Source organism: Nannocystis sp., assembly GCF_016714285.1.
Classification (GTDB): domain Bacteria; phylum Myxococcota_A; class Polyangia; order Nannocystales; family Nannocystaceae; genus Nannocystis.
The window spans coordinates 85,001-142,671 of record NZ_JADJNN010000002.1 but is presented as its reverse complement, the minus strand read 5'-3'; the positions used below and the strand labels follow the sequence as shown (position 1 = coordinate 142,671).

The window sequence follows — 57,671 nt, the reverse complement described above, 5'->3', positions numbered from 1 at the left end:
GGCCCACGTGCGAGCGATCATCCAGGAGACGCTCGTCCCAAGCTTGCCCTGCGCGGCCCGCCCTGCGCTCGCCGAGGTCGAGCGAACGGCCGCCGTAGACGGCGCCTGAGTGGGGCGTGAGCGGGAATAAGGTGCCCGCAGGGCGCATCGCTCGCCGGGAGCGTCGTTCATCCAGGTAGCCTGGTCTCGCGCGCGCGCTTCGGGCAAGATGGCCGCGCCTTGCCGCTGGCCGACTCACCCCGCCTGCGCGACCGCTGGATCGCGTGGGTCCTGCGCTTCCACCGGCTGGTGCTCATCCTCGCGGTCGTCGTCACGGCGCTCGCTGGTTGGATCGCCTCACGGCTGCACGTCGACAGCGATCTGCGCTCCCTGCTGCCCTCGGGTGACCCCGTGCTGGTCAGCTTGGATCGCATCGAATCGTCGTTCGGCGCGCTGGGCAGCGTCAACATCGTGGTCAAGGGTGGCAGCGTCGCGCAGCGCCACGCCTTCGCCGACGCGCTCGCGGAGCGGGCGTCGCACAGCGAGCTGGTGCGTGACGTCGAGTATCGCTTGCGCAGCGACTTCTTCGCCGACCACGCCCTCTACTACCTCGCTGACGCGGAGATGGAGCAGCTCGAGGAGCGCGTCGCCGCCTACACGCATTACGAGCTGTGCAAGGCGGAGCCCGAGGTCTGTCTCGAACCACCCGATCCCGCGGCCCCGGAGGCGCTCCGCAGCTTCGTGCGCAGCAAGCAGGACGCGGCGCTGGGGCGCACCAGCTTCCGCGACTACTTCGAGCGCGACGGCATCGACGCGCTGGTGTTGTTGGTCCACCCGACGCAGGCCTCGAGCGACCTCAACTTCTCCCAGCGGGTGACCGCCGAGATGCGTGGCCTGGTCGCCGACGTGCACGCCAGCGCGAGCGCGCCGTGGGCGGGCTCGGCGATGACGTGGAACATCGTCGGCCCGTACCAGGTCAAGGCCGACGAGCGGGCGATGATCAGCCGCGACATGCTCACCAGCGGCAGCTTCGGCTTCCTCGGCGTGGTGCTGATCCTCTACCTGTTGCTGCGCTCGGGCCGGGCGGTGCTCACCCTGATGGCGCCGCTGGTGTGTGGCGTGGTCTGGTCGATGGCCTTCACCCAGCTGGTGCTCGGCCACCTCAACACCCTCACCAGCCTGATCTCGACCGTCGTCATGGGCATGGGCATCGACGCCGGTATCCACTTCCTCCTGCGCGTGCGCGAGGAGCAGGCCGGTGTGTCCGACAGCGAGGCGATCGCCCGCGCCTTCGGGGGTCTCATCGCGCCGCTGCTGGTCGCCGCCGGCACCACGCTCGGCGCCTTCGCCGTGATGGCCAGCTCGGCCTTCCCGGCGTTCATGGAATTCGGCCTCATCGCCGGCTCGGGCGTCGGCCTCTGCCTGCTGGCGATGGTCACCGTCTATCCGGCAGCGCTGCGCCTCAGCGGCGTCAAGCGTGTGGTGCGTCGCGCCGATCGACGCGCCGCCACGAGCGAGGGCCTGCTCAGCTTCGCGGTGCTCCGCCGCCCGGGCCTGGTGCTCGCGCTGGTCGTGCTGGTCAGCGGTCTGGCCGGCTATGGCGCGCGCAAGGTGCAGTTCGAGAACAACGGCCGTGAGCTGCAATCCAACCACACGCGCGCGCAGGTCGAGGCCGACATCTTCCTCATCAGCGATATTTTCGGCAAGGACATCCACGCGGGCATCCTCGTCGTCGACACCCTCGAGCAGGCGCGTTCGGTGCTTGCGAAGGGCCGCGCCGACCGTGCACGGCGCCTCGCCGCGGACGAGCCGAGCACGGTCGCCGACCTCTTCGCCGCGCCCGACCTCCTGCCCGACCCGACGATTGACGTCGTCAAGCGGAGCGAGGCAATCGCGGCGCTCACCGAGGACATCCCCGAGGATCTGTGGGCTCGTCTCGATCGGTACGCCGAGGACACCAGTGGCAAGCACGACAGCCTCAGCCCGGAGGACGCCCGTCGGCTCAAGCGCATGCTCAAGGCCCAGGCAGTCCACGTCGACCAGCTCCCGCCCGCGGTGCGCGAGCGCGTGGTCAGCAAGGACGGTCGCTATGCGGTCTACGCCTACCCGAACTTCGACGCCGCCGACATCAGCAAGGGCGCGCAGTTCATGGCCGAGACGGCCCGCTACAGCGATGAGCTGCCGCCGCAGAGCGACGCCTGCGAGCCGGTGTTCGTCGGCGAGACGACCGTCTATGCGCTGATGTACCGCATGATGCTGAGCGAGGCCCCGTACGTGCTCGGCGCCTCGGCGACCCTCATCGCCCTGATGGTGCTCGTGCAGCTACGTTCGCTGACCCAGACCCTGCGCACCTTGTTGCCGCTCGCGCTCGGCATGCTGTGGCTGGTCGGCCTGATGGGCCTGCTCGACGTCCGCTTCACCCTGTTCAACATCCCGATCTTGCCGGCGATCCTCGGCATCGGGGTCGACAACGGCGTCTACCTGACCGACCGCATCAAGCGCTTGCACGGCGAGCCCGGCGGCCTGGCCAGCGCGCTCGGAGGCACCGGCACGGCGATCCTCGCCGCCACCGCGACCACCATGATGGGCTTCGCCGCCTTCATGGTCGCCGACAACGGTGGCCTGCGCGGCATCGGTGAGCTCGCCGTGATGGGCATCTCGATCGCGGCGATCACCGCGATCCTCGTGCTGCCGGCGCTCGCCGCGATCGGCAGCCGGCGTCGCTAGGTATCAGCGGCTTCGTTGGGGCTCAGAGCGTCGAGTAGACCGCGTGGCGTCCGACGCCGATGCGCTCGAGCTTGCCCTGCTTCACCAGCGCCGCGAGGTGGTGGCGCAGCACCTTGCGGTCGATGCGGGTGTACTCGGCGATGTCCTCGACGGTCACGTCGCCGTTGCCCTCGACGAAGGGCAGCACCTGGCGCGCCACCTCGTCGGTCGACAGCCCGCCGTCCTCGGGCGGAGCCTCGCGCGCGGTCGGCGAGACCTCGACCTCGGCCAGCTCGTCCTCGAGGATGCGCTGCTTCTTCTTCTTGGCCGGGCGCGCCTCGTCGTTGGCTGGCGGCTCGGGTGGCGGGGCGCCGAAGCCGTCACGCAGGTCAGCGAGGGTGATCTTGCCGAACTGCGCCCACAGCCCGCGCGACTCGAGGTAGCGCACCAGGTCGCCGAGCGTCACGGCGTCGCGGTTCTTGAGGCCCTTGAGCGTCTCGAGCGCGCTCAGTCGCTCGAGCGCGCCGTTCTCGGCCCGGAAAATTGCGTTGGCATCACGTGTCATCGAAACAGCTCTCGTATGGCGGATCGCCGCGATCCCGGCAAGTCACGCGGGCGCTTCACCGCGACTCGTCGCGGAATTTCCGGGCCGACTTTGTGCGGGTTCGGGCGACTAATTGAGCCTCGCTGGAGAGATCTCCCGCGACCCCGCGCATCGCGGTTCGCGCCCGGTTCGGCTTCGCCCCGTGTATCCATGCGGCGTTCGAGTTTGTCCCCGCCCCGCGGTTGTGGCGCTGCACAGAAGCGAGTCTGCGGGTTGCCCGCACCAGCTTCGCTGGGCGATCTCGGAGCCCCGACCAAACGGCATTCCAGCCACCCGTCCGGAATCATCGGACAGGTGGAGAAGCTGGGGAAAACTCGCGGTATCGACCCCGGCCGCACGGCCGGCGCGGACTGCGAACGCGCGCTTCGCTAACTTGCGCGACCCCAACATCTTGTGGTTTATAGGTCGCCCGACGCCAACATGTGGGGTCGGTGCCGTGCAAGAGGCATGGCTACTACCTTCGCCGCGGTGCGCGTGTCCACGCCTTCTGCGGCTCTCTTATCTCCTCGACAGCCCTGCGATCCGCCCCGGGTCAGCCCTCCCCCACTGGTCCCCGGTGTCGGGCTGGCAGGCGCGGTTCGGTTTGCCGTCGTCCGGCTCCCTGTTCTGTCGGCGCAAAATCGCGCATCTCCCATTCCCGCTCGCCTGCATCGCACCCGCCTCCGGAGTCCCTCCCATGAAGCTGTCCCGGCTGTTCACCCAGACCAACGGTCGCCCCTACGACGGTCTCGAATTCGAGCGCCGTAGCTCGCGCATCACCAACACCAACGGGACGGTGGTCTTCGAGGCCGCCGACATCGAGGTGCCGCAGGGCTGGTCGCAGGTCGCGGTCGACATCATGGCGCAGAAGTACTTCCGCAAGGCCGGCGTGCCCGCCCGCCTGCGTCGCGTCGCCGAGGAGGGCGTGCCCGAGTGGTTGTGGCGCAGCGAGGCCGATGAGCCCGAGCTCGCCAGGCTCCCGCCGGAGCAGCGCAGCGTCGGCGAGGACGACAGCCGCCAGCTGTTCCACCGCCTCGCCGGCTGCTGGACCTACCACGGCTGGAAGCACGGCTACTTCACCGATGAGAGCTCGGCCCGGGTCTTCTACGACGAGCTCACTACCATGCTCGCCGGTCAGATGGTCGCGCCGAACAGCCCGCAGTGGTTCAACACCGGCCTGCACTGGGCCTACGGCATCACCGGTCCGGCCCAGGGTCACAGCTACTGCGACGAGAAGACCGGCGAGCTCAAGTGGGCGAGCAGCGCCTACGAGCGGCCGCAGCCGCACGCCTGCTTCATTCAGTCGGTGAGCGACGACCTCGTCGGCGAGGGCGGCATCATGGACCTGTGGGTCCGCGAGGCGCGGCTGTTCAAGTACGGCTCGGGCACCGGCACCAACTTCTCGCAGCTGCGCGGCGAGGGCGAGCCGCTCTCCGGCGGCGGGCGCTCGTCGGGGCTGATGAGCTTCCTTCGCATCGGCGACCGCGCGGCGGGGGCGATCAAGTCGGGCGGCACCACGCGGCGCGCCGCCAAGATGGTCGTCGTCGACGTCGACCATCCCGACATCGAGGGCTTCATCGACTGGAAGGTGATCGAGGAGCAGAAGGTCGCCGCGCTGGTCGCCGGCAGCAAGCTGTGCAACCGCCACCTGAACCTCGTGATCGGCGCCTGCCACTCGGGCGACTTCCCCGGCGAGGACCGCTTCGACCCGCGCAAGAACAAGGAGCTGGCCGCCGCGATCCGGGCCGCCCGCGCCGTCGAGATCCCCGAGAGCTACGTGCAGCGGGCCGTCGCCCTCGCCCGTCAGGGCTACGCGGCATCGAGTTCCAGGACTACGACACCGACTGGGACTCCAAGGCCTACCGCACCGTCGCCGGCCAGAACTCGAACAACTCCGTCCGCGTGACCGACGAGTTCCTGCGCGCCGTCGAGGAGGACGGCACCTGGGACCTCATCCGCCGCACCGACGGCAAGGTCCAAGACCGTCCAGCGCGCGCGACCTGTGGGACAAGATCGCCATGCGCGCCTGGGCCTGCGCCGATCCGGGCATCCAGTTCGACACCACCATCAACGAGTGGCACACCTGCCCGGCGGACGGCCGCATCAACGCGAGCAATCCCTGCTCGGAGTACATGTTCCTCGACGACACGGCCTGCAACCTCGCCTCGCTGAACCTCAGCAAGTTCATGGTCGCCAGCGGCCAGAGCGCGGGTGACTTCGACGTCGAGGCCGTGCGCTACGCCTGCCGCGTGTGGACCGTCGTGCTCGAGATCTCGGTGCTCATGGCCCAGTTCCCGAGCGTCGAGATCGCCAGGCTCAGCTACAAGTTTCGCACCCTCGGCCTCGGCTACGCCAACCTCGGCGGCCTTGCTGATGGCGCGGGATCCCCTACGACTCCGACGAGGCCGTGGCGATCTGCGGCGGCATCACGGCGATCATGACCGGCGCCAGCTACGCCGCCTCGGCCGAGATGGCGCGCGAGCCTGGGCCCTTTCCCGGGCTACGCCCCGAACCGCGAGACCATGCTCCGCGTGATCCGCAACCACCGCCGCGCCGCCTACGGCACCGCCCGCGCGTACGAGGGCCTGTCGACCGCGCCCAAGGGCATCGACCAGCGGGTCTGCCCGGCCTACCTGCTGCGCGCCGCCCAGGAGGAGTGGGACAGCGCCCTGCGCTCGGCGAGCAGCACGGCTACCGCAACGCCCAGGTCACCGTCATCGCCCCGACCGGCACGATCGGCCTGGTCATGGACTGCGACACCACCGGCATCGAGCCCGACTTCGCGCTGGTGAAGTTCAAGAAGCTCGCCGGCGGCGGCTACTTCAAGATCATCAACCAGTCGGTGCCCGCCGCGCTCGCCACCCTCGGCTACACGGACACGCAGATCACCGACATCGTCCGCTACTGCAAGGGCTCCGGCACGCTGGTCGGCAGCCCGCGGATCTCCCACGCCGACCTCAAGCGCAAGGGCTTCACCGACGAGGTGCTGCAGCGCGTCGAGAGCGAGCTCGCCGGCGCCTTCGAGATCGGCTTCGTGTTCAACCGCTACGTCCTCGGCGACGACTTCTGCCACGGCGTGCTCGGCTTCTCCGACGCCCAGCTCGGCAACCCGATGTTCAACGTGCTCGAGGCCCTCGGCTTCAGCGCCGAGGACATCCAGCGCGCCAACGACTTCGTGTGCGGCACCATGACCGTCGAGGGCGCGCCGCACCTCAAGGGTCAGCACCTCCCGGTGTTCGACTGCGCCAGCCGCTGCGGCCGCTACGGCAAGCGCTTCATCGCCCCGATGGCCCACGTCCGCATGATGGCCGCCGCCCAGCCCTTCCTCTCGGGCGCCATCTCCAAGACGATCAACATGCCGAGCGACGCCACCGTCGCCGAGGTCGGCGAGGTCTACCTCGCCTCGTGGAAGTACGGCATCAAGGCCAACGCCCTCTACCGCGACGGCAGCAAGCTGAGCCAGCCGCTCAGCTCCGGCATGGTCGTCGAGGCCGAGGACGGCAGCGAGCAGACCCTGTCCACCAGCCAGCCGCAGGTCATCGAGAAGATCACCGAGCGCATCGTCCACCGTTACCTGGCGAAGCGCCGCAAGATGCCGGACCGCCGCGCTGGCTACACCCAGAAGGCCACGATCGGCGGCCACAAGGTCTACATCCACACCGGCGAGTACAAGGATGGCACCCTCGGCGAGATCTTCATCGGCATGCACAAGGAGGGCGCCGCCTTCCGCAGCCTGATGAACTGCTTCTCGATCGCCATCAGCCTCGGCCTCCAGTACGGCGTCCCGCTCGAGGAGTTCGTCGACGCCTTCGTGTTCACCCGCTTCGAGCCGAGCGGCGCCGTCCAGGGCCACCCGCGCATCAAGATGTCCACGTCGATCATCGACTACATCTTCCGCGAGCTCGCCGTCACCTACCTCGGCCGCAACGAGCTCGCCCACGTCAACCCCGAGGACCTCGAGCCCGACTCCATCGGCGGCGAGCGTGACGACACCGGACCCGTCGACTACGCCGAGGAAGAGGTCGTCTCCGAGCGCGTCGTCACCCCCGGCCCGCTCAAGCTCAGCGTCGACCTCCCCCGCGGCGCCGCTCAGGTCTACGCCCAGAAGCCCCGCCGCCAGCCGATCGAGGTCGAGGACCGCACCGCCGCCGCCCCGGCCGCCGCCAAGCCGCGCACCGCCCCGGCCGTCGCCGCCGCCCCCTCCGTCAGCGAACAGGTCCGCGTCGCCCGCATGCAGGGCTACGAGGGCGACGCCTGCACCACCTGCGGCAGCTTCACGATGGTCCGCAACGGCTCCTGCCTGAAGTGCGTGAGCTGCGGCGCCACCAGCGGCTGCTCGTGAGCCACGCCTGATGTGGGCCTGAGTTTGGCCCGCTCGCTGCATCGGGCCGCGTCCACGGGCGCGGCCCGAAGCGTGTACACTCGCCGACCATGCGCGCACGGCCAGGTCTGATGCGAAGCGCCGCCCTGTTGCTCGCAGGCGTGGTCGCCGGTGGCGGTCTCATGTACCTCCACAACGCCGAGGCCGGCCCGGCCGAGCCCGTCAAGCCGGCGCCGCTCGACTACTCGCGCTACCGCAAGCTCGACCTGCTCGCGCGCTCTCTGGCGATCGTCGAGCAGCACTACGTCCGCCCGGTCGACAGCGAACGGATGATCTACGCCGCCATCACCGGCCTCGTCTCCGAGCTCGATCCACACAGCGAATTCCTCCCGCCGCAGGAGGCCCGCCTGCTCCGCGAGGACATCGAGGGCAGCTTCGGCGGCGTCGGTATGGTCGTGGTGCTCAAGCAGGAGAGCCAGACACCAGCCCGCGTGGTGCTCGAGATCCGCGAGGTCATCGCCGGCGGCCCGGCGGCGCGCGCCGCAATCAAGATCGGCGACCTCATCACCGCGATCGAGGGCAAGCCGATCGGCCACTTCTTCGACCTGCGCCGGGCGATCTCCGCGATGCGCGGCGCGCCTGGCACGAAGGTCAGCTTCACCCTCGAGGGCGCCCCGTCGAAGGGCGGCAAGTCGGTCCCACGGGCGATCACCGTCACCCGCGAGTTCATCGACAGCCCCGCCGTCACGCCCGTCTATCTCGGCGAGGGCATGGCCCACGTCCGCCTGCGCGACTTCTCGGAGACCAGCGCGCACGAGCTCTCCGAGGCGATCGCCGCGATGAAGCAGAGCGCCGGCAAGGCCGGCCTGCAGGGCGTCGTCCTCGACCTCCGCGACAATGGCGGCGGCCTGCTCGACCAGGCGGTGGCGATCGTCGACCTGTTCGTCGACGAGGGCCCGATCGTCCGCACCCGCGGCCGCATGGGCAACCTGCTCGACGAGTCACGCGCTCACCCGGGTGGCGCGTGGTCCCGCGTCCCGCTCGCGGTCCTCATCAACAAGGCCTCCGCGTCCGCCTCGGAAGTCGTCGCCGGAGCGCTGCAAGATCATCGCCGTGCCCTCATCGTCGGCGAGCGCAGCTACGGCAAGGGCTCCGTTCAGGCCCCCTTCGAGCTCGGCGACGGCTCCGTCCTCAAGCTCACCATCTCGCTCTACTACACCCCCGCCGACCGCCTCATCCAGGCCAGCGGCATCCTCCCGGACGTGCTCGTCGGCACCGAGCTCACCGCCTACAAGGACAGCATCCCCGAGCTCGAGCCAGAGCGCGCCCAGCCCAGACACCTCCGCCCCGAGAGCTTCGGCTACCCCGCGAGCACCCAGAACGACGAGGGTGAGGCCCTGCGCGCCGCCGGCAGCGACGCCCAGCTGCGGGCCGCGGTCCAGCACCTGCGCTCACACATCCAGCTGCAGTCGAGAACCACGCCGCGCATGGTCGGACGCGGGTCGCGGCGGGGCTAGACGGGACGCATGCGGAGCCGAGGGAGCGAGCGGCGTGACCTCGCGTTGCGCCTGAGCCTGGCTCTGTGGGTCGCCTTCGCGGGGCTGATGCTGCTGCGCGCTCCGCCGCCGCCGTCGCCACCAGTGACCACCGCCGAGGCCGAGGCGATCTTCCAGCGCACCGTCGATCAGACGGTCGAGAAGGCCCGGCTGTGGCAGGACGAGCGCGGCGACCAGACGATCGCCTGGGACCAGGCCCGCGGACACCTGGCGATCGTCATCGACGACGTCGGCCGCGAGCTGCACCTGCTCGAGCAGCTGCACGCGCTGCGCTTCCCCCTGACCTTCAGCGTCCTGCCCGGCGCCGTCTATGCCGCGGGCGCCCAGCTGCGCCTGCGCGCCGACCGGCGCCGCTACCGGGAGATCTTGCTGCATCTCCCGTGTGAGCCCGAGGACCCGACCAAGATGCTCGAGGGGCGCGAGCCCGAGGAGCACTTCCTCCGCGTCAGCGACCCGCCCGAGCGCCTGCGGGCCGCCCTGCGGGCCGCCCTGGATCGCGTCCCCGCGGCCGACGGCGTCAACAACCACATGGGCTCGCGCTTCACCGCCGACCGGGCCGCGATGGACGCCCTCATGCCTGAACTGCAGGCGCGGGGCCTGTTCTTCCTCGACTCGCAGACCACCGCGAACAGCCGGGGCCTGGCCGCGGCCGCGGCCGCAGGCGTGCCGACGCTGGCGCGAGATGTCTTCCTCGACGTAGATCCCGCGCCGGGGGCCGTCTTGGCCCAGCTCGAGCGAGCGGCCGAGCGCGCCCGAGATCGGCCCACGGTGATCATCGCCCACCCATCCCCGGCCGTGGTGGAGGTCCTGCGTGACGCCCTGCCCCGTCTGCACCGCGAAGGCATCGGCGTCTACCCGCTGCGCGAGCTGCTGACCCGTCGCCACGCGTCCCCTGGAGCCGCCTCAAGTGCGCAATAGCACTGTGCTTTTGTGGCCCGCGGGCGATCCTCCGGTGGCGATCCAGCCCCACCTGCCGGGCGCTCGCCCAGCCGCTCCGGGGGCGTCTCGCTCGGCTGCGGGCGCGCCCCCGAGGCCCGCGACGCGGCCCCGCCTGCGCCATCGGGATGCACGGCGAGACCAGGCGACGCCACCTGTGGCACGCTCCTGGCTTGACAGCAATTCGATCCGCTTCCTACCCTAAAGCTCACGCGATGGCCTTGCGACTGATCATCGAGGACGAAGAGGGTGCGACGACGATTGTGCCCCTCGGCGAAGAGGAGGTCACGATCGGGCGGGAGCCTGGCAACACCATCCAGCTCACCGAGCAGAACGTCTCTCGTCAGCACGCCCGGCTCCATCAGGGCTCCGACGGCTGGGTCATCGAAGACCTCGAGAGTTACAACGGCGTCAAGGTCAACGGCGTACAGGTCGAGGGCTCGGTCACCCTCAACGAGGGCGACGTGGTCCAGATCGGGGATTATCACCTCGCGCTCAGCAACAACGTCGAACAGACCACGCTGAACATCGAACGCCCGGGTCAGGCAGCCAACGAACCCAATCGCATGATGCCCAGCGTCGACCTGCCGCGGCTGTCGGGCGACGCCGCCGCGATCGCCACGCCACCGTTCACGCCGGCGCAGGACGGTCGGGGCCGTGACCGCGACCGCGACAGCGAGGGTGGCGGCAGTCGTGGCCTGATCATCGCGCTCGGCCTGGTCGGCTTGCTCGGCCTCGGCTTCCTCGCGTTCAAGATGCTCGGCTCCAGCGACGCCCCGAAGGGCACCCCGAAGGACGTCACCACCACCGCCGCTGCCAACGACACCGGCCCCAGGACCCCGACCAAGGTGATCACGCCAGATCCCGTGCCGGAGCCGACGCCGCCGGAACCGACGCCGCCCGAGCCGACGCCGCCCGAGCCGACCCCACCGGACCCGAGCGCCGCCGCCGTCGATCCCCCGGTCGAGGAGCCCACCAAGAAGACACTGACGCCGAAGGTCCCCAAGCCGCCCAAGCCGGTCGAACCGAAGCCCGTCGCGCCGAAGGGCGACCCGGTGGCGCTGCTCGAGGACGCCCGCAAGGCCAGCATGTCGAACAACGCGACGCAGGCCTACGAGCTCGCCCGCAAGAGCTACGAGATCGACAAGAACGTCGCCGCGCTCAAGCTGATGGGCGTCTCGGCCTGCAAGATGGGCGACCCGGCGAAGGCCAAGTCCGCCTACAAGAAGCTCGACGCGGCGCTGCAGAAGCAGCTCCAGTCGGTGTGCCAGAGCAACGGCATCACGCTCGAGTGACCTCTCGCTTGTGATGCAGCTGGGCCGCCGTCGTGGTACGGCTCGCGCATGTCTGCTGGTCGTCAATTCAAACGTCGATCGTGGCCCGTGCTCGCCCTCGCGGCACTGTGTCTCCCAGCCACGGCCGCCGCGGCGCCGTGGGAGGACGCCACCACCGGCACGATCGGCCCGACCAAGGAGTGGTCCAACAAGCTCGAGCTCGCCGACATCGACGGTGACGGCCAGGTCGACATCCTGTTCGCCAACGGTGCGGGCTACAACTCCGCCGAGGGCCCCGAGCAGAGCCGCGTGTTCCTCAACCAGGGAGCCGGCAAGCCGTTCAAGGAGGTCAGCCAGCAGGTGTTCCCGCAGCCGGGCCAGACCCGCGTGATCAAGGCCCGCGACGTCAACGCTGACGGCGCGGTCGACCTCGTGGTCGGCAACAGCTTCGGCAACCAGAGCTGGCTGTTCCTCGGCGACGGCAAGGGCGGCTTCACCGACAACACCGCCAAGCTCCCGCAGCAGAACGCCGGCATCGGCGACCTCGAGCTCGGCGACGTCGACGGCGACGGCGACCTCGACATCGTCCTCGCCGACTGGGGCCCTGGCGACGCCGGCGGCGAGGGGGCGGTCACCCAGCTGTGGCTCGGCGACGGCACCGGCGCCTTCACCGACGCGACCGCCAGCAACATGCCGCAGATCAAGGTCTCGTGGTCGTGGGAGATGGACCTCGCCGACGTCGACAACGACTACGACCTCGACGTGCTGGTCTCGTGCAAGACCTGCGACGGCTCGTTCCTGTTCCACAACGACGGCGCCGGCAAGTTCAGCGACGCGAGCGACCTGCTGCCGCAGTTCCCCAACAACTACGAGTTTGAGCCGATCGACCTCAACGGCGACGACTTCGTCGACCTGATCACCATCAACGACGGTCCCGGCAACACCGAGCACATCTTCCTCGGCGACGGCGCCGGCGGCTTCGACGACGCCACCGCCGACCTGTGGCCGGCCAACGCCAACATCGCCGGCGACGACAACATGGTCGCCTTCCTCGACGTCGAGTCCGACGGCGACGCCGACTTCGTCATCGCCGGCCTGTTCGGCAACGACGACCGCCTGATCCTCAACGATGGCAGCGGCCACCTCAGCCTCCAGCCTGGCGCCTTCGCCCCCGCCGACTCGCAGGGCAGCCTCGGCATCGCCGTCGCCGACCTCAACGGGGACAACAAGATCGACGTCGTCTTCTCCGAGGGCGAGGCGCCCCAGAACGCGGACCGCGTGTTCCTCGCCGTCGCAGGTCCCGGTCGACACCGCCGGCCCCAGGATCTCCATCGTCGACGTCTCGCAGATCCCCGAGGAGCTGGTGGTCCGCGCCCGCGTCCACGACAACAAGACCCCTGTCATGCCCCACGACTTCAGCGAGGTCGTCGTCGAGCTCAGCGGCAACGGCGGTGACCCCACCAAGTTCCCGATGACCTGGTACGGCGAGGCCCTGTGGCGCGCCGACATCGGCGAGGCGGGCATCGCCTACGAGAGCGCCCGCGTCTGCGCCACCGATGCCGCCGGCAACATCAGCTGCAGCGAGCTCGTCCAGTACAACGGCCCCGACGCGACCACCGGACGCGACCGGCGGAGCGACTGGCGACGCGACTGGCAACGGGACTGGCGACGCGACAGGCCCCACACCGACCTCCGGCGACACGCCGACCGGCGGTGCGACCGACACAGCGACCACCGACGCGGCCACAGGCAGCGACAGCTCCACCCTCGACGACGACAAGGGCTGCGGCTGCCGCAGTGACGCCCCGGCGAACAGCGCCTGGCTGCTGGCGCTCGCCGCTCTCGGCCTCACCCGTCGTCGCCGTCGCTGACTCGCGAGCGAGGCCGCGGTCCGCCGCGGCCTCGCCTCACGCGCTCACTGCGGGACCTGGCACGACTCCTTGGGCCCGAGGTACGACAGCACCTGCACCCAGAACTGCTTGATCTGCGGGATGTTCTTCCACTCGGAGTCGAACTCGACCCACTCGTCGCCGAAGATGAAGAGGCGGCCGGCGAGGCGGTCCTGGACCACGCCGACCGGGCCCTGCGGCAGCGTCATGATGGTCTTGTTGACGCCGACCCCGTCGTTGACGATGTCGATGAAGAGGCCGCCGTAGAACGAGATCGAGGTCAGGCCCATCGTGATCGGGTGCGGCACGAACTGCGTCACCGGCCCGCTGAAGAAGCCCTTGCTGGTGTTGTAGCTCAGCCCCATCGGCTTGATCAGCGAGTTGGGCCGGTCCGCCGAGAACTGGGCGTTGGTGAAGCCGGTCATCGACATCAGCCCGCCGCCGGACTCGACCCAGGTCTGCGTCGTCATCGCCTCCTCCGCCGTGTAGCTGCGGATCAGGTAGTCGAGGATGATGATGTCGTACTTGTTGAGGGTCGCCTTGTCGAGCAGCTCGTTCTGCATCGTGCTGATGCGGTCGACCTGCGTGCCCTGAGCCTCGAGCCACAGCTGGAACTCGGCCGACGGGTTGGCGCCCTGGTTGCCGATCAGCGCGATGTTGAGGCAGTCGCAGATGCCGTCCTTGCCGACGTCGACGTTGTCGATCTGGTCGTCGCAGTCGTTGTCGATGTCGTCGCAGATCTCCGGCGTCGGCACGCAGCCGCCCCCGGTCGTGTCGTCCGCGCCGCTGCTGCTGCTGTCGACCGCGCCGGTGCTGCTGTCGCTCGCGCCCGTCGTCGTGTCGCCGCCTGTGCTCGTGCCCGACTCGCTCACCGTGATGTTCCCGGTCGTGTCACCCGTCGCCGTCGGGTCGCTCGTCGTGGTCCCGGTCACCGATACCGAGGCGCTGGTCGGGTCGCTCGCGGTGCCCGTCTCAGAGACGCTCTCGCTGACGCTGCCACTGGTGGTCGGCGTCTGCGAGTCGCTGTTCCCGCCCGAGGTCGTCGCCTGCGAGGTCTGGGTGCCCTGCGTGGTCCCGCTGTCCCCGGTGCTCGCGCCGTCGCTCGCCGTCGCCGAGCCACCACCACCGCTGCCACAGCCCGCCAGCGTCGCGCTCACCACCAGAGATGCCGTCCAACCCACCCACTTCATTCCATGCATGGGGGCAGGCTACCACGCCCACCTCCGCGGCCGATCGGCCGCCCACTGTCACGATCTCTCACGCACCCAGATCGCGCAGCGCGATCCGGGCCGCGTTGTAGCCACACATGCCGTGCACGCCGCTGCCCGGGTGCGTGTAGCTCGAGCACAGATATAGGCGACGCACCGGCATGCGATGGCGGAAGTAAGGGAACAGCGGACGAAACACGAGCTGCCGGTTCCACTGGTTCGAACCGCCGCCGAGGTCGCCGCCGACGAGGTTGGCGTCCATCGCCTCGAGGTCGGGCGGCGCGACGATTCGGCGCGCGAGCACAGTGCCGCGAAAGCCCGGCGCGAGCCCCTCGATGCGGGCATCCACCCGATCCGCGAACGACTCCGCGTGCATCCCCCAGCCGCCCGCAGGGTTCGCCGGCACGCGCGAGTAGGCCCACAGCGTGTGGTGCCCCTGCGGCGCCCGCGTCGGGTCGACCAGGCTCTGCTGACCGACCACCAAATACGGGTTGTCCGGCAACGCCCCGCCCCGCACCTGGGCCGTGAAGCGCCGCAGGTCCTCGATGCTGTCGCCGACGTGCACGACCGCCGCCTGCCTGGCCTCGGGGACAGCCCAGGGCACCGGCCCCGACAGCGCCCAGTCGAGCTTGAAGGTGCCCCACCCGTGCGGGAAGCGGGACATGAAGCGAAGCACTCGTCCCGGCACGTGCTGGCGCTCGACGAGGTCGAGCATCAGCGAGGCCGCGGCCGTGTCGGCCATCACCGCCCGGGTCGCGCGGATGCTGGTGCCGTCCGCGAGCACGACCCCCTCGGCGCCCTGCTTGCCGACCAGCACGCGCGCGACGCGGCTGCCGAGTCGCACGCTCCCGCCATGTCGCTCGAGGATCTTGATCAGGCAATCGGTGATCGCCTGCGCGCCGCCCTGTGGGATGCAGTAGCCCGCCGTGGTCGCCGTCATGCCGAGCATGAAGCCGACCGCGGCGCCGAGCGGATCGTCGGGGCCGACGTCGACGTGCATCCCGAGCCCCGGGAACACCCGCCGCGCAGCCTCGCCGCGGAACAGCCGGCGCGACAGTCCGGCGCAGCTCGACAGCAAGATCCGCGCGACGCGAAACAGGTCGAAGGGCAACAGGCGCAGCAGCGGCCGCAGCGTCGGCAGCGGCCCGAGCAAGAACCCGAGCAGGTCCTCCTCGATGCCAGCGAACCACCGCGAGAGCCCGGCGAACACCGCTCCGTCGCGCGGGTCGCCGAACAGCTGCGCCGAGCGATCCGCGTCGCGCGTGATGCAGGCGACGCTGCCGTCCGGCCCCGGGTGACAGCTCTCGATCGCCGCGTTGTGCAGCACCAGACCCTCGCGCTCCACCAGCCCGAGCTCGCGGAACGCCGGGCTCTTGCGCGGGAACGGGAAGAACGCCGCGCCCACGTCGTGCACGAAGCCCGGCAAGGTCCCCTCCTCCGAGCCCAGCGCCCCGCCCGCGCGCGTGGGATTGGCCTCGAGCACCAGCACCTTCAGCCCCGCCCGCGCCAGCACGCACGCCGCCACCAGCCCGTTCGGGCCCGAGCCGATGACCACCACCTCGGCGTCGCTCATGCGTCCCACGCGGCCGTCGCCGGCGCCTCGAGCAGCGCCTCGACGTCCTCCATCGTCAGCTTCTTGCCGCCCATCGCGTCGCGCCCGAGCGCCGACTCGGCGATCTCGCGCTTGCGGGCCCCGAGCTCGACCATCTTCTGCTCGACCGTGTCCTCGACCACCAGGCGGTACACCATCACCGGCTTGTCCTGGCCGATGCGGTGCGCGCGGTCGGTGGCCTGGTCCTCGACCGCCGGGTTCCACCACGGGTCGAAGTGGACCACGGTGTCCGCCTCGGTCAGCGTGAGCCCCGAGCCGCCGGCCTTGAGCGAGATGAGGAACACCGGCGGCCCGGACTTCAGCTGGAACTGCGCGACCATCTCCTCGCGGTTCTTGGTCCCACCGTGCAGCCACAAGAAGTCGATCTTCAGCTCGGTGAGCGCGTCGCCGAGCAGCTTCTGCATCTCGACGAACTGCGAGAACACCAGCACCTTGCGGCCCGAGCCGACCGCGTCGGCCATGAGCTCCTTGAACGCCTCGAGCTTGGCCGACGGCGGCAGGGCCGACGCGTCGGGCATGCCGAGCAGGCGCGGGTCGCAGCAGACCTGCCGCAGCCGGGTCAGCGCCGCGAGGATCGTCATCTGCGACTTCTCGAGCCCGACCTCCTCGACCCGGCCCTGGATCTCCGCCTTGGCCGCCTTGAGGATGCGGTTGTAGAGCCCGAGCTGGCTCTTGCCGAACTGCACGAACAGCGTCTGCTCGGTCTTCGGCGGCAGCTCCTGGGCCACGTCTTCCTTGCGGCGACGCATCACGAAGGGCCGGATGCGGGCCCGCAGCGCCTCGAGCACCTTCACGTCGTGGTCCTCGATCGGCCGCACGTAGTTCTTCTGGAAGTCGGACAGCTTGCCGAGGAAGCCCGGCGCGAGGAAGTCGAAGATCGCCCACAGATCGATCAGGTGGTTTTCTACCGGCGTGCCCGAGAGCGCGAGTCGGTGGTCCGACTTCAGCTGCTTGGCCGACTTGGCCGTGGTCGTCGCCCAGTTCTTGATGTACTGCGCCTCGTCCAGGATCGCGTAGCGGAACCGGATCTTGCTCAGCTCCTCAATGTCGAGCCGCAAGATCGCGTAGGTCGTGACCACGATGTCCGCCTTCTTCAACAGGCGGCGGTTCTCGGCCCGGTCGGCCCCGTGCCAGGTCGCCACCGTCAGGCTCGGCGCCCACTTCTTGACCTCCTGCCGCCACACCGACAGCACCGAGGTCGGACACACGATCAGCGACGGTGCGTCGCCCTCCTCCTCCTTCGCCTTCGTCAGCAGCGCGAGCGCCTGCACCGTCTTCCCCAGGCCCATGTCGTCGGCCAGGATCCCCGTCATGCTGTTCTCGTGCAGCTGCCACAACCACGCGAAGCCAGAGCGCTGGTACTCGCGCAGCTTGGCGGTCAACGCCTTTGCCTTGCGCGGCGCCCTCGAGCTCTTGTCGCCGGTCATGTTCTCCATGAGCTTCTTGACCTCCTTGGCGACCTCCGCGCTCGGCGCGGCGCCCAGGAGGCGGCTCAGGGTCCCGAGCTCGAGCGTGGAGAGCTCGGCGTGCCCGGCCTTGTCGAACTCGATCGCACCGGCGGCGTCGGCGATCGGCTGGAGGATCTGCGGGTCGAGCTTGGCCACCGAACCATCGGCCAGCGTCACCCAGCGGCGACCCTCGTGCAGCCAGCGCAGCAGGTCGCGGAACGAGATCAGGTCCTCCTGACCGTCGACGTCGACCACCGCGTTCAGGTCGAGCACGCTGGCCTCCTTGTTGTGCACCGAGATCCGCGGCGTCGGCGACTTGCTGCGGATCTTCGGCAGGTTGCCCGGCACGCGCCGCTCCCAGGTGTCCGGCAGCAGCGGCAGACCCACGATCATGAACTCCACCGCGGCGTCGCCCTCGGCCGCGAACGCGTCGTCGTTGGGGCTCCAGCGCAGGCCGAGCTCGGTCAGGGTCTTGCGCGCCGCCGCCTCGCCGGCCAGGTCGCGGTAGAAGGTGAGCGCCTGGTCGCCGAGGTTGATCGAGTAGCGCGGTGACTCTGGATCGTGACCGGCCACCGCGAGCGTGACGTTGCCGTAGCGGGCCGCCAGGCTGATCTTGATCTTGCTCGCCTCGGCCTCGACGCTGGCGATCAGCCGGTCGATCGGCCGCGAGTCCGAGGCCAGCGCGAACAGGTCCTGCTGCGGCACGCCGACCGCGTGCAGCGTCTCTGACAGCGCGTCCATCTGCTGCGCCGAGACCCGCGCGTCCATCACGATGCGCGGCTGCTTGCCGACCAGCTCGAGCACCCACGGCGGCGTGTCCGGCACCTGGAACACCTCGGCCGTCTCCGGCAGCAGGAACCATGTCGGCGCGCCGACGATCACCCGCCCGGCGTTGACCTCGATCGTGCGGCCGATCGATCGCTGCTCGAGGAACGCGTGCAGCACCACGCTCGCGTCGCCCGGCCGCGGCTCCGAGCGGATGCGCAGCACCAGCGGCTCCGGCCCGAACTGCAGCTTGCCGATGCCCTTGAGGCTGATCGTGCTGCCGCGCCCGAAGTACAACATGCCCGCGAACGCGGCGTCATCGATCACGTGCCCGCCGTCGTCGGCGTCGTCGACCTCCTGATCGAGGTAGTGACTGATCAGTCGGTCCGCCGCGCTCATGCCCTCGTAGCGCTTGCGCCCGACCACCGGCGTGCCGCCGCCCTTGAACACCATCACGTGCCAGTGGCCCTTGCGCAGCTCGACCTGGTAGCGCTGCTGGTTGGCCACCGCGCCGCTCGCCAGGTCCTGCACCCACGGGTTCTGCGTGCGCGTGATCTCGGCGCCCGTCTGGTACTGCTTGCGCAGCGTCAGCCCCAGCGCCACCGCGTGCTGGCAGATCCTCTCCCACCCGTCCGTGTGCGTCGGGCAGCTGCAGCTCGCCTCGAGCGTGCCGTCCGCCAGCAGCTTCAGGCCGACCTGGTGCGGCATCGGGTGCGAGCCCTTGACCTTGCCGCGCAGGTGGCCCCCGTCGAACACGATGTCGTTCACCGCGCGACCGGCCTCGAACAGCTCCGTACCGGCCGCGAACGCCTTCTTGCTGGTGAGCCGCGCGAGCGTCTCCGGCTCGAACAGAGGTAACAACGCTTCGAGTGTGGACACGCGATTTCCTGCGAAATGGGTCGGCCTCGGCGCGACTCACACGGGAGCTGCGCTGCCAGGCACGGAGCTACGGCGCGACAAGGACGACGCAGCTCCACCGGTCGCCGCGGATCGCCCTGGGTGTCAACGCCACGCCAGGGCCATTCACGACGATCGCTGGCAGCTTTAACACGCCATCGATCTCCGGTCCACCGGAAATCCGGCGCGGGGGGACCGACGCTGATCCTCGCCCTGTGGTATCTCCCGGCGCACAAATGTCCGCCGAAGGCCTCCAGGACAGCGCTGCGGACCCCGGCGTCCGCCTCCTCGCCGCCGCGGTCCGCGACCTCGACCCCCACGACCTCCTGCTCGTCCACTCCGGCCCGCTCCCGGGCCTGCGCCCGGGGGCCACCCGCCTCATCCTCGACGTCCGCGAACGCGAAGACGCCGCCGGTACCACCTGCGTCCCCGCCTCACGCGGCCCGGCGCTGCCGCGCGACGACTTCGCGGCCGCCGTCGTGTGGCCCCGCGCCCACCTCGGCAAGGACTTCAGCGAGGTCTGCCTCGCGCTCGGGGCCGCCGCGCTGCGCCCCGGCGGCCGCCTCTACTGCGCTGTGCGCAAGGCCAAGGGCGGCCCCTCGCTGGCCCGCGCGATGACCGAGCTGTGCGGCGTCGTCGAGGTCCAGGAGCGCGACTCCGGCTACTTCCTCTACGTGTCCGAAAAGACAGCCTCGTACTCCGCCGAAGCGGCGCGGGCCCGCCTCACCCGCGAGTACGAGATCGCCGACCCGCTGCTCGGGCCAGTCCCGCTGCTCGCCGCGCCCGGCGTGTTCTGCCGCAAGCACCTCGACGACGGCACCCGCGCGTTGCTTGCCGAGCTCGAGGCCCTGGATGTCCTCGGGGACAGGTCGCCGCGCCAGATCCTCGACCTCGGCGCCGGCATCGGCCCGCTCGGCCTGTGGGCAACCCGCCGCTGGCCCGACGCCCGCCTCGTCGCCGTCGAGAGCAACTACCTCGCCGCCGCCCTCGTCGCCGAGAACGCCGCCCGCCTCGGCTGCGGCCCTCGCGTCGAGGTCCTCGTCGCCGACGGCCTGCCCGCCAGCGGGCCCGGCACGGGCACCGGCAGCGCCCGCGGTCGCGTCGACCTCGCCCTCGTCAACCCGCCCACCCACGCCGAGCCCGAGGCCTTCGCCCGCCTCGTCGCCCCGCTGCGCCACTGGCTGCGCCCCGGCGCCCCGGCCTGGTTCGTGGTCAACCGCGCCGGCCGCCTCGCCCAGGTCCTCGCCCACACCGGCGCCGAGCTCGACCTCCGCGAGGTCCCCGGCTTCACCCTGGTCCGCGCCACCTGGCCGCAAGGACATGCCAACATGTCCGAAAAGCCAGCCTGATCCCAGGGCCGCAATCTGTCCCTGCGGACAGTCCGCGACACGTCCCTTCAGACAGCCACCATAACCTGTCTCTTCAGACAGTCACCGCAACCTGTCCCTGCGGACAGCCGATCACCGCCCGTGTCGCGTCAGCCAGCGGTCGACCTCGGCCCGCTCCGCGCCGCCGGTCGGCCACGCCGCCTGCGCCTCGCGGGCCAGCGCCGCCGCCCGCGTGCGGTCACCGCCCGCGGCCACCAGCGCCCGCGCCAGCGCGAACGCGGCCGGCGCCCGCGCCTCGCCCGTCAGCAGCCCAACCGCCCGCTCGGCCGGCGGCACCGCCTCCCCCTCGCGACCGCTGCGCAGCAGCAGCTCCGTCAGCCCGAGCAGCGGGTCCGCCAGGTCCGCGTGCTTCGCCCCGAGCGCCGCCTCGAGGTCCGCGAGGCTGCGCCGGAGCTCCGGCTCGGCCGCCACAACTTGCCCCTGCTCGACCATCAGCGACCCGATGTTCGCGCGCAGCAGGGCGACCTCTGGATGCCCGGGGCCGAGCGCCTTCTCGCGGATCTCCCGCGCCCGCACGAGCTCCTTCAGCGCCTCGTCGCGGCGCCCGAGCTGCTGCAAGATCGCCCCGATGTTCTGGTGCATCGACGCCGCGTTGACGTGCTCCGCCCCGAGGCTCGCCTCGGTCACGCGCAGCGCCCGACCGAGGTAGTCGAGCGCCTCCGGCAGCTGGCCCTTCGCGCGCGCCACCAGCCCGAGGTTGGCCAGCACGAACACCGTCTCCGGGTGCCCGGGGCTCAGCGTCTTCTCCTGGATCGCCAGCGCCCGCTGCAGGTGCACGAGCGCCCCGTCCTCGTCGCCGTGGATGTGGAGCACCGCCCCGAGGTTCGTGTGTGACAGCGCCACCGCCGGCGCCTCGGGCCCGAGGTTCTTCTCCTGGATCGCCAGCTCGCGGCGAAAATAACCCTCGCTCTCTCCGGGCCGGCCCAGGCTCTCCGCCACGATCCCCAGGTTGTTGAGCGACTCGGCCACCTGCAGGTGCTCCGGCCCGAACACCCGCTCGCGCAGTTGCAGCGCCCGCAGGTGCTGGACCAGCGCGTCCTCATAGCGTCCCTCCGCCTGCAAGATCGCCCCGAGGTTGTCGGTCGCCGCCGCGACCAGCGGGTGCTCCGGTCCCAGCGCCGCCTCGCCGATCGCCAGCGCCCGCCGGATGTGCTCGCCCGCCGCCGCGTACTTGCCCTGCTTCTCGAGCGACCCGCCGAGTTGGTTCAACACCACGATCAGCGAGCTGTCCTCCGCGCCGACCACCGCCGCGCGCAGCCCCAGCGCCCGCGCCGTCTCGGCCTCCGCGCGCGCGTAGTCCCCCTCGCGGATCGCCATGCCACCTGTCTTGAAGGCCAGGTCCGCCTGCGCCAGCGGATCGGCGCTGCCCGCCGCCTCGGCGCTCGCCACCTCGCGCCACAGCGCCCCCGCCTCGAAGTGTGCCAGCGCGGCCCCTGTCACTCCCACCAGCATCGTCGCCGCCGCTGCCGCCTGCTCGCCGTCGCCGGCGCTGCGCGCCTCGACATAGGCCCGCCGCAGCGCCGCCTCGGCCTCCGCGTAGCGACCCTCCCCGCTGCGCAGCTCCCCGCGCAGACGCAGCGCCGACGCCAACAGCGGTCCGTACGCGAGCCGCTCCGCCTGCGTCACCGCGGCGTCGACGATCTCCTCGGCGCCGCCAAAACGACCCGCCAGCGCCAGCGCGTGCGCCAGCGACAGCTGCTCGCGGGTCCGTTCGACCTGCGCCGCCGCCCCCGGGTCGTCCGGCGGCCGCACCCGCGCCTGCAAGTACGCCGCGTCGGCGCAGGGCTCGAGCCGCGGCAGCCCGGCCACCGCCTGCACCGCCCGCTCCACCACCTCCGCGTCGGCCGCGACCAGCACCCCCGCCAGCGCCCGCAGGGCCGCGCGTCGCTCGTCGAGGCAGGCCATCCGGCGATCGAGGAGCTCCTGCGACTGCTCGCGCCGCAGCGCCGTCGCCTCGCACGCCTGTGTGTGTGCCACCGTCCACGCCGCCGCGTACTCATCGAGCCCCGCGATCGCGTGCCCTGCTGCCGTCGGTGCGTAGCTCAGGTCGGTCGCGGCGAACGCCGCCGCCACCTCGCGCGCGCGCTCCGGGCTCCACACCTTCGTCAGCTGGGCCGCCGCCCCGCTGCACACCGTCGCCGCCTGCTCGCGCGCCCGCAGCCCCACGACCACGCTACCGAGCACCAGCGCCGCCCCGCCGACGCGCAGCGCCAGGCGCCGTCGCTGCCGCGCGGGATCTCGAGCGAGCGCCGTGAGCAGCGCCTGCATGTCGGGCCAGCGCCGCGCCGGGTCGACGTGCAGCCCGCGGACCACCACCTCGTGCAACCAGCCCGGCACCGGCCGATGCTGTCTCGGCACCTGAATCTTGGCGCGGGTGACCGCCGCCATCAGCTCCGCCAGCGTCTGTCCGCCGAAGGGTCGCGCCCCGTAGAGCCCCTCGAACAGGCTCACGCAGAAGCTGAACTGGTCGCTGCGCGCGTCGATCGCCGCCCGCACATACTGCTCCGGCGACATATACGCCGGGGTCCCGATCAGCGAGCCCGCCTGCGTCAGCTGGGCCGCCAGTGAGCTGCTCAGCCGCATCTCCGTGCCCGAGATCTCCGCGGGCGGCATCGTCGGCAGATCACGGCTCGCGCGCGCCAGCCCGAAGTCCAGCACCCGCGCCCGCCCGTCGTCGCCGACGATCACGTTCTCGGGCTTGAAGTCGCGGTGCACGATGTCCGCCGCGTGCGCGGCCGCCAGCCCGCGCCCCGCCTGACGGTACATCTCCACCACCGCCCGCCACTCACGCGGCTCGGCCGCCAACCATTGCGTCAGCGTCTTGCCCTCCACGAACTCCATCGCGACGAACACCTGGTCGCCGAGCTTGCCCACCTCGTACACGGCCGCCACGTTCGGGTGAGACACGTGCGCCATCGCCTGCGCCTCGCGTAGCAGGCGGGCGTGCCCGAGGCTCCCCGCGTCCTTGCTCGGCTTGTCCTGCAGCAGCTTGATCGCCACCTTGCGGTCGAGCTGGTCGTCGTAGGCCAGATACACGACCCCCATCCCCCCGGCCCCGAGCTGGCGCACCGCCGTGAAGCGGCCGATGCGAAACGGCCCCGTCATCGCCGCGGGCGTCGCGTGCGGTGGTTTGCCGTCCGCCGCCAGCGTCTGGTCGGTCGGCACGATCTCCCCCGGCAGCGTCTTCTCCCCGGAGCTGGCGCTGAAGGGTTCCATCGGCCGCGGCGCCCATCATCGCAAAATTCTCCGCCTCGCCCCGTCGGCGAATTGCCGCCACATCGTGCAGATCCGCGCCACCAGCGACCTCAGCGACAGCCCCACGCAGGGCTCAGCGCAGCAGCCCGCCGATGCGCCGACCCGTGCGCGCCCGCTGCCAGTCGGCGCGCAGCGCCCCGAGCCCGAGCGCATAGATCAGCCACAGCACCAGCCCGATCGCGAAGCCCGTCAGCGTCGAGCCGACGATCGGGGCCTCCGCCTGCACCTGCTGCAGCTCGCTCGTCGCCTGCTGCCAGTTCATCACGATGAAGCCCAGCAGCAGCGTCAGCAGCAGCGCCCGCGCCACCGCCAGACCCGACACCCGCTGCTGATGCCCGAGCCCGGAGTGGTTCGGCTCGAGCAGCTGCATCAACAGCCGTAACCACGACGACAGCATCGGCAGCAGCAGCGCCCCCGCGAGCCCGCCGAGGCCCGCGACCGCCTGCCGCAGCCGCTCGGTCGACATCGGCGCATCGACCACCTGGGCGAGCGAGGCGACCGCGAGCAGCGTCTGCGGAGACTCCGACAACATGCCGGCAACCTTAGCGCAGATCCGCCACCCGGTGGCCCAGGGCCCCCGCTACACTCGCGCCGCATGAGCAGCCCCAGCGAGCCAACCGTCAGGCCGACCCTCACGCCGACCCAGCAGCGCGCCGCCACCATCGCCCGTGAGCTCCAGTCGGTGATCTGCGCCGGCCTCGAGGTCCCTCGAGCAAGAGCAGGGCAGCGACGCCCGCTTCCTCGCCGACGAGTGGACCCGCCCCGCCGGCGGCGGCGGCCTCACCCAGATCCTCCGCGGCCAGGTCATCGAGAAGGGCGGCGTGGCCACCTCGGTCGTGTTCGGCGAGCTCACGCCGGCCTTCGCCGCCCAGCTCCCCGGCACCGGGACCAGCTTCTTCGCCACCGGCGTCTCGCTCGTGCTCCACCCGAGCAACCCCTACGTGCCCACCGTGCACGCCAACTTCCGCTACATCGAGCACGGCGAGCGCCGCTGGGTCGGCGGCGGGGCCGACCTCACGCCCTACTACTTCTTCCCCGAGGACAAGCAGCACTTCCACGGCGTGTGGCAGCGCCACTGCGAGGCCCACCCCGGCGTCGGCGATCACGAGCGCTTCCGCGAATGGTGCGAGCGCTACTTCTATCTCAAGCACCGCGGCGAGCACCGCGGCGTCGGCGGGATCTTCTTCGACAACCTCGTCATCGATCCCACCCAGCCAGGCCACGAGGAGCGGCTCCTCGCGTTCATCCGCGACGGCGGCCTGCGCTTCCTCGACGCCTACGTCCCGATCGTCCGCCGCCGCGTCGGCACCAGCTTCGGCCCCGCCCAGCGCCGCTGGCAGGAGCTCCGCCGCGGCCGCTACGTCGAGTTCAACCTCCTCTACGACCGCGGCACCGTGTTCGGCCTCAAGACCGGCGGTCGCACCGAGTCGATCCTCATGTCGCTTCCACCCCACGTGCAATGGGGCTACTGCGAGGAGCCGGAGATCGGCACGCCAGAGCACGAATTGCTCGTCGAACTCCGCCGCCCGGTGGTCGAAGGCGAACCCGCCTGACCACACAGGAGCCCAACGCCACCGAAGTGTCGAGTAGCAGGTAGATCCACCCTAATTCCCCCGCCAGTCAGCCGCGACAATGCGGCTCCCGTGTCCCGTAGCATCGCTCGAGTGGTCTGCCTCGCCGTCCTGGCCTGGCTCGGACCTGTCCTCGAGGCCAGCTCTGCGCCGCCCGCCCCGCGACCCGCCCGCGCCCGCCGGACCGCCCGCACCGTTGTCCCCCACGACCTGCGCGTCAAGCCCGAGCACAGCACCCGCGCCGCCAGCGTCGTCACCCGCCGCGACCTCGAGGAGCGCCTGCCTCGCTCCGCCCCCGACGCCCTCCGCTTCGAGCCCGGCGTCTACGTCCAGCAGACCGCCCACGGCCAGGGCTCCCCCTACGTCCGCGGCCTCACCGGCCAGCAGACGATCATGATGTTCGACGGCATCCGCCTCAACAACAGCACCTTCCGCCAGGGCCCGAACCAGTACTTCTTCACCATCGACTCGCGCACCGTGCAAAAGCTCGAGGTCCTGCGCGGCAGCGCCTCCACCCGCTACGGCTCCGATGCCATGGGCGGCGCCCTCCTGGCCACACCGATCGACCCCTCCATGCAGCTCGGCGCCCGCAAGTGGCAGGTCCACCCCCGCGGCATGTGGCGCTCCGCCACCGCCGACGGCGAGCTCGGCGGCCGCGCCCAGCTCGACCTCTCCTACAAGGACAAGCTCGGCTTCTTCGGCGGCGTCGGCTACCGCGACGTCAGCCTCCTCCGCGCCGGCGGCCACATCTACTCCCTCGCCGACGGCCGCGAGGTCAAGACCCCCCTGTTCGCCGCCGACGGCGTCACCCAGAAGGGCACCGGCTTCAAGGAGCTCACCGCCGACGCCCGCCTGGTCTGGCAGGCCCACAACAAGCTCCGCGTCACCTTCGCCTACTACGACTACCGCCAGTCCGACGCCCCCCGTACCGACCGCTGCCCGCCCGCCACCGCCCCGCAGACCGAGTGCCTCACCTACGACGAGCAGTACCGGACCCTCGTCTACACCGCCCTCGACCTGCGCGACGGCCCCGCCTTCGCCGAGCGCCTGCGCTTCACCGTCAACTATCAGAACCAGCACGAGCGCCGCCGCTACGACCGCGGCGCCGACTCGACCTACCGCATCATCGGCCGCGACGAGGTCTACACCGGCGGCACCGGCCTCAACGTGCGCACCAAAGAGTGGGGCCCCGCCGGCAAGCTGCGCTTCTCCCTCAACTACGGCCTCGACCTCTACCACGACACGATCGTCAGCAAGGCGTGGAACCTCTACCTGCCGCCGGTCAACATCCTCAGCGAGGGCAGCCGCGGGCAGTATCTCAACGGCGGCAAGTACCTCAGCTCGGGCCTGTGGACCGAGGGCACCTTCAAGATCTTCGATCGCCTCGAGCTGCGCATCGGCGGGCGCGGGGCCTTCGTCACCGCCAACGCCCCCGGCGACCCGAAGACCCTCTCGGCCGGCGTCGACAAGCGCTGGGCCACCGCCGTCGCCGGCGGCGGCGCGGCCCTTCGCCTCGTCGACGGCGTCAAGTGGATCGTCAACCTCGACCAGGGCTTCCGCGCGCCCAACCTCGACGACCTCACCAGCCGCCAGCAGACCGGCGCCGGCTACCAGGGCGAGAACCCCAACCTCGGCCCCGAGAAGTCGCTCGCCCTCGAGTCCGGCATCCGCGTCGAGCGGCGCGTCTTCGAGTTGGCGCTGTTCGGCTACCGCACCGCGATCGACGGCCTCATCGCCCGCGCCCCGCTCGACAAGGCCAACTGCCCGCCCGGCTTCGAGACCGGCTGTGCCGGCTCGACCGCCACCTACGTCCTGCAGAACCTCGCCGGTCGCTCCTTCATCCGCGGCTTCGACGGCGCCCTCCGCCTGTTCCTCCCCGCCGGCGTCGGCATGCGCGCCACGATCGCCTACGCCTGGGGCGACGGCCCCAACGCCGTCCCCGGCGCCACCCCCTCGCGCGTCCCCCTCTCGCGCGTCCCCCCGCTCAACGGCACCTTCGAGGTCTCCTGGCGCGCCCCGGCCACCGGCTTCTACGCCGCCACCGCCCTACGCTGGGCTCGCAAGCAGGACCGCCTCGCGATCTCCGACGTCGACGACCAGCGCATCCCCTACGGCGGCACCCCCGGCTTCGCCGTCGTCGACCTCCGCGCCGGCTACCGCTGGCAGCCCCACGTGCTCGTCGCCGCCGTCCTCGAGAACCTCGCCAACGCCGCCTACCGCTATCATGGCTCGAGCATCAACGGCCCCGGCCGCGGCCTCAACCTCCTGCTCGAGTTCGGCTTCTAGACCGTGTCCCCCGAGATCGACCCCGAAGACGTCGAGTCCCCCGCCTCGCTGGCCGCCCTGTGGATCGGCGTGGCCGTGATCCTCGCGGCGGCCGTCGGCGTCGCCGGCTTCCTCCTCGTCGACCTCATCGGCACCACCCGCGAGCCCTTCACCAGCGGCGAGGTCCCGCGCGACTCCCTGCTCTACCTCCGCTCCACCACCCGCCCCCCCGAGGTCGTCCACCTCGCCGGCTCCGGCAGCAACCTCCCGCTCACCCGCGCCCTCGCCGAGGCCTTCCAGGCCACCCACCCCGGTCGCCATGTCGTCGTCTTCGACAGCATCGGCTCCACCGGAGGCGTCCACGCCGCCTACGACGACGTCGTCGACTTCGGCCTCGTCTCCCGCCCCCTCCGCGACAGCGAGCTCGCCCTCGATCTCCTCCGCGTCCCCTACGCCCGCGTCCCCGTCGTCGTCGCCGTCAACCTCGGCGTCCCCGAAGACTCCATCTCCCTCGCAGAGCTCCTCGACCTCTACGCCGGCCGCCGCTCCCGCTGGTCCGACGGCACACCGATCGTCGTCATCCAGCGCGAACCAGGCGACTCCAGCCACCAGGCCGTCGAGGCCGTCCTCCCCGAGTTCGCCGCCATCAACCAGACCGCCTATCGCGACGCCCGCTGGCGCGTCGTCGACAGCGACCAGGCCATGCAGGAGGCCCTCAGCATCACCGCCGGCGCCGTCGGCCTGTTCGACCTCGGCGCCATCGTCCTCCAGCGCCTCCCCGTCAAGCCGCTCCGCATCGACGACATCGCCCCCTCCGAGGCCAGCGTCCAGTCGCGCCGCTACCCCTTCTCCAAGGACCTCGCCCTCGTCAGCGTCGAGCCCCCCGTCGGCGCCCCCGCCGAGTTCCTCCGCTTCATCGACGGCGAGCAGGCCCGCAGCCTCATGCGAGCGAGCGGCTACATCCCGCTCCCGGAGGACCAGTGAGCCGCGCCACCGGTCCTTCGGGACATGTCCGAAAGGACAGTGTCGACCTGCGCCGCTACCTGAGCGCGCGCATGCTCCCGCTGGTCGTCCTGCTCGCCGTCCTGGTCTCGCTCTCGGCCCCGCTGGCCTACTTCGTGCTGACCGTCCGGACCCTGCGGACCCGGGCCGAGGCCACCGCCGTGCAGGTCGCCTCCGCGATCAGCCGCGAGATCCAGGATCGCCCGGTGTTGTGGCGCTACGACGCTTACAAGCTGCTCGCCCACATCCGCGCCTTCACCGAGGAGACCAGCATCGCCCGCATCGAGATCGTCGACCGCAGCGGCGTGCGCGTGCCCCTCGACGACCAACCGCTCGGCCGCAGGACCGGCGCAGAGCCCCTGATGTGGGAGTCGGCCCCGATCGAGATCAATGAGCAGGTCGTCGGTCACGCCTGGACCGGCGTCGTCCTCGACGAGGCCCGCGCCGGCGCCCTCCTGCTCCTGATCCCCTTCGGCGCTCTCGGCCTCGGCCTCGCCTCGCTGATCTACTTCATCCCCGGTCGCGCCATGGCCCGCGCCACCCGGCGCATCGACCAGAGCCAGGCCGCGCTCGCCCGCTTCAACCAGACCCTCGAGCAGCAGGTCGCCGAGCGCTCCTCCCAGCTGAGCGCCGCTTACACCCAGCTGCAGGCCAAGGAGGAGCGCCTGCGCGAGCTGTCCTCGCGGGCGCTGCTGCTGCAGGAGGCCGAGCGACGGGTCATCGCCCGCGAGCTGCACGACTCCGCCGGCCAGGCGCTCACGGCGATCCGCATCAACCTGCAGATCATCGCCCAGCTCGCCGAGGCCGGCGCCCGCGGCTCCGAGAAGGTCGCCGGCCTCGCCGCCCGCACCCTCACGATCGCCGACGCCACGCTCGAGGAGATCCGCCGCGCGGTGAGCATGCTCGGGCCGGCGATCCTCGACGATGTCGGCCTCGTCGCCGCGATCCAGCGCCTGTGCGACGACCTCGGCGAGCGCGCCGACACGATCATCGACTGCGAGCTCGATGCCCCGCCCGCCTCCGGCCTCAGCCCCGCCCTCGAGAGCGCCTGCTACCGCGTCATCCAGGAGGCCCTCACCAACGTCGCCCGCCACGCTCGCGCCACCCGCGTCGTCGTCCGCCTCGCCCTCGCCCCGCGAAAGATCCACCTCGAGGTCCACGACAACGGCCGCGGCTTCGACCCGAGCCCGACGAGGCCCGCCGGCTCGGTGGGCGGACGCGGCCTCGTCGGCATGCGCGAGCGGGTGGAACTACTCGGCGGCACGCTCCGCATCGACAGCGCTCCGGACATGGGTACGCACGTCATCGTCGACCTGCCGCAGGTCACGCTCAGCGAAGATGGCGACGACACCGCCGTCGTCGTCGCGTGATACATTGTCCGTGTGACGACCCGCGCACCGATCCGCGTAGTGCTCGCCGAGGACCACACCATCGTCCGCGAGGGCCTGCGCGCCCTCCTGGACGTGCGCGACGACATCACCGTCGTCGCCGAGGTCGCCGACGGTCGGGCCGCCGTCGAGGCCGTCAACCAGCACCGCCCGGACGTCGTCGTGATGGACCTCGGCATGCCCGAGCTCAACGGCGTCGACGCGACCCGCCAGATCCGCAAGGACTTCCCCGCGACTCAGGTCCTGATCCTCTCGATGCACGCCGGCGAGGAGTACGTCCGCCCGGCGATCCGCGCCGGCGCCAGCGGCTATCTGCTCAAGGGTTCGGGCCTCTCCGACCTCGTCTCCGCAATCCAGGCCGTCGCCCGCGGCGACGCCTTCTTCAGCCCCGCGATCGCCAAGATCGTCCTGTTCGAGTCGCGTCGCGGCGAGCGTCCCGCGAGGGACCCGACCCCCGGTGATGCCCTCACCAACCGCGAGCGAGAGATCTTGCAGCTCGTCGCCGAGGGCAAGTCGAGCCCGGAGATCGCCAAGCAGCTGCAGCTCAGCGTGAAGACCGTCGAGGGCCACCGCGGCCGCATCATGGCCAAGCTCGACGTCCACCACGTCGCCGGCCTCGTCCGTCACGCGATCCGCATCGGCCTCGTCTCCGCCGACACCTGATCTCGAGCACGCAGATTAGGTAGATCCACCTCAACGTTGTCGCGCTCACGCGAGCACCGTACAGGTGGATTTGCCTGGCACTCGACCCGGGGAAGTGCCGTCGTCGCCCGCCCTGGACTGCTCTACCGTCGCATGCCTCGACAGGTGGATTGCATGACAACGACACGCTGGACTATCCCATTTTCGCTGCTCCTGATCGCCTCCGCTTGCAAGGAGGGCGACCCGAGCGTCACCGACACCGACCCAGGTACGGGCAGCACATCGTCACCCGGCACCACGGGCGACGCGACGACGGACACGCCGACGACGGACACGCCGACGACGGACACGCCGACGACGGAGAACCCGACCACCGCGACCACCGGAGATCCCACGGACACGACCACCGCGACCACCGGAGATCCCACGGGTGACCCCTGCGAGGCCCTGCAGATCTCACCGATCGACGAGGGCGCTTGCGAGGCCCTCGCCAGCGACTATCAGCCGCGCGTCAACATGTCGAAGGACGACACCTGGGCCCCCTGCGTGGTCGACAACGGCGTGTACAAGCAGGTCGACGTCAAGGTCCCCGGCTCTGTCGCCCGCGTCGTCCAGTACGAGACCGCCGCGGACCTGCTGTGGCGCGACGGCGTCGTCCCGAGCGAGGCGGACTTCACCGCCGCGCGCGACGCGTACATCACCCCCGAGGGCCTCGAGTCCCGCCTCGTCCGCCGCGAAGATCTGCACTACCCCGCGATCCCCATGGCCGAGTGGGACCCGCAGGTCGAGTCCGACAAGCAGTGCACCGTCGAGGCGCTGTGGAAAAAGTACCCCGAGCGCTGCGTCGGCCCCTCCACCATGCAGCCCCTCATCGACGCCGCCTTCGCGGCCGGCCAGACCGGCGACGGCGACGCCCAGGTCCACGCTGCCACCATCCACGCTGTCCTCGACTGGTTCCTCTACCTCTCCGTCTACAAGGAGGCCGAGACCTGCGCCTCCGTCAAGGCCGCCGACTGCGACTCCGCCTGGGCCTATTACACCGGCGGTCAGAGCATCGACAAGGGCATCGGCATCGCCAGCGACCTGCGCGTCGCCAGCAAGAACACCCACGAGCGCATCCACGACGGCATCCTCGCGGTCCGCTGCTGGCGCGACCACGAGCAGATGAACGGCATGTACCCGCTGCTGCCGATGGTCGACGCCGAGGGCCAGGCCGAGTTTGGCCTGGGCTGGGAGCAGCTCGACCAGGCCCTCCACCGCGGCTTCGCCCTGCTGGTCCGCAACCAGCTCGTCACCTACCTCGAGGGCAGCTGCGGCAAGAACGACGCCTACCTGCCGGCCGTGTGGCAGTACCTCAAGATCGCCGGCCCGGTCCTCCAGCGCGAGGCCGATGAGCGCGACGCCGGCAACGCCAAGGCCCTCGCGGACCTGTGGGCCGCCACCGACCCCACCGTCGAGGAGCTCGAGGCCGGCCTCGCCGCCCTCGACACCATCTTCCCCTGCCCCTGAGGCCATGTCCTCCGGGACATGTCACAAGAGACAGAAGGCGGAGAGGTCGGGCGCGCGCCCGGCCTCTCTCGTGGCACCGACTGTTGTAGGCGGAACAGGGATCGAACCTGCGACCCGCGCCTTGTAAGGGCGCTGCTCTACCACTGAGCTATCCGCCCGTCCGTCCGACGGAAGGCCGGGAAGCTAACACAGATGCTCGGCGACCTGCGCCACGATCGTTCGATCGGCGGCGTTCAGGGCGGCCAGCAGCTCGGCCACGCTGGCCCCACCGCGCGGCCGCAGCCCGGGCGCCAGCGCAGCCAGGGGCGCCAGCACGAAGTCCCGCCGCTCGAGCTCCGCATGCGGCAAACGCAGCCCCGGCGTGTCCAGCAGTAGCCCCTGCAGCCCGATTGGCAGCCCGCTCGGCAGCCCGATTGGCAGCCACATCAGGATGTCGAGGTCCAGCGTCCGCGCCTCCCAGCGCGTCCGCCGGGTCCGCCCGTGGAGCAGCTCGAGCCCCTGCAAGGCCGACAGCAGCGCCGCCGGCTCGACCACCGTGCGCAGCTCCACCACCGCGTTCATGTACTCCGCCGTCGACGGCCCCAGCGGTCGCGTCTCATAGACCGGCGAGCTGCGCACCAGCACCGTCCCCGGCACGACACCGTCCCGCAGCTGTCGCGCCGCCCCCTGCAAGGTCGCCAGCCGGTCGCCGAGGTTGCTCCCCAGCCCCACGTACACCGTCGCCGCCGCGACCCCGGCACCCGTCAGCGACGACCTCCGCGGCTCGGCGTACATGCACGCGAGGGCTAGCCCGTTCCCTCGCAGCGCGCAACCGGCCAGACCGTGCGCAGGCGCTCGACTCCACCACAGCTCAGGCCCGGCATCGTCGCGCGGCGAACCCAGAGTGGGTGTCGTTGCGCTCAGGTCGGGCCCGACATCGCCGCGCCCGTGCTCGGCACCAGCGCAGTGTGCTCGTACGGCAGCACGACCTCCACCATCACGCTGCGCTGCAGCCCGACCTGCAGCACCCCCGACCACCGTCGCGCCGTCGGTCGCGTCGCCACCCCGTCCAGCTCCGGCGGCGCCTCGTCCTCCGCCGCGGGCCACAGCGCCGGCCCGGGCAACAGGAAGCGCGCCCGACCCTCGAGGTCCGTCACCGCGTGGCTGCGATACTCCCCGAGCCGCAGCTCGAGCCGCCGCTGACTCGCGGGCAAGCTCGGCTCATCGCAGTCGGCCGCCGGCCCCGGTCGCAGGATCACCGTGTCGGATCTCAACACCCGGTCGCGCGCGCGGACGCTGTCGTAGATGCCGACCCCCAGCGCCCCGGCGCCGAGCCCCGCGAACACCCCGCCGAGCGCGTAGCCGGTCCGCGGCGCCCGCCGCTCGCCCATGTCGGTCGCCTCGGGCACCGCGAACAGGTCGGGCCGCGCGAAGCTGAAGGCCGCCAGCCCCAGCAGCACCGCCGCGACGCCGTACTCCCAGTAGATCGCTCCGTCGGCTCGCCGCGTCTGCCGCTCCTCGCGGACCGCCGCCACCCGCTCGACCACCTGACAGCGCCGATGCTCGATGAGCTCGACCGCCAGCGTGTCCCCCCGCTGCACCCAGCGCGCCTCGAGCTGCCGCTCCACGACCCGCCGCTCGATCGACAGCGGCCGTGCCCCCGCCACCGGCAGCGTGCGCAGCTCGTGACTCACCGAGATCTGGGCGCAGCCCCCGAGCCCGAGGGAAGCGGCGACAGCGAGGCAGCTCCAGCGCGTCGCCATGACCCGACTACACGGCGACCCGTGCTCCCAGCTTGTCGCCGACCACCCGCGCGATCGTCTGCATCAATTCATCACCCGTGCGCCGGGCGATCCACCGCTCGCTCGCCGCGTCGTGGTCGAAGTGCCACGCAGTCGTCCCCGCGGCCATCCAGATCTGCCCTGCTGCGCTGTGCGAGTTGATCACGAAGCGCGCCCCGTCCGCGAAGGTCAGCGTGAGCACGTCGCCCGCGAGCTGGACATCGAGCCGGTCCGCGTCGGCCTCGCCGAGCGCCGTATCGATGTGCGCCAGGGCCTTCGCCGACAGCTTCTGGAACTCTCTGGCGTCCATGGTCTCGCAGCCTTACGCGATCGCCTGCACGCGGTCAATTCGCCGGAGCGGGCCCCGGCACCGGCGAATCAAGCTTCGGCTCGAGCTTGGTCGGTTCGAGCTTGGTCGGCTCGACCTTCGTCATCGGGGCCGGCTTGTTCGCATCGGACACCGTCGGCTCCACCGGCAGCTTGATGCCGAACTGCTTCTCGGCCTGCTCGGGCGTCAGCTCGATGACGTCGATCGTTCGCCCGTCGGGCAGCTGCATCTTGTGACTGGTGGGCAGGGCGGCCTCCTCGGCCTTGCTCAGCGCGCCACTTCTGGTACGCGCCGTAGCCGAAGTACGCGAACAACGGCACGAAGATCAACAGGCGGATGATGAGCCCCCGACGCGACATGCCCCGACTTTGCAGCAGCCGCTCGCCGGCAGCAAGACCCCGCGCTCACGGCACTGAGATGAACGCCACGGTGCGCGATGTCGTCGCCTGGACGCGGCTCTCCGGGTGCAGCACGGCGCTCCCCATCGTCGGCTTCAGGTCGCAGATGTGGTCCCGCGACAGCGTCACGAACGCCTCACAGGCGCCGTCCGGCGGCGCCATCATCTTGTCCAGCTTGACCATCGCCGCGGCGACCACGACCTCGCCATCGTCGGGCTCCTCCAGCTCGAGCGGCGGACCCAGGCAGGCGTCGCCGTCGATCTCGTCGGCCAACTTCACCGAGATCTTCGCGTCAGCCCCCCGCGCTGGCGTCCACGCGATCGCCAGCGCGGCCGCCCGAGACAGCTCGCTCGCCGGCTTTGGCGCCGTGATCTCGAACTCAGGCGCGTCGATCGTCGTCGTGAACTCGCTGACCTCGTCGTCGCTGTGCAGCGCGAAGGTCCGCATCGCCGCGCCGCTGGTCGCGAGCATCGCCTCGTAGATCACCGCCCCGCTCGGCCGCTTGACCCGCGTCATCTCGACCGCGTCGACCCACAGCGCGTCGTGCTCACACAGCTTCACCGGGATCGACTTGCCGCCGAGCTCGCCCCGCCGCAGCTCGACCTCCACGCGCGTCTGCTCGCCGTTGTCCGTCACCTGCGCCGTCAGCAGCACCTCATCGCCGAGGTCGGCGCACGCCTCCGAACCACCGCAGCCGCCCGCCACGAGCGTCCCCATGAGCACCCAACCCGCGCCTCGCATGTGGTCATCGTATCAGGAAGCTCGCGCCCCCGTGTGGGGCGTCTCAACCCCACAGCAGCGGCTTGACGACGGCCATGATGACGATGAGAAACAGCGGCAAGATCGGCACCTCGTTGATCAGTCGACACTGGCGCGAGGTCAAGCGGCACCGGCCCGCCGCCAGGTCCTTGCGCACCTTGCCGGCATAAAAGTGGTACCCGAACAAGATCGCCAGCCCGAGGAGCTTCATCTGGAACCACGGCTGCGCGAGGTAGTGCCCCGACATCTGCGCGAACAACATCAGCCCGAAGGTCGCGGTGAACAGCATCGACGGCCAGCAGATCCCGCGATACAGCCGGCGCTCCATCACCTGCAGCAGCTCCGTCACCTCCGCCTTGCCCTGGTTCTCCACGTGGTACACGTACAGGCGAAAGATGTAGAACAGCCCGGCGAACCAGGTGACGACGCCGATGATGTGCAAGGCCCGCAGCCAGTGGTAGTCCACGCGCCGGAGTCTATGCGCTCACGCAGCCCCGGCGAAAGCCTGGCGTCAGGCCTCCGACCTGTGGCCGAACAGCGCGGTGCAGCCCCCGCGTCGGCGTCAGGTCCCCGACCTGTGGCCGCACAGCGCGGTGCAGCCGCGCCGGCGAAAGCCCCGCCGGCGCCAGGTCCCCGGCCTGTGGCCGCACAGCGCGATGCAGCGGCCTGGCGAAAGCCCCCACGCTGGCGTCAGGTCCCCGGCGTGTGGCCGAACAGCGCGATGTGCAGTCGCTCGCCCAGACGAAAGCCCCGCTCAATGCACGCCGCCACCAGCGTCCGGTAGCTCGCGTGCAGCGCCCCCGCGTCCGTGCACTCCGGCATGACCAGCACGCGGTGCCGCTCGCTCGCCGGCACCGCGAGCTGTCGCAACAGCTGCTCGACCTCGTCCAGGTCGCCCGCCGCCTCCGACGAGCGCACCACGAACTTGAGCTGCCACGCGTGGCGCTGCATCAGCCGCCCCAGCACCTCGAGGTCGAGCCGGGCCCGCTCGTGCCGCTCCGCCAGCTTCGGCGCCCGCAACCACGGCGTGCTGTGCCCCAGCTTCGGGCTCAGCGACAGCAGGTCGCAGTCCAGCTCGTCCAGCCACACCGTCCCGGCCGTCTCGACCGTGACGTGATGCCCCGCCGCTCGCAGCTGCCGCGACAGCGCCGCGACCCCGGGGAACAGCAGCGGCTCGCCCCCCGTGAGGACCACGTGCCGCGGCCCGCGGGCGCAGAACGCCACCAGCTCCGCCAGCTCGACCTGCGCCCCCGCGGGCGCCCACGAGGTCGCCGGCGAATCACACCACGCGCAGCGCAGGTTGCAGCCCGAAACCCGGACGAACGTGCTCGGCACACCCACGAGCCCGCCCTCGCCCTGAAGCGAGACGAAGCGCTCCTGCACCGGCAAATGGGTCGCGGCGACCATGCGCCTGCATACCACGGCATGCGGCGAGCCGGCACCTGTGTGTTACCCTCCCGCCCGTCATGCAACGGCCGCGAGTCAAGATCGTCGATGTCCTCAAGCTCGAGCCCCCGCGCTCCGACCTGCGTGTAAAAGGTTGGCTGCGCACCGTCCGCGACAGCAAGCAGGTCGTCTTCCTCGAGATCAACGACGGCTCGTGTTTCGCCTCGCTCCAGGCCGTCTGCCCCGCGACCCTCGCCGACTTCGAGGCGGTCCGCAAGCTCAGCACCGGCAGCGCCGTCGAGGTCGTCGGCCAGCTCGTCGCCTCGCCCGCGGCCGGCCAGCGGGTCGAGCTGCAGGTCACCGAGCTTATCGTCGTCGGTCTCGCCGACTCGAGCTTCCCGCTGCAGAAGAAGCGCCACGGCTTCGAGTTCCTCCGCGAGATCGCCCACCTGCGCCCGCGCACCAACACCTTCGGCGCCGTCTTCCGGGTCCGCAGCGCGCTCGCCCAGGCTGTCCACCAGTTCTTCGGCGACCGCGGCTTCGTCTACGTGCACACGCCGATCATCACCGCCGCCGACGCCGAGGGCGCGGGCGAGATGTTCCGCGTCAGCACCCTCGATCCCGCCGCGCCCCCGCTCGACCCCGCCGGCAAGGTCGACTATCAGCACGACTTCTTCAGCAAGCCGACCTACCTCACTGTGTCCGGCCAGCTCAACGGCGAGACCTTCGCCATGGGCCTCTCGGACATCTACACCTTCGGCCCAACCTTCCGCGCCGAGAACTCCAACACCAGCCGCCACGCCGCCGAGTTCTGGATGATCGAGCCCGAGATGGCCTGGTGCGACCTCGACGACGACGCCGACCTCGCCGAGGCCTTCGTCAAGCACCTCATGCGCACCGCCCTCGAGCGCTGCGGTGAGGACCTCGCCTTCTTCAACAAGCAGATCGACCCCGGTCTCGTCGCTCGCCTCGAACATGTCCTCTCGGCCAGCTTCGAGCGCATGAGCTACACCGAGGCGGTCCGCCGCCTCGAGCAGAGCGGGCAGAAATTCGAGTTCCCCGTGTTCTGGGGCGCCAACCTCCAGGCCGAACACGAGCGCTACTTGACCGAGACCCTCGTCGGCCGACCCGTGTTCGTCACCGACTACCCGAAGGAGATCAAGGCCTTCTATATGCGCCGCAACGACGACGGCAAGACCGTCGCCGCGATGGACCTGCTGGTGCCGAAAATCGGCGAGCTCATCGGCGGCTCACAGCGCGAGGAGCGGCTCGACGTCCTCACCGATGCCATCGTCCATGGTCACCTCGACCCCGTCGAGTACGCCTGGTACCTCGACACTCGCCGCTTCGGCACGGTCCCCCACGCGGGCTTCGGCCTCGGTTTCGAGCGCCTCGTCATGTACGTCACCGGCATGGAGAACATCCGCGACGTGATCCCCTTTCCCCGCACGCCGCGGCATTGCAGTTTCTAGGGCCAATTGTAATCCAGCTACGTCTGGCTCCATGCTGCGCCCGGGGGCCAGAAGCCACCAAAACTCGTCCAGATGACCTCCAATCGTGGATTTATCAGATTTTAGGAGGAAATTTGCAAAACCCGCTGGCCTCAGTCTGGCGCAAACGCTAGCCTTGAGAACGTGGGCACAAAAAGGCCCTTTTGGCGAGACAGACGAAGGGAATGCAGGCCAAGGAACTAGGCATGAAGGATCTCCCAAGACTGGCGTCCAAAAGCGCCGGCACAGTGCCGCAGTCAACGACGAGCTTGGTCTGAGAAAGGATTACCCCTATGTACCTCCGAAGGAACAAAGTCCGCTGTGGTGAGTCGCGCAGGACCTACCTGTCCATCGCGCACAACGTTTGGTGGTCGGGCGAGGGCAACAAGAAGGCGCAGAGCCGGCCTATCGTGGTCGCCAGCTTCGGCGTCGAGGATCAGGTCGATGTCGATCTGGCCCGCGACCTCGTGGCGGCGGTCGAGCGCTGCGCCCCGAAGTTCCAGGTCCGGCGCGGTGAGGGCAAGGATGCGACGATGCGCATCGCCCAGGAGATCCGCAAGATCGAGCCGTTCCTCAAGGCGCTTGCCAGCCGCAAGCTCGGCCTCGCCGAGCATCTGCCGCCGAACCCGGAGCGCGCGTTGATCCTCGACGCGTTGATCCGCGACAAGCTCAGCGATCCGACCGAGACCTCGGTCGGCACGCGCCCCGAAGCGATCCTCTCGAGCTTGAAGTCGCACTCGGCCTGAGCACTCGACTCGAGTTCGCTCGGCTCCTCGTTGACAAGCTGACCGCAGCATCGGACTGCCGCCCCGCTCGTTGAGCGATCGGGTGGCGGGACCGACCGGGTCTCTGCGGCCCACCGACAACAGGGCGACGCGAAGGTGCGCGACTCACACGAGCCGCGCACCTTTGTCGTCGACTCAGCCCTCGAGCAGCTTGCGCAGGAATGCCGCCGGTAGCGGCGCTTCGGCGCGGCGTGACACGAACACATTGCGCCCGTTGCTGCGCAGCAGCGTGCCCGCGCCGAGGCGTGGGGCCAGCACCTCGAGCGCCTGCACCGTCAGGCCCGCGAGGTCGCGCGCGACCGCCTTCTCCTCGAACTTCGGCCGTGCGAGCGGTTGGTTGCCGAGCAGCACCTCGCTGAGAAACTCGACCCGGACCGCGAAGTCGATCGCCTTACCCTCGAGACGCGCACGCAGCTCGGCCGGCAGGCTCTCGGGCGCGTTGCGCTCGACGTGCTGCACGTGGAAGGGCTGCAACACCGTCGTCTCCGACAATTCGGCCGGCACCGCGACCACGACGCCGTGCTCGTCCTCGGCGAAGTCGAGCTGCTTGGCGACCTGCTGGCTGCGCTGTTGGAGCTCCTGCTGCTCGACGGCACGCTCGGCGGCGCGACGCTTGGCGTCCTCGATGGCGGTGATGCCCGGCGCTTTGGCAGGCGCCGCGGGTGCTGGGCGAGCTGCTGCGGGCGCGGGGCCACGGCTCGGCGGTGGGCCGGACGGCGGCGGGGCGCCGAAGCCCTGGGTCAGACCGCCGCCGCGCGGAGGGGGCGGGGGGGGCGGAGCCGGCTCGTCGTAGCCGTCGTCGCCCTCGAGCTCGGCCTCGGCGGCGTCGGCCGCGGGCTGTCCGACGAGGGTCATGAGCAGGGTCTGATCGTTGCCGCGTGGTTCCATGAGCGACAGCTGGATGCTCGGGCCGCCGGGGAAGGACTCGGCGAGGTCGTCGATCGAGATGCGCATCTGCTCGCACAGGCGCGTGACTGGCCAGTGGGAGCCGGGCTTGCCGGGCGGGACGTCGTCGCGGTTGCTGTCGTCGGCGGCGATGGCCTGGCCGCGCTGGGCGACCAGGAAGCCCTCGCGGGCCTTGCTGCCGGTGCGGGCGTAGTAGACGAAGCACTGGCGCGGGACGATCTGGCTGACGACGAGCGCGAGGTCGAGGTTCTCGCGCCAGAATTCGGCCGGGTCGTCGCCGACGACGGTGCCGTGGATCTGCGCGAGGGCGAGGGGCAGGCTCGGGTGGCGGGCGATCTCGAGGGTGGCGTCGAGGATGTTTCGGACCTTGCCGATCAGCACCTCGGCGATGGCCTGCGCAAGCACAGTTGGGCGGAACATGTCGAGCGGGAACAAGATCCCGCCGTGGCTGAGGGTCGCTGGGGTCGCTGCTGTCATGGAGAAGCTCGCGGGCGGAGCATATTAGCCCGGCCCCAGAACTGCGAGGGAGAACTGCCAGCGCTCTCCGCCGCCTGCGCTGAGAAAGCGCCCGAGCACGACCGTCGAGCCCGAGGGTGCGGTGCACGTGTGGAATTCTTCGGTGCTGATGCCGGTGATCTTGGTCCAACCACCGGCGCAGCTACCGGCGAGGTTCTTCAGCGCGAGTGTCAGCAGGTCGAGGCTCTCGGTGGAAGAGAGCTCGGTGGCGACGAGGCCGACGGTACCATGGCGTCCGAGCTCGAGGGTCAGCGTGTGGCCGATCGGCTCCATCGCGGGCTTGGGAGGGCAGCGTACGGCGTCGGGCGCGAGCACGCCGGGGCTCGCCTCGGGCGGCTCGGCGCACAACCTGGCGACCAGCGTGTCGAGCGGCACAGTGGACACGCCGAGCGACAGGAGCTCGGCCGTGTCCTTCGTGAAGCTGGCGAGGTCGCGCCAGGCGTTGGGGTCGGCCATGTCGCCGGTCTTGCGGTCGTCGCCGCGGTCGTCGCCGCGGCCTGTCGTTGGGCCGTCGCTGCGGACCGCCTGGTTCCACGCGGCGCGTGCGGCCTGGGTCTGGCGCGACGCGCAGCCGGCGGTCAGGCCGAGCCCGACGAGCGCGACGGCCAGGCTGCGTGGGAGCGACATCTGAGCCCGGACGTAGCATCGCCCGCCGCCGAGGGCCAGGGACTGGCGTGGGCGCGATCTTTCGCGGCTCACAGGCGACGGACGCCGCCGACAAAGACGCGATCGATCGCTGCGGCAGTGCCGGAGAGCAGGAGGGCGTCGAGGGCGAGGGCTGGGTCGATGCGCGCGAGGCTCGGGTGGTCGAGGTCGACGGTGCAGGCGTCGAAGGGGGCGCCGACGCGGATCTCCCCGAGCTCGGTGCGGCCGAGTGAGCGGGCGCCGCCGCGGGTGGCGAGGCTCAGGAGTGCATGACCGACGTGGCCGTCGCGGTCGGCGAGGCACAGGCGCGCGCGCGTCCGCAGTCGCTCGTGCATCTCGAGTAGGCGGGCCTCCTGGACGAGGTCGACGACGGCGTTGCTGTCGCTGCCGAGCGCGAGCTGGACGTCGTGGCGCAGGTGCTCGCCGACCGGGATGATGCCGTCGCCGAGGTCGGCCTCGGTGGTCGGGCAGGCGCAGACGTTGTGACCGGAGAGGGTCGCGAAGTCGTCCGGATCGAGGTGGATCGCGTGCACGGCCGTGAAGGCGCCGGGGCGCGTGAGGCAGCCGCTGGCGGCCAGCAGCGCGACCGGGCTGCAGCCGTGCTCGGCCTGGCACTCGGCGTTCTCTTGCGGCTGCTCCGATACGTGCATGTGCAGCGGTAGGCCGTGTTGGTGAGCGTAGGCGGCGAGCTCGCGCAGCGCCTCGCGCGGGGCGGCGCGGACGCTGTGCGGGGCGACGCCGATAGCGATGCCCTCAGCGCGGAGGACGTCGATGCGGCGAAGGTAGGCGTCGACGCTGCCGTCGCAGAAGCGGCGCTGTTCGGGGAGCGGCTCACGACCGGCGCCGGCGCGGGCGTAGTAGACCTCGAGCAGGACCAGGCGGATGCCGACCGTGTTGGCGGCGCGGATGACCTGGCGCGAGAGCTCGTTGGGGTCAGCGTAGGGGCGGCCGTCCGGGGCGTGGTGGAGGTAGTGGAACTCGCCGACGCAGGTGATGCCGGCGCGCAGCATCTCGCGGTAGCAGTCGCGGGTGACGGTGAACACGGCCTCGGGGTCGAGGCTGTTGGCGGCGCGGTACATGGCCTCGCGCCAGCTCCAGAAGCTCGAGGGGTCGTGGGCGCCGCGGCGATGGGTGGCGCCGCGGATCGCCCGCTGGAAGGCGTGGCTGTGGGCGTTGACCATGCCTGGCAGGAGCAGCGCGCGGCCGAGGTCGTAGACGATCGGCGGGGTGTGCTCGGGGCGGCCGCTCTGGGCGCGCACGACGGTGCCGGCGGCGTCGACCTCCACATACGGCGCGGACACCCACGCGCCCGCGAGCTGGCCGAACGCGGCCGTGTACGCGACCGTCTCTGGCTCTTCGGACATGTCCCTTACTTCGCGGGGGCGGCGGCGGGGCTGGGGTCGCTGAAGTAGAGCTTGCGCTCGGGGAAATCGAAGGTGACGCGGCGGCGGGCGAGCACGTCGAGGCCGATCATGCCGTCGATGCGAAACTGGTCGGAGCTCTCGCCCTGTTCGAAGTAGCCGTAGGCGCCGCGCAGGCCCTTCGCGTGCAGCACCTCGCCGATGCTGAAGTCTTCGACCTCGACGATCGCGGCTTCGTTGCGGCGCAGCGGCGGCGCGCCGATGCCGGCGAGCGCGTAAGAGCGGCTGGTGGCCGTGAGGTCGACGCCCTGCATGCCGGTGTTGATGAGGAACAGGCCCTCGGCGCCGTTCATGCTGCCGAGGGTGTAGACGAAGTGGGTCTCGTGCAGCCAGATCGGCGTGCTGGCGCCGCGGCGGTTGGCGGCGAGGGCCGCCTTGCACTTCGGGCCGGTGTGGACCAGCGAGAGCTTCTTGGCCGGGAGGTCGTAGGTGACCTGGAACTGCTCGAGCACGCGGACGCCGATGACGGCGGAGGCGGCCTGGCGACTGCCGGACATCTGCGCGAGGGTCTCGCTGGGGAACACGTCGACGGGGACGTTGGCGATGTTGATGTCGCCGATCTTGAGGTTGTCGATCTGGCTGTGGCCGATCTCGGCCTTCTCACCGATCGGGGTGCGCGAACGGATCGGCAGCTTGAGTTTGCCGGCGAGCTTGGTGTCGACGATGACGTCGGCGGCGCCGGTGTCCAGCATGGCGACCACCTTCTCGCCGTCGATCTCCACCTCGAGCATTGGCGCGCCGACGTCGCGGGTGAGGACGAGGTCGGACTGGCAGCCGTTGCCGGCGACGCTGACGCGCAGTGGTTGGCCGACGAAGGTGCGGTAGCGGCCGGCGAGCGCGGCGTTCTCGGGGCCGAGCTCGTCGAGGGCCTTGGCGATGCCGGTGAAGTCACGCTGGTGGCTGCGGATCCACGCCTGCTGGGCGAAGATCAGCTGCGGCTTGACGCCGGCCTTGCCGGCGCGGGTGAGGGTGGCCTCGGCCTCCTTGAAGCGGCCGGCGAGGACCTGCTGGCGGCCGAGGATCCACAGGGCCTCGATCTCTTTCGGGTCGAGCTTGAGGGTCGCCTGCGCGGCGGCGGCGGCCTCCTCGAAGTGGCCAGAAGCCCAGGCGATGCGGGTGTGCGCGAGCTGGGCGTCGCGGTCCTTCGGGGCGGCGGCGGCGGCCTCACGGACCTTGGCGAGCTCGGCGAGCAGGGGGTCGTCGGCGCGCTTGGGCGGCGGCACCTTGGGGACGTTGAAGACGCTGACGTCGACCTTGGCGTGGTCGGCGCGCTGGGTGGTGAAGATGACCTCCTGCGAGCGGTCGCCGATCTGGTTGATGAGGCGGATCTTGTGCGGGATCTGGACGCCGTCGACGGCGCGGTAGTCGTCGTAGAGGACCCACTGGCGCAGGACCTCCTCGCTGTCCTTGTCCTCGAGCATCTCCTCACTCAGGAGGCCGGTGCTGCGGTCGAACCACAGGGTCTTGTCCTGCGCCGGGGTGGCCTTGACGTGCCAGCGCAGGCCGTCGAGGGTGCGCGGCTGGTTCTCGTGGTCGGTGCTTCGGGTCGGCTCGAGGGTGAGCTCCACGCCGCGCTTGTCGAGGTCGAGGTACCAGTGGAGGTTCGCGTCCTCGCGGGAGATCGCCGAGCCCTCGGCGTCCTCGAGCACGAGCAGGCCGCCGCGCAGCGACCAGCCTTGCTTGCCGTCGAAGCCTTGCTCGTCGATCTGGTTGTCGAGGTTGGTGCGCCGGTACATCTTGGCGTCGGTGGTGGTCTGGAGCGTGAAGCTGCCGATCTTCTCGTCGCGGCGGCAGTCCTTGTCGGCCTCGGTGCAGCCCGTCTCGGGCAAGAAGGTCATGCGCGCCTCGACGGTGCGCTGGGTGATCTTGCGCAGCGCCGCCTCGCCGCCGAGCGCCGTGACGTAGCGGTCGATCAGCTCCTTGGCGGTCTTGGGCGCGCCCTGCTCGGTGCCCGGCTCGTCGGTCTCGGGGGGCACCTTGAGGCAACCCGCGAGGGCGAGCACGAGGGCCGCGGCGCCGCAGCGGAGCAGGGCGGGGCGGGCCATGAGACGAGTCGGGGACCGGTGCATGGGCGGGAGAGTGCCGCAGGCGCGCGCGTGGCTCAAGTCGCAGGTGTGTTGTGGGGTTCGGGGTCTCATCCGGGTCCGGGTCCGCGGGTTCGCGTTGCTGGTAGGCTTGCCGGCGTGGCGAGGTCCGGGGCTCGGCGACGGAGGGGTACCGGGGTGGCTGGCGCTGGGCTGGTCGCCGCGCTGTTGTTTGCGGGGGTGGTGGAGGCCCGGGAGCCGCGCGGCAGCGCTGTGGGAGAGCCGCGGGCGGCGGTGCAGGAGCTGGCGAGTCCGTGTCGCGAGCAGGTGGGGGCGGAGCTGCGGCGCGGGGAGGTCGACGCGGGGGTGCAGTGCGAGGTGGAGCGGCGACTGGCGTTGCGGCGGCAGCTCCGTGGTGGGCGCTCGCTCGTCGGCTTCGGGTTGGTCGAGCGGGCCACGGCCGGGCTGGCCGGGCTCTCGCTGCTGCTCTCGGAGGCCCGCGGGTGTGCGCGCTGGCCCTTGCGTCTGCCGGGCCGCGAGGCGCTCGGCTTGTTCGAGGCGAAGGCGGCGGGCTGCTGGATCCGTCGCTACACCGGGCCGCTGACGGTCGCGGGGGTGCTGCCGGATGGCGGGCGAGTGGTGGCGCTGGTGGTCGAGGTCGTCGAGGGGCATCTCGAACTCGACCTCGCGCGGATCGCCGTCAGCCTCGATCGTCGCGGGTTGCCCGATCTCGACGCCTTCGTTCGCCTCGAGCTCGGCGCGGACGGTTGGGCGGGTAGCCTCGATCTGGTGGTCCAGCGGGCGCGGCTCGCCGACTGGCACGTGGCCTCGGTGCAGCGCGGGCGCGGGGTCGCGGCGCTGTGCAGCGTGCGTCACCCCGAGCATCGGCAGGCCGACGTCGTGCGCACGTTGGCGTTGACGGCCTCGCTGCGCCGGCAGGAGGCCGATCTGCGCGCGGTGCAGCGGGGCGAGCTGACGCCGCGCCGCTTCCTCGAGCGCCACGCGTGGTCGCCCTACCGGCAGCTGGTCGCCGCGATGGGGGCACCGTGGGAGTGAAGCCCACAGGTCCCGGGGGACATGTAGGATCGGACATGTCTGTGAGTACAGGCGCGAAGACGCGGCTGCGGGTGCACCTGGCGATCATCGACGGGGACGTGGCGCCGGTGGTCGCGCGCTATGGGGCGCACATCGGCTGCCGCCCGGGGTGCAGCGAGTGTTGCCATCAGAGCTTCCGCGTGTCGGAGCTGGAGGGGGCGCTGCTGCGCGAGGGGCCTGGCGGCGGCCGAGCCGGGCGTGCGGGCGGCGATCGTGGCCCGCTCGGCGGTGTACGAGGCCGGTCGTGGTGAAGCTTGCCCGGCGCTCGACGACGCGGGCAGCTGCCAGCTCTACGAACATCGCCCGCGGATCTGCCGCAAGTATGGGATCCCGCTGTGGAACGCCGAGCGGCCGCAAGAGCTGAGCACCTGCCGTCTCAATTTTCGCGGGGTCGAGGACCTCGACGCGGACCTCATCGTCGAGCCGCAGGCGGGCTGGGCTGCGGACTGGATCGACCTGCGCGCAGAGCTCGGCCTCGGGCCGCAGGACAACCGGGCGATCGCGGCGTGGCTACGTGAGCCGGATGAGGCTGGGCGCGGGGACAGGTGAAGCTGTCTGCGGGGACAGGTGAAGCTGTCTGCGGGGACAGGTGAAGCTGTCTGCGGGGACAGGTGAAGCTGTCTGCGCAGACAGGTGAGCCTGGGCGCGGGGACAGGTGAGCCTGGCCCCGTGGACAGGTCAGGGTGCGGGCGGCTCGGGCGCGGCGGGTGCGGGCGCGGGCTGGGCGGGTGCGGGCTCCGGAGTGGCCTTTGGGGCGGGTTTCGGGGCGGGCTTGGGTGCGGCGGGCTTGGGCTCGGGCTTGGCCGCCGGCGCGTCGGGGCCGGGAGGGGCGCCGGGGACGATGATCGGCTGGGTGGTCGGGGAGGTCGGGGTGGGCGCGACGATCACGGGGCCGCCGCCCTCGGGTGGTGGCATGGGGATCGCTCCGGGCGGGAGCTCGGGCAGGCGTGAGGGGGTGTTGGGCGCGCGGCGGACGATCGGGGTCATCGGCGGCGGCTGGGCGCCGGGACGGGCGTTCATGCGGATTGCCCGTTCGGCGTACATGCCGACGTAATCGAAGCGGGCGCTGCCCGACTCGAGCACCAGCTTGAAGGCGAGGATGTCGAGGCCGTCGTTGCTGCCGTAGAAGCACCACATGGGCTCGGCGCCGTTGCGAACGTAGGTCTGGGCGATCGGCGGCATGATCGGCGGGCAATTGAGATTCTCTTTGCGGCTGAAGCGGGAGGCCGCGGCGCGCAGGGTGTCCAAGAAGACGCGGCCGTCGTCCTGGTCGAAGACCGGGAGGGCGTCGTATTCGCGGCGGTCGGGGACGCCCCAACGGGACTGTGCGGTCATCAGGATGGGCAGACGCGAGAGGTCGTCGCGGGCGGCGGAGATGAGCAGCTCGACGACCATTCGCTTGGCCTTCGCGGGAAGATCCCAGGTGCGGATCTCGGCTTCGGGGGCGAGGTCGCGGGCGGCGTACTCGTGCAGCAGGTGCTCCGGCACGCCCTCGGCGCTGCCCTCGGGGAGGCCGCGCGGGGTGGCCTTTGCCGGCGCGGCGGGCCGGGCGTGGGGCTCCTTGCCGATGGTGTGCTGGGTCTGGCAGCCCGAGAGCGCGGCGAGGCCAGTCACGACGAGGAGCGAACGCAATGAGAGAGGCAGGGCTCGGAGCATGGCTCCGTCTCTTAGACCGCCGCGCGGCATTGAGCAAGCGCACGCGATGAGAGGATGCTCGGCTCCAGGGCTGCGCGAGGCTGCGCGTGGGAGGGGCGGGTCGGCGACCGTGGTTCAGCGCGTGGTGGCCCGCGCAGCCCGGCCGGGACGGTTGTTTGGGCCCGAGAAACCTGTCTAGGATGCACGCCGCAGGCGCGCGCGTGGCAACAGCAGCAACATCCGTGGACCTCATGCCGCGTCGGAGGGGTCTGGCCTGGGCGCTGTGGGTGTGTGTGGTGCCGGTCGCGGCGTGTTCGGGCGGGTCCGAGGTTGTGTCGGCGGCGCCGGTGCGAGCGGCGGTGCCGGTGGGTTCGATGGTCCCGGCGGCGACGCGGGAGCTACCGTCGACGCACGTGGGAGCTCCGTCGCCGGAGCCTGCGACGAAGCCTGCTGAGCCAGCGGGGCCAGCGGAGCCAGCGGAGCCGGCCGCGGTGAAGGGTTCGCCGGATCCACGTGCTGTCCCGGCGGGTACGCCGGCAGCGATCGCCCGGGTGTTTCAGCGCTTGCCGGTGGCGATCCACGACGGTCCGCCGCTCGGGGCGATCGGTGCGACGGGGATCCACGTCGACAAGATCTGGCTCGGGACCGCCTATGAGAAGGACGGCTGCGCCAACGAGACGGCCAGCTTTTCGCTGGCCCGCGACGACCAGGTCAACGTCTGTTTCCGGGTGGTGCACAGCCGGGAGGAGGAGTCGGTCGAGGTCGAGTGGGTCAAGGACGGCGCGCCGTTTCGCCGGCGTGGCGTGAACATCCCCGACATCCATGCCTATCGTTCGCGGGCGTATCTGGTGCTGCGCGGCGAGTACCTCGGCGCCTGGCAGGCGCGGGTGCTCTCGGCGGACGGCATGGTCCTGGCCTCCGTCGACTTCAGCGTGACGCCATGAGCGCGACCGGGTCACGTCAGGGCTTCGCCGCGAGCCGGGTCGCGCCGGCGCTGAGCCGGGTCGCGCTGGCGCTGGTCGTGGGCTTGCTGACTCTCGGGACAGGTCGTCCGGGACAGGCGCAGGAGCCCGCGGCGGAGCCCGGCGTCGAGGCGCCGCTGCCACCGGAGCCGCCGCCGACCTGGCGCTTCAAGCAGGTCGACCGCCCGGTGAAGGTGGTCGTGCTCGCGGGTTCGATCGGCGCCTGGCCGAAGCAACCGTACGCCGAGCGCATCGCCAAGATGTGCAAGCACGTCGAGGTCAAGAACCTGTCGAAGGTCGGCTTCGGCGCCTTCGCGCTGCGCCAGCGCTTCAAGCAGCAGGTGCTCGAGCGCCTGCCGCAGCTGCGGGCGGCGGGCAACGAGTACTGGCTGGTGTTCCAGGGCGGGCTCAACAGCGTCGGCACGCCGGAGCGGACCAACCACGACATCCGTGAGATGTTCGTGCTGGCGCACAGCAAGGGCTTCAAGGTGGTGGGCCTCACGCTGACGCCGTGGGGCGACGAGAGCGACAAACGTTGGGCCGGAGCGGGCGGGCTGCGTTATCTGCGGGCGACGACGCGGGTGGTCGACTTCGTGCTCGGGGCGTTGACGCCGGCGGAGGCGCTCGGCGAGTTCGCGGGGCGGCGGGCGGCGGGCGCGGAGGCGGAGTGGCAGGCGGAGGAGCGGGCGGACGTCGCGGTCGACCTGTACCGTTCGGCGCTGCGGGCGGAGGACCGGCCGCTGCGCGACGCGGCGGGGCTGGAGCGGGCGTTGACGAAGGACCGCGGTTGGCAGGCGGCGCACGCCGAGCTGGCCGAGGACGCGCGGGCGGCCGCGCTGCGCAGCGACGCGGCGGCGGCGGCCGAGATCCCGCGCTGGTTCCTGCGCGACGAGCTTCGCAGCTTCGATCACATCCATCCCAACAGCGAGGGACACCGATTGATCGCCGAGGCCGCGTGCCCGCGGCTGCCCGCGAGCTGGGGCTGCGAGTGTCCGACCTTGCCGGCGCCCCGCGTTGCCCAGCAGCCGGCCTCGCCGAACCTGCTACTGTTGTTCGCCCCGCCCTGGCTGCGCGTGCTGCTCGGCTGGCCGGCGTGGCCCGTCCGCTGAGATCCGAGGACCGATGTTCGACGACCCCATCACCGCGGCTTTCATGATCCTCGCCGTCATCCTGGCCGTGATCGCCGGCCTGTGGTTCGGCACCGTGCTCGGCGAGAGCGCGTCGGGCAAGGACCGGGAGAAGGACGGCAAGCCGGCCCCGCGGCGCAGCTTCGGCGACGCGCTCCAGAACGCGGCCACCACCTCGGCGGTACGCCTGTGGAAGTGGAACCGGGCGCGCAGCAAGAAGAAGGAGCAGGAGTCGCGCTGAGAGGGGTCGCTGCTCCGCTGGCGCCGCTGCTCCCCCTGACGTCGTTGACCTCGGCCTCGACTCTGCTCCTTGCGCCTCAACGCGGGTTTGTGTCGGCGGGGTCGGTGGGGTTGTGGAGGGCTGCGAGGGCGGTCCGCTTGTTGTCGCGGTCGAGCCTTCGCCAGCGCAGGCCGGCGATGATGACGACGAGGCCGATGGTCATCGGCGCGAAGGGGACGCGGTTGGGGTCGCGACCTTGACGGGTGAGCTCGGCGACGTGCTTGGCGAACTGGGCCTGGCGGTCCTTGTCCCACGGCTTGAAGGGCTGGTCGTCGGGCAGGGGTGGCAGGCCGTGGCGCTCGCGGATGTGGTTGGGCAACTGGGCGTTCACGTCGGTGCACTGGGTCGTGTGCACGTGGCGGACCGAGGAGTGTCGCTGCATGCGCTCCACGGGCTTGTAGGGGCCGTCCTTGGCGACCTCCTCGGGGGTGGGGATCGAGTAGGAGACCTTGATGAGGTCGACCTGCTTGGGTGCGACGCCGCCGTGGTGCAGCGCCCAGTCGCGGCAGATGTAGCGGCCGTGCCATTTCTGGTACCACTTGCCCTTGCCGCCCTCGGCCCCGATGATGCGGCGGTTGATCTTGCGGATCCGCGAGTAGAAGATCCACGGGATCGGTCGGTTGTCGGGGTGATACACGTCGGTGTTGAGGTCGTAGACCTCGCCGTCGTTGTCGGTGACGAGCACGCGCATCATCAGGTTGGTGCGCGGTGGATTGGGGGCGAACATCTTCCAGCCCTGGTTGGTCTGGGTGATGCGGATCCACCACTTGAAGGGGTCCTGCGCGCGCACTCGCCAGGACGTGCGCTTGTCGTTGCCGCCGAGGCAGTCCTTCTCCGGGAGCAGCCAGATCGCCACGCCGGTGATGTGGTAGGCACACAGGGCGCTGGCGAGGAAGCGCCCCATCGGCGCGTGGGCCCACGGCTGGCGGGGGGTGCCGGTCAGCTCGTTGCGCGGTGAGAGCTGCAGCATGCCGCGGCGGCGCGCGGTGAAGTAGCCGACCACGGCGAGGCCGACGAACACGGCGACGCCGGTGGCCCCCCAGTGCACGCCGGGGCGTCGGGTCACGGCACCGGCGGCGTCGACGACCTCGCGCGGGACGGCGAAGTAGACGCCGGCGACCGCGACGGCAAGCCCGCCGAATAGCGCCCAGGCGGGCATGGCGGCGGCGTCATGGTGGAGATGCGGGAGGCTCGGGTCCTCGCTGGGGATCGCCGGCTTGCCGCGGCCGATGAGCGGCTGCAGCAGGTTGGCGAGCTCGTTGCCGTTGAGGAACACGAAGTAGGTGGAGAGCGTGGCCGGCGTGAACCAGCCGATGTTCATCATGATGATGAGGTGGGCGTGGAAGATGACGCCGAGGGAGAGCCACACGCGGCGGCCGAGCAGCCAGCTGCACACCCAGTCGAGGTCGAGCTGGTAGCGGTGGCCGCGGATCGTGAGGCTGGGCGGGCGGCGACGGGCGAGGGCGATGAAGCCGACGATCACGAGCATCCCGCCGAGCCAGATCCACGGGAAGTAGCGCTGCCAGGCGGCGAGGTTCCACTGGCCCGGGGGTGTCGCGCGCTGGATGTGGACCGGCAGCACGACCTGGACGATCGCGCAGCAGGTGAGGCCAAGCAGCAGCCAGCAGGCGCGCGCGATCCACAGCTGGGCGCGCGGCGGCGGGGGCACGCGCTCGCGTCGCATGTAGCGGCTGACGAGGCCGAGGACGACCAGCGGGAAGCAGGCCTCCCACCAGTGGACCACCCAGGTGTTGAGGCGAAACAGGTTGGTGCCGAAGATCGCCGACAGCTGCTGCGGCTCGAAGCGGTAGAAGTGGTCGAGGTTGAGCGCGTAGTAGAAGGCGTCGCCGTTCATCCACACGTGGCCGTTCTTGACGGTGCCGGTCGAGCAGTACAGGGCGGCGACCTGCAAGATCATCAGCATGCGCGGCCAGGCGGGGACGCGTTGATAGATGGCCGCGAGGCCGCTGGGGTATTCGGGGCAGGGGGCCAGGCCGGCGCCGGCGCCGGGACCTCCGGGTTCGCTCAGCAGGCCCTGCTTCCGGAGCCGGCGGCAACGCAGCCAGTTGTCGACGCTGTAGGCGGCGCCGCAGCGGGAGATGCAGAGGTAGAAAAGGAAAGCGCGGTAGACGTTCTCGGTGCCCTCCCAGAACACCTGGTTGCGCATGATGATCGAGTTGAAGAGGAGGAAGGTCGCCCACTTGGCGTACTTGGTCTTGAAGCCGACGATGAAGCTGGTGCAGGCCAGCCAGAACGCGACCAGGTGCAGCCAGAAGGCGGTGGGCGTGTCCCAGAAGTAGAGCAGGGAGAACTTGGGGCCCTTGATAAAATTGACGAAGCCGGCCCAGCCGAGGAAGCCGTAGGGTTCGTCGCCGACGCCGTCGGCGAAGCCGTCGAACTGCTCCTTGGCGAACACCTCCTGGGCGACGTCGGCGAAGAACAGGCCCTCGTCGGTGAAGAGGTAATAGAAGAGCTCCCACAGGCCGTTGATGTTGGCCATGGTCATCAGCCCGAAGGCGATGCGGAAGGCGGCGAGCGAGCGGGGGTCCTCGGCGCGGAGGAACAGGCGGCGCCAGGTCTCGCGGTGGATGATGAAGATCGCGACGATGAGCGCGAAGGCCAGGAGCATCAACCAGCCGACGGTCGGCGCCAGGGCGAGCGCCTCGAGGTTGGGGATCGGGTCGTCGGAGGAGGCGGCGGGCGCCAGCATGGCGAAGAGGGTGGTGGCGATCATCGTGCGCTCCCCGACGCGGGCCCGGGCGACCCGCGCTGCTCAGCTCAGCCGCTGCTGGTCTTGGCCGACGCGGTCGTGACCGGCCGGACGTTGCCATTGCGGGTCGCGGAGGTCTTGGGCTCCGGCTTCTCGGGCTTGGGGACGGGCTTCTCGAGGCGCTTGTCCCACGCCTTCTTCTTCGACTGCACCCACGGCTTGAACACCTTCTCCTCGATCGCCGGGATGCCGTGGCGCTCGCGGATGTAGTTGGGCAGCTGGCCGTGGACGGCGTTGGCGCACTTCTCGGTGTACTGCCGCTCCTCGCGGCCGGTGTCGTGCAGCAGCTTGGCGGGGACGTACCAGCCCTGTTTGGCGACCATCTCCGGCGAGGGCATCTTGTAGGTGAGCTTGAAGAGCTCGACCTTCTGCGGCATCACACCTCGGTGGGTGCGGGCCCACTCGCGGCAGAGGTAGCGGGCGTACCACTTCTGGTACCAGTCGCCCTTACCGGACTCGCCGCCGATGACGCGGCGGTTCATCTTGCGCATGCGGTCGTTCCAGACCCAGGGGATCGGCATGCGCTCGGCGGCGTAGACGTCGCTGCGCATGTCCCACTGCTCGCCGTTCTCGTCGGTGAGGACGATGCGCATGAACACGTTGTGGCGCGGCGGGTTGGGGGCGAACATGCCCCACTGCTGGTCGGTCTGGGTGGTGAGCACCCAGGTGCTGAAGGCCTCGCGACCCTTGATGCGGAAGGTCGAGACGCAGTCCTTCTCGGGCAGCTCCCAGAAGGCGATCGCGGTGACGTGATAGATGACGATGAAGCCGACCAGCATGCGCCCGCCGGAGTGGTAGGCCCAGGGCGCTCGCGGGCGGCCGGAGTGGGGGTCGACGACCGGGAGCTGCGGCGCAGGTTTGTCCGGGGCGTTGAAGCTGAGGCCGATCGCGGCGAGCTTGCGGTGCACCCACGGGATCTGCTGCAGGGCGAGGATCGCTACGATGCCGAGGTTGACGCCGACGCGGATGAACTTCCACGTCTCGGCCTCGAGCGGGTCCTCGATGGTGGTGCCCATGAGCCACAGGTAGGCGAGCAGGCCCGCCGACAGCCCGGCCAGCTTGAGCGCGAAGCCGCGGGTGCCGCGGTGGCCCTGCACGTAGGTGACGAGGATGAGCAGCACGGCGATCGCCACGAGGGTCCAGCCGAAGTGCAGGCCGCCGACGGCGGCGGTCTCGTCCATGCCGAGCACGGCCTGCTTGAACCAGGGCACCAGCGGGCCGGCCTGGAGGAACACGCCGAAGGCCGCGAACACGACCAGGAAGTAGATGAGGCCGCCGGGCAGGCCGCGGGCGTCGCGGATGTGGTGCGGGAGGCTGCGGTCCTCGGCGGGCACGGGGGGCTCGCCGCGGCGCACGCTGGCGGGCATCGGCAGGCCGATGCGGGCGAGGGCGCGACCGAAGAAGCGGAGGATGCGGCCGGGCTCGTCGCCTTGCAGGCAGAACAGGTAGGTCGACAGCATGATCGGCGCGAACATGCCGATGTTCATCAGCACCTGCAGGTTGCCGTGGAACAGGATGCCGAGGGTGAGCCACACGCGACGACCGAGGAACCAGGTGGAGAACCACTCGCGGTCGAGGACGAAGCTGCGGCCGCGGAGCCTGACCTGCAGGCGGCGGGTGCCGAGGACCCACCACAGGCCGCCGAGGACGGTCATCAGGGCCAGCCAGCTGGCGGCGAAGATGAGCTGCATGCGCTCGAGGCTCGGCTGGCCGGGGGTCTGGACGTAGTGGACCGGGAACGCGACCAGGACGACGACCATGGCGCTCAGGCCGAGGCCGAGCCAGCAGGCGCGGACGGACCACAGGCGCCAGCCGCGGAGCGGCTCCAGCTGCTCGCGCAGGGCCCAGCGGGTGACCAGGCCGACGACCATCAGGGGGAACAGGGCCTCCCACCAGTGGGTGATCCAGGTCGCCAGGCGAAACAGGTTCAGGCCCACGATCGTCGAGATCTCCTGCGGGTAGAACCGGAAGAAGTGGTCCATGTTGAGCGCGTAGTACAGCGCGTCGCCCTTGGCCCACACGGCGCCGTTCTTGACCGTGCCGGTGTAGCAGTAGAGGCAGGCGATGTTCAGCACCATCAGCCAGCGCGGCCACGCGGGGATCAGGCGGTAGATGGCCGCGAGGCCGCGCGGATGGGCCGGGCTCGGGGCCACGCCGGCGCCGTTGCCGGGGCCGCCAGGCTCGCTCAGGAGACCTTGCTTGCGCAGCTTGCGGCAGCGCAGCCAGTTGTCGACGCTGTACGCGTGGCCGCTGCGGGCCAGCAGCAGGTAGAAGAAGAACACGCGGTAGACCAGCTCGGTGCCCTCCCAGAACAGGTGATTGCGGAGGAAGAAGCTGTTCATGAGCATGAAGCTCAGGAACCCGGTGATGCGTGACTTCCAGCCGAGCATGAACGCCGTGGTCACGGCGTAGAACGCGAGCATCTGGATCCACATCGCCCGCGGTGTGTCGAAGAAGTACAGCAGCGAGTACTTCTGGCCCTTGAGGAATTCGAGCCAGGCGGAGGTGTCGAAGAAGCCGTAGGGGTCGTCGCCCATGCCCTCGCCGAAGCCCTTGAACTGGCCGGCGGCGACCAGCTGGCGGGTGGCGTCACTGAGGAAGATGCCCTCGTCGGTGAACAGGAACTCGAAATACTCGAACAGGTCGTTGATGTTGCAGATGCAGAGGAACGCGAACACGATGCGAAACAGGGCGATCGGGCGCGGGTCCTCGGCGGTGAGCCAGAATCGGCGCCAGCGCTCGTGCTGCAGCGCGAACATCAGGTACACGAACACGGCGCACAGCAGCAGCAGCCAGCCGACGGTCGGCGCCAGCGCGATGGCCTCCTCGTTCGGAATGCGGTCATCGGCCGCCAGTGTGGCGAACGCAAATGCTGCGGACGTGGAGAACCCAAGCATAGGGGTTGGAGTTTCGGGGAGGGTCTGCCGGGGGCGCAAGCGCAAAAGCCGTGGAGTTTCACACGGCAAGGTCGGCGGTCTGTGGGGCAAATTCACGGCTGAGGTGCCCGCCATGCGCCAGAGGAACGCCGTTTCGCTCGCTTGACTGTCGCAGGGTCCGCGGCCATCGTCCCGGCCCATGTTCGGGCAGCCCGACCGCATCACCTTGCAGGGTTTCAACAACCTGACCAAGGTCGTCAGCTTCAATCTCTACGACTTCTACGTCGCGCGCAGCGAGGACGAGCGTCGGCGCTACGTGCAGGACATCGACGAGCAGTTCAACGCCCGGCGCATCACGGACGTGTTGCGCGAAATCGCCAGGATGCTCGACGCCGAGGTGCTGTCGGTGTCGGCGCAGGACTATGAGCCGCAGGGGGCGAGCTCGCTGGTGCTGATGAGCGACCTGGGGCACGGCCAGGTCGGCACGCACGGGCACACCAGCGTCGGCGCCCACCTGACCAAGAGCCACCTCTGCGCGCACACGTATCCGGACTGGACCGACCCGAAGGGGATCTGCAGCTTCCGGGTCGACATCGACATCGCCACTTGCGGGACGATCGTGCCGCTGCGCGCGCTCGACTACATGTTCCACAGCTTCGAGAACGACGTGGTGATCATCGACTACGTGGTCCGCGGCTTCACGCGCGACGCTCAGGGTCGGCGCGTGTACATGGACCACAGCGTGCGATCGATCCAGGACTTCATCGATCCGCAGATCGTCCGCGACTACCACTGCGAGGACATGGTCTTGCAGTCGGAGAACATCTGGCAGACGAAGATGATGCGCACGCGCCTGAATCCGGCGGACTTCTTCCCCGCCGGCCAGGACCCGAAGTCGCCGGACAACCTCGCGGCGCTCGAGGACGTGCGCCGCGAGATGGTCGGTGTGTTTTACGGCTGGCCGGGCTGAACCGCGACCAGGGGCCGTGGCCAGCGGCTCAGCAGGAGACCCGCCGCGACCATCAAGAGGGCGCCGACCAGGGCCGAGACGCCGGCGTGCGCGTCCCACAGCAGGATGTCGGCGAGCAGGCTGAACGGGATGCCGACGTAGGCGACGATCGCCACCAGGGTCGCGGGTGCGTGGCCATAGGCCCGCGTCATGGCGATCTGCCCCAGCACGCCGAACAGGGCGAGGCCGACCAGCGCGGCCAGGGTGGCCGAGCTGACGAGGTCGAAGAGATGACCGAGGCCGCCGCTGGCGGCGCTCCACACCAGGCCGAACAGGCTGGCGTGGAGGGCGAAGTAGAAGACCACCAACTCGGGGGACTCGTGCGCGGCGGTGCGGCGGATCGTCATGTGGGCGAACGCCGAGAACAGGGCCGAGGCCACGCCGAGGCAGGCCGGCACCAGGGGTACGGCGCCGAGGCCGGCGGGCGCTGCTCCGGGATCGAGGACCAGCAGCGCGCCCCCGCCGGCGAGCACCAGGGCGGCGAGCACGACCGCGTGCATGCGCTCACGCAGGAGCAGCGGCGCGAGCAGGGCGATGAAGACCGGCTGGAGCAGCGAGAGCACGTTGTGCTGCACGAGAGTGAGGGTCTGCACGGCGTAGAAGTTGGTGGCCATCGCGCCGATGCCGAACAGCGAGCGCAGATAGACGAGATCTCTGCGGTGGGGTCGCAGCTCGAGCTTGCGGTGCACCCGCAGCTCGAACCACAGCCACACGAGGCCTGGCGTCATGCGAAAGAAGATCACCTCGGCCGTGCTCATGCCGGCCTCGCGCAGCGACTTCACGCAGACGCTCATGCCGACGAACGCGGCGGTGGCCAGCAACATCAGGAGCAGCCCGCGGCGGGTCTGGGCGACAACAGGGACCAAGGCCTCCTTGCGATAGCACCGGGCCTCCGGGCACCCGGAGTCTGCCCGCCGCCGGGCCTGTGAGCTGGCTCGTCATGCCGGGCGGTCGTCACCCGCATCAATTGATCTTGACGCGCGGAACTGATGGGACTAAGCCTGGTCCTCGCTTCGGCGACTTGGGGGCTTCGGCCTCCCGGTGTCCGGAACGGAAACTCCACCGCGAAAAGGCGCTTGACGGGGAACAAGGTACGGGGTAGACCCCGCCTCCCTTCGAGCCACCCGGTCCTCCCGACCCGGACAACAGTCCGAACGAGAGGCCGGAACTTCGAGGCGGATTTGAGAAAATCTCGGCAAGAAAAAACTTGACGAGACGGGAGAGCGAGCATAAGTCTCCCACCCCGCGAACGGCCCGGCCGACGCGAGACGCTCCCTGAAAACTGGATAGTGGAAGAGGGAAACC

General features: G+C 70.5%; 45 protein-coding genes, 1 tRNA gene and 2 pseudogenes (1 of these 48 cut by a window edge). 26 read left to right on the top strand and 22 right to left on the bottom strand.

Going from position 1 to position 57,671, the window contains the following annotated elements; genetic code table 11:
- Positions 1-109, top strand: partial view of an SGNH/GDSL hydrolase family protein gene (locus IPJ59_RS04805; RefSeq protein ID WP_293249746.1) — the 3' end only. Its footprint begins 758 nt before the window's first position; the window shows 109 of its 867 coding nt (coding positions 759-867); its start codon lies off the left edge, out of view; its stop codon occupies positions 107-109.
- Positions 110-219: 110 nt separating this feature from the next.
- Positions 220-2,706, top strand: a complete 2,487-nt coding sequence (locus tag IPJ59_RS04800; RefSeq protein WP_293249749.1) for an efflux RND transporter permease subunit — start codon at positions 220-222, stop codon at positions 2,704-2,706.
- A gap of 22 nt (positions 2,707-2,728) precedes the next feature.
- Here IPJ59_RS04800 and IPJ59_RS04795 read toward each other — a convergent pair whose 3' ends face one another.
- A complete protein-coding gene (locus tag IPJ59_RS04795; protein WP_293249752.1) occupies positions 2,729-3,250 on the bottom strand; it encodes an ArsR family transcriptional regulator in 522 nt (173 codons plus the stop codon).
- Between the two features lie 715 nt (positions 3,251-3,965).
- Between IPJ59_RS04795 and IPJ59_RS04790 the strand changes: the two genes are divergently transcribed.
- The 9 genes and pseudogenes from IPJ59_RS04790 to IPJ59_RS37545 form a co-directional block, all read left to right on the top strand.
- Positions 3,966-5,174: a vitamin B12-dependent ribonucleotide reductase gene (locus IPJ59_RS04790; protein WP_293269946.1), complete on the top strand. Its 1,209-nt coding sequence runs from the start codon at positions 3,966-3,968 to the stop codon at positions 5,172-5,174.
- Between the two features lie 112 nt (positions 5,175-5,286).
- On the top strand, positions 5,287-5,709 hold the full coding sequence (locus IPJ59_RS04785) for a hypothetical protein (RefSeq protein ID WP_293269944.1): 423 nt from the start codon (positions 5,287-5,289) through the stop codon (positions 5,707-5,709).
- Entirely contained in the window at positions 5,706-7,610 is a 1,905-nt protein-coding gene (locus IPJ59_RS04780; protein ID WP_293270571.1) for a TSCPD domain-containing protein, read from the top strand. Before IPJ59_RS04785 ends, IPJ59_RS04780 begins: the two co-directional genes overlap by 4 nt.
- A gap of 89 nt (positions 7,611-7,699) precedes the next feature.
- A complete protein-coding gene (locus IPJ59_RS04775) occupies positions 7,700-9,106 on the top strand; it encodes a S41 family peptidase (protein WP_293249758.1) in 1,407 nt (468 codons plus the stop codon).
- 9 nt (positions 9,107-9,115) lie between these two features.
- Positions 9,116-10,063 (top strand): divergent polysaccharide deacetylase family protein, encoded by a 948-nt coding sequence (locus tag IPJ59_RS04770; protein WP_293249761.1) that lies wholly within the window; start codon positions 9,116-9,118, stop codon positions 10,061-10,063.
- Between the two features lie 233 nt (positions 10,064-10,296).
- Positions 10,297-11,376 carry an FHA domain-containing protein gene (locus IPJ59_RS04765; protein WP_293249764.1) on the top strand — a complete coding sequence of 360 codons (1,080 nt, stop codon included), beginning with the start codon at positions 10,297-10,299 and terminating at the stop codon, positions 11,374-11,376.
- A gap of 87 nt (positions 11,377-11,463) precedes the next feature.
- Positions 11,464-12,810, top strand: coding sequence for an FG-GAP repeat domain-containing protein (locus tag IPJ59_RS04760; protein ID WP_293269943.1), 1,347 nt, complete (start codon positions 11,464-11,466; stop codon positions 12,808-12,810).
- Complete coding sequence (locus IPJ59_RS04755) at positions 12,758-13,156, top strand: hypothetical protein (protein WP_293269941.1); 399 nt, start codon at positions 12,758-12,760, stop codon at positions 13,154-13,156. Before IPJ59_RS04760 ends, IPJ59_RS04755 begins: the two co-directional genes overlap by 53 nt.
- Positions 13,157-13,175: 19 nt before the next feature.
- Positions 13,176-13,226: pseudogene (locus IPJ59_RS37545) on the top strand (hypothetical protein); the annotation flags it as partial.
- Positions 13,227-13,270: 44 nt separating this feature from the next.
- Here the strand turns inward: IPJ59_RS37545 and IPJ59_RS04750 are convergent.
- Genes IPJ59_RS04750 through IPJ59_RS04740 form a run of 3 tightly spaced genes read right to left on the bottom strand, consistent with a single transcriptional unit; the run spans position 13,271 to position 19,156 of the window.
- On the bottom strand, positions 13,271-14,443 hold the full coding sequence (locus IPJ59_RS04750; protein ID WP_293249769.1) for a hypothetical protein: 1,173 nt from the start codon (positions 14,441-14,443) through the stop codon (positions 13,271-13,273).
- 58 nt (positions 14,444-14,501) lie between these two features.
- On the bottom strand, positions 14,502-16,025 hold the full coding sequence (locus tag IPJ59_RS04745) for a phytoene desaturase family protein (protein WP_293269939.1): 1,524 nt from the start codon (positions 16,023-16,025) through the stop codon (positions 14,502-14,504).
- Entirely contained in the window at positions 16,022-19,156 is a 3,135-nt protein-coding gene (locus IPJ59_RS04740; RefSeq protein WP_293269937.1) for a DEAD/DEAH box helicase, read from the bottom strand. The genes IPJ59_RS04745 and IPJ59_RS04740 overlap by 4 nt, the downstream gene beginning before the upstream one ends.
- Before the next feature lie 254 nt (positions 19,157-19,410).
- On the opposite strand from IPJ59_RS04740, the gene IPJ59_RS04735 reads away from it, so the two are divergent.
- On the top strand, positions 19,411-20,523 hold the full coding sequence (locus IPJ59_RS04735) for a methyltransferase (protein WP_293249778.1): 1,113 nt from the start codon (positions 19,411-19,413) through the stop codon (positions 20,521-20,523).
- Between the two features lie 111 nt (positions 20,524-20,634).
- On the opposite strand, the gene IPJ59_RS04730 is transcribed toward IPJ59_RS04735, so the two are convergent.
- Positions 20,635-23,778, bottom strand: coding sequence for a serine/threonine-protein kinase (locus tag IPJ59_RS04730; RefSeq protein WP_293269935.1), 3,144 nt, complete (start codon positions 23,776-23,778; stop codon positions 20,635-20,637).
- 112 nt (positions 23,779-23,890) lie between these two features.
- Positions 23,891-24,349: a hypothetical protein gene (locus tag IPJ59_RS04725; protein ID WP_293269933.1), complete on the bottom strand. Its 459-nt coding sequence runs from the start codon at positions 24,347-24,349 to the stop codon at positions 23,891-23,893.
- Between the two features lie 235 nt (positions 24,350-24,584).
- Here IPJ59_RS04725 and hemF point away from each other — a divergent pair.
- From hemF to IPJ59_RS04695, 6 genes and pseudogenes are all read left to right on the top strand, one after another.
- A pseudogene (gene hemF, locus IPJ59_RS04720) lies at positions 24,585-25,370 on the top strand (oxygen-dependent coproporphyrinogen oxidase); the annotation flags it as partial.
- A 90-nt stretch (positions 25,371-25,460) separates the two neighbouring features.
- Positions 25,461-27,674 carry a TonB-dependent receptor gene (locus IPJ59_RS04715; protein WP_293269931.1) on the top strand — a complete coding sequence of 738 codons (2,214 nt, stop codon included), beginning with the start codon at positions 25,461-25,463 and terminating at the stop codon, positions 27,672-27,674.
- Between the two features lie 3 nt (positions 27,675-27,677).
- Positions 27,678-28,637, top strand: coding sequence for a PstS family phosphate ABC transporter substrate-binding protein (locus IPJ59_RS04710; protein ID WP_293249793.1), 960 nt, complete (start codon positions 27,678-27,680; stop codon positions 28,635-28,637).
- Positions 28,634-30,025 carry a sensor histidine kinase gene (locus IPJ59_RS04705; protein ID WP_293269930.1) on the top strand — a complete coding sequence of 464 codons (1,392 nt, stop codon included), beginning with the start codon at positions 28,634-28,636 and terminating at the stop codon, positions 30,023-30,025. The genes IPJ59_RS04710 and IPJ59_RS04705 overlap by 4 nt, the downstream gene beginning before the upstream one ends.
- 12 nt (positions 30,026-30,037) lie before the next feature.
- Entirely contained in the window at positions 30,038-30,706 is a 669-nt protein-coding gene (locus IPJ59_RS04700; protein ID WP_293249799.1) for a response regulator, read from the top strand.
- A gap of 153 nt (positions 30,707-30,859) precedes the next feature.
- Positions 30,860-32,194 carry a hypothetical protein gene (locus IPJ59_RS04695; RefSeq protein WP_293249802.1) on the top strand — a complete coding sequence of 445 codons (1,335 nt, stop codon included), beginning with the start codon at positions 30,860-30,862 and terminating at the stop codon, positions 32,192-32,194.
- Positions 32,195-32,280: 86 nt separating this feature from the next.
- On the opposite strand, the gene IPJ59_RS04690 is transcribed toward IPJ59_RS04695, so the two are convergent.
- The 8 genes from IPJ59_RS04690 to IPJ59_RS04655 all read right to left on the bottom strand — a co-directional run bounded on the left by IPJ59_RS04690 (position 32,281) and on the right by IPJ59_RS04655 (position 36,846).
- Positions 32,281-32,352 (bottom strand) — tRNA-Val (locus tag IPJ59_RS04690).
- A 25-nt stretch (positions 32,353-32,377) separates the two neighbouring features.
- The gene (gene folK / locus IPJ59_RS04685) at positions 32,378-32,968 is read right to left on the bottom strand and encodes a 2-amino-4-hydroxy-6-hydroxymethyldihydropteridine diphosphokinase (RefSeq protein ID WP_293269929.1); all 591 of its coding nucleotides are present in this window, start codon (positions 32,966-32,968) and stop codon (positions 32,378-32,380) included.
- A gap of 125 nt (positions 32,969-33,093) precedes the next feature.
- Entirely contained in the window at positions 33,094-33,936 is an 843-nt protein-coding gene (locus IPJ59_RS04680; RefSeq protein ID WP_293249808.1) for a hypothetical protein, read from the bottom strand.
- A 7-nt stretch (positions 33,937-33,943) separates the two neighbouring features.
- Positions 33,944-34,264: an iron donor protein CyaY gene (cyaY, locus tag IPJ59_RS04675; RefSeq protein WP_293249811.1), complete on the bottom strand. Its 321-nt coding sequence runs from the start codon at positions 34,262-34,264 to the stop codon at positions 33,944-33,946.
- Positions 34,265-34,298: 34 nt separating this feature from the next.
- Positions 34,299-34,511, bottom strand: coding sequence for a hypothetical protein (locus IPJ59_RS04670; RefSeq protein WP_293269928.1), 213 nt, complete (start codon positions 34,509-34,511; stop codon positions 34,299-34,301).
- A 175-nt stretch (positions 34,512-34,686) separates the two neighbouring features.
- Positions 34,687-35,421: a hypothetical protein gene (locus tag IPJ59_RS04665; protein ID WP_293249817.1), complete on the bottom strand. Its 735-nt coding sequence runs from the start codon at positions 35,419-35,421 to the stop codon at positions 34,687-34,689.
- A 43-nt stretch (positions 35,422-35,464) separates the two neighbouring features.
- Positions 35,465-35,905: a protoporphyrinogen oxidase HemJ gene (hemJ, locus tag IPJ59_RS04660; protein ID WP_293249820.1), complete on the bottom strand. Its 441-nt coding sequence runs from the start codon at positions 35,903-35,905 to the stop codon at positions 35,465-35,467.
- A gap of 224 nt (positions 35,906-36,129) precedes the next feature.
- Positions 36,130-36,846, bottom strand: coding sequence for a 7-carboxy-7-deazaguanine synthase QueE (locus IPJ59_RS04655; RefSeq protein WP_293269927.1), 717 nt, complete (start codon positions 36,844-36,846; stop codon positions 36,130-36,132).
- A 59-nt stretch (positions 36,847-36,905) separates the two neighbouring features.
- On the opposite strand from IPJ59_RS04655, the gene asnS reads away from it, so the two are divergent.
- A complete protein-coding gene (asnS, locus tag IPJ59_RS04650) occupies positions 36,906-38,297 on the top strand; it encodes an asparagine--tRNA ligase (protein WP_293249826.1) in 1,392 nt (463 codons plus the stop codon).
- Positions 38,298-38,608: 311 nt separating this feature from the next.
- Entirely contained in the window at positions 38,609-39,061 is a 453-nt protein-coding gene (locus IPJ59_RS04645; RefSeq protein WP_293249829.1) for a hypothetical protein, read from the top strand.
- Between the two features lie 174 nt (positions 39,062-39,235).
- Here the strand turns inward: IPJ59_RS04645 and IPJ59_RS04640 are convergent, their stop codons facing one another.
- The 4 genes from IPJ59_RS04640 to IPJ59_RS04625 all read right to left on the bottom strand — a co-directional run bounded on the left by IPJ59_RS04640 (position 39,236) and on the right by IPJ59_RS04625 (position 44,633).
- A complete protein-coding gene (locus tag IPJ59_RS04640; RefSeq protein ID WP_293249832.1) occupies positions 39,236-40,483 on the bottom strand; it encodes a hypothetical protein in 1,248 nt (415 codons plus the stop codon).
- 24 nt (positions 40,484-40,507) lie between these two features.
- A complete protein-coding gene (locus tag IPJ59_RS04635) occupies positions 40,508-41,149 on the bottom strand; it encodes a hypothetical protein (RefSeq protein ID WP_293249834.1) in 642 nt (213 codons plus the stop codon).
- A 68-nt stretch (positions 41,150-41,217) separates the two neighbouring features.
- Positions 41,218-42,531 (bottom strand): formimidoylglutamate deiminase, encoded by a 1,314-nt coding sequence (locus IPJ59_RS04630; RefSeq protein ID WP_293269925.1) that lies wholly within the window; start codon positions 42,529-42,531, stop codon positions 41,218-41,220.
- 5 nt (positions 42,532-42,536) lie between these two features.
- Positions 42,537-44,633, bottom strand: a complete 2,097-nt coding sequence (locus IPJ59_RS04625) for a retropepsin-like aspartic protease (protein ID WP_293249840.1) — start codon at positions 44,631-44,633, stop codon at positions 42,537-42,539.
- Positions 44,634-44,810: 177 nt separating this feature from the next.
- Here IPJ59_RS04625 and IPJ59_RS04620 point away from each other — a divergent pair, with 177 nt between their 5' ends.
- Positions 44,811-45,668 (top strand): hypothetical protein, encoded by an 858-nt coding sequence (locus tag IPJ59_RS04620; RefSeq protein ID WP_293269924.1) that lies wholly within the window; start codon positions 44,811-44,813, stop codon positions 45,666-45,668.
- A gap of 120 nt (positions 45,669-45,788) precedes the next feature.
- Positions 45,789-46,256: a YkgJ family cysteine cluster protein gene (locus tag IPJ59_RS04615; protein WP_293269923.1), complete on the top strand. Its 468-nt coding sequence runs from the start codon at positions 45,789-45,791 to the stop codon at positions 46,254-46,256.
- Between the two features lie 129 nt (positions 46,257-46,385).
- Here the strand turns inward: IPJ59_RS04615 and IPJ59_RS04610 are convergent, their stop codons facing one another.
- Positions 46,386-47,363 (bottom strand): hypothetical protein, encoded by a 978-nt coding sequence (locus tag IPJ59_RS04610; RefSeq protein ID WP_293269922.1) that lies wholly within the window; start codon positions 47,361-47,363, stop codon positions 46,386-46,388.
- A gap of 470 nt (positions 47,364-47,833) precedes the next feature.
- Between IPJ59_RS04610 and IPJ59_RS04605 the strand changes: the two genes are divergently transcribed.
- The 3 genes from IPJ59_RS04605 to IPJ59_RS04595 are packed head-to-tail and all read left to right on the top strand — an operon-like array spanning position 47,834 to position 49,672.
- Positions 47,834-48,286 carry a DUF2914 domain-containing protein gene (locus IPJ59_RS04605; protein WP_293249852.1) on the top strand — a complete coding sequence of 151 codons (453 nt, stop codon included), beginning with the start codon at positions 47,834-47,836 and terminating at the stop codon, positions 48,284-48,286.
- The gene (locus IPJ59_RS04600) at positions 48,283-49,413 is read left to right on the top strand and encodes an SGNH/GDSL hydrolase family protein (RefSeq protein ID WP_293249855.1); all 1,131 of its coding nucleotides are present in this window, start codon (positions 48,283-48,285) and stop codon (positions 49,411-49,413) included. Before IPJ59_RS04605 ends, IPJ59_RS04600 begins: the two co-directional genes overlap by 4 nt.
- 13 nt (positions 49,414-49,426) lie before the next feature.
- Positions 49,427-49,672 (top strand): hypothetical protein, encoded by a 246-nt coding sequence (locus IPJ59_RS04595; protein ID WP_293249858.1) that lies wholly within the window; start codon positions 49,427-49,429, stop codon positions 49,670-49,672.
- A 76-nt stretch (positions 49,673-49,748) separates the two neighbouring features.
- Here the strand turns inward: IPJ59_RS04595 and IPJ59_RS04590 are convergent, their stop codons facing one another.
- Positions 49,749-52,445, bottom strand: a complete 2,697-nt coding sequence (locus IPJ59_RS04590) for a hypothetical protein (RefSeq protein WP_293269921.1) — start codon at positions 52,443-52,445, stop codon at positions 49,749-49,751.
- Between the two features lie 44 nt (positions 52,446-52,489).
- Entirely contained in the window at positions 52,490-55,378 is a 2,889-nt protein-coding gene (locus IPJ59_RS04585) for a hypothetical protein (RefSeq protein ID WP_293269920.1), read from the bottom strand.
- Positions 55,379-55,556: 178 nt separating this feature from the next.
- Here IPJ59_RS04585 and speD point away from each other — a divergent pair, with 178 nt between their 5' ends.
- Positions 55,557-56,327: an adenosylmethionine decarboxylase gene (gene speD, locus IPJ59_RS04580; RefSeq protein WP_293249866.1), complete on the top strand. Its 771-nt coding sequence runs from the start codon at positions 55,557-55,559 to the stop codon at positions 56,325-56,327.
- Here the strand turns inward: speD and IPJ59_RS04575 are convergent.
- A complete protein-coding gene (locus tag IPJ59_RS04575) occupies positions 56,309-57,232 on the bottom strand; it encodes a DMT family transporter (RefSeq protein WP_293249869.1) in 924 nt (307 codons plus the stop codon). The two genes, speD and IPJ59_RS04575, sit on opposite strands and share 19 nt — an antisense overlap.
- Between the last annotated feature and the right edge of the window lie 439 nt (positions 57,233-57,671).

Bases quoted from the DNA above. Each gene is read 5' to 3' on its own strand.
- IPJ59_RS04780 (WP_293270571.1), top strand. From the start codon at position 5,706: ATGACCGGCGCCAGCTACGCCGCCTCGGCCGAGATGGCGCGCGAGCCT.
- cyaY (WP_293249811.1), bottom strand. From the start codon at position 34,264: ATGGACGCCAGAGAGTTCCAGAAGCTGTCGGCGAAGGCCCTGGCGCAC.
- IPJ59_RS04735 (WP_293249778.1), top strand. From the start codon at position 19,411: ATGTCCGCCGAAGGCCTCCAGGACAGCGCTGCGGACCCCGGCGTCCGC.
- IPJ59_RS04730 (WP_293269935.1), bottom strand. From the start codon at position 23,778: ATGGAACCCTTCAGCGCCAGCTCCGGGGAGAAGACGCTGCCGGGGGAG.
- IPJ59_RS04770 (WP_293249761.1), top strand. From the start codon at position 9,116: ATGCGGAGCCGAGGGAGCGAGCGGCGTGACCTCGCGTTGCGCCTGAGC.
- folK (WP_293269929.1), bottom strand. From the start codon at position 32,968: ATGTACGCCGAGCCGCGGAGGTCGTCGCTGACGGGTGCCGGGGTCGCG.
- IPJ59_RS04645 (WP_293249829.1), top strand. From the start codon at position 38,609: ATGTACCTCCGAAGGAACAAAGTCCGCTGTGGTGAGTCGCGCAGGACC.
- IPJ59_RS04630 (WP_293269925.1), bottom strand. From the start codon at position 42,531: ATGTCCGAAGAGCCAGAGACGGTCGCGTACACGGCCGCGTTCGGCCAG.
- IPJ59_RS04755 (WP_293269941.1), top strand. From the start codon at position 12,758: ATGCCCCACGACTTCAGCGAGGTCGTCGTCGAGCTCAGCGGCAACGGC.
- IPJ59_RS04625 (WP_293249840.1), bottom strand. From the start codon at position 44,633: ATGGCCCGCCCCGCCCTGCTCCGCTGCGGCGCCGCGGCCCTCGTGCTC.
- IPJ59_RS04680 (WP_293249808.1), bottom strand. From the start codon at position 33,936: ATGGCGACGCGCTGGAGCTGCCTCGCTGTCGCCGCTTCCCTCGGGCTC.
- IPJ59_RS04670 (WP_293269928.1), bottom strand. From the start codon at position 34,511: ATGCAGCTGCCCGACGGGCGAACGATCGACGTCATCGAGCTGACGCCC.
- asnS (WP_293249826.1), top strand. From the start codon at position 36,906: ATGCAACGGCCGCGAGTCAAGATCGTCGATGTCCTCAAGCTCGAGCCC.
- IPJ59_RS04635 (WP_293249834.1), bottom strand. From the start codon at position 41,149: ATGTCGCTCCCACGCAGCCTGGCCGTCGCGCTCGTCGGGCTCGGCCTG.
- IPJ59_RS04655 (WP_293269927.1), bottom strand. From the start codon at position 36,846: ATGGTCGCCGCGACCCATTTGCCGGTGCAGGAGCGCTTCGTCTCGCTT.
- IPJ59_RS04615 (WP_293269923.1), top strand. From the start codon at position 45,789: ATGGGGCGCACATCGGCTGCCGCCCGGGGTGCAGCGAGTGTTGCCATC.
- speD (WP_293249866.1), top strand. From the start codon at position 55,557: ATGTTCGGGCAGCCCGACCGCATCACCTTGCAGGGTTTCAACAACCTG.
- IPJ59_RS04590 (WP_293269921.1), bottom strand. From the start codon at position 52,445: ATGATCGCCACCACCCTCTTCGCCATGCTGGCGCCCGCCGCCTCCTCC.
- IPJ59_RS04785 (WP_293269944.1), top strand. From the start codon at position 5,287: ATGCGCGCCTGGGCCTGCGCCGATCCGGGCATCCAGTTCGACACCACC.
- IPJ59_RS04595 (WP_293249858.1), top strand. From the start codon at position 49,427: ATGTTCGACGACCCCATCACCGCGGCTTTCATGATCCTCGCCGTCATC.
- IPJ59_RS04610 (WP_293269922.1), bottom strand. From the start codon at position 47,363: ATGCTCCGAGCCCTGCCTCTCTCATTGCGTTCGCTCCTCGTCGTGACT.
- IPJ59_RS04745 (WP_293269939.1), bottom strand. From the start codon at position 16,025: ATGAGCGACGCCGAGGTGGTGGTCATCGGCTCGGGCCCGAACGGGCTG.
- IPJ59_RS04765 (WP_293249764.1), top strand. From the start codon at position 10,297: ATGGCCTTGCGACTGATCATCGAGGACGAAGAGGGTGCGACGACGATT.
- IPJ59_RS04790 (WP_293269946.1), top strand. From the start codon at position 3,966: ATGAAGCTGTCCCGGCTGTTCACCCAGACCAACGGTCGCCCCTACGAC.
- IPJ59_RS04695 (WP_293249802.1), top strand. From the start codon at position 30,860: ATGACAACGACACGCTGGACTATCCCATTTTCGCTGCTCCTGATCGCC.
- IPJ59_RS04640 (WP_293249832.1), bottom strand. From the start codon at position 40,483: ATGACAGCAGCGACCCCAGCGACCCTCAGCCACGGCGGGATCTTGTTC.
- IPJ59_RS04585 (WP_293269920.1), bottom strand. From the start codon at position 55,378: ATGCTTGGGTTCTCCACGTCCGCAGCATTTGCGTTCGCCACACTGGCG.
- IPJ59_RS04775 (WP_293249758.1), top strand. From the start codon at position 7,700: ATGCGCGCACGGCCAGGTCTGATGCGAAGCGCCGCCCTGTTGCTCGCA.
- IPJ59_RS04750 (WP_293249769.1), bottom strand. From the start codon at position 14,443: ATGCATGGAATGAAGTGGGTGGGTTGGACGGCATCTCTGGTGGTGAGC.
- IPJ59_RS04665 (WP_293249817.1), bottom strand. From the start codon at position 35,421: ATGCGAGGCGCGGGTTGGGTGCTCATGGGGACGCTCGTGGCGGGCGGC.
- IPJ59_RS04795 (WP_293249752.1), bottom strand. From the start codon at position 3,250: ATGACACGTGATGCCAACGCAATTTTCCGGGCCGAGAACGGCGCGCTC.
- IPJ59_RS04725 (WP_293269933.1), bottom strand. From the start codon at position 24,349: ATGTTGTCGGAGTCTCCGCAGACGCTGCTCGCGGTCGCCTCGCTCGCC.
- IPJ59_RS04600 (WP_293249855.1), top strand. From the start codon at position 48,283: ATGAGCGCGACCGGGTCACGTCAGGGCTTCGCCGCGAGCCGGGTCGCG.